This is a genomic window from Waltera intestinalis, assembly GCF_009695995.1.
GTDB classification, from domain to species: Bacteria; Bacillota; Clostridia; order Lachnospirales; family Lachnospiraceae; genus Acetatifactor; species Acetatifactor intestinalis.
Genome location: NZ_VUMU01000002.1, coordinates 1 through 57,671 on the forward strand (window position 1 = coordinate 1; position 57,671 = coordinate 57,671).

Here is a 57,671-nt window from a genome sequence, read left to right on the forward strand (position 1 = left end):
TTCATAGTCTGACCTCCTGACGCTGGTCAAAAAAGTTAAGCGCTAAACTTTTTTGACTGTGTATAGTATGAGACTATTATTGCAGATGAAAGTTGATTGCAAAAGGTACTTGCTATGGAGCATTTACGAATAAACTTAAATATTGAGCGGAAAGTTTGAGCTTCAAGCTTTCCGTTTTTTCATGTCTGAAGTAGGTATTGTTACTGAAATTTTCTATCCATTCGTGTCTGACAGCAACATCATACCAAGCCATCAGAATTCGGATTATATGGCGCTTTTGCCATATCTATTTTTATCAACGGTTATAATTCAAAACATTTTGATAGTTTTGCCATAGGAAACATTTTCGTGAAACTTTCACAAATATTTAGGAAAACGCAGGAAACCTAAAAAACATTTGTAAATAACAACCAAAAACAGGAGAATGAAACTGTGACAAATATATAAATCAGAGGGAAAACGATTACCCAAAATCAAATTGACCATGCGGAAACAGCAACGTTATAATCAAAATAACCCAAGGGAAAGTGCACTTTTTAAAACGGTTGATACGACAGAAAGGTTACAAAAATATAACACAGACAAGTAGAATTGGAAAGAGAGGATATTATGGGTAAGTTGATAAGACGTTGTGGATCATTTCTGATGATGCTTCTGCTGGTGATCGGGATTCTGCCGATGACGGTAAATGCAGAAACAACACAGAATACAGAAGAGAGAAATGCGCTTTATGTACAGGTGCCGGAGGATTGGGAGAACCCTTGCGTCTGGGCATGGGACAGTGACGGCAATAATGCGTTTACCGCATGGCCTGGCGAGGAGATGGAAGCAGATGCAGCTAATGACGGCTGGTATTATATCTGGCTTCCTGCATGGGCGAATCATGTGATCATCAATGCCAATGAGGGTAACGTGCAGACCGAGGAGCAGATCCTGGATACCAATGCAGCATGGATCACGGTGAGTGCAGCGGACACCGTAGAGATCTCTTATGAGAGCAAGACTACCGGAGAGGCACCGGCTTACGTAGAGAAATTCGTGGTACATGCAAAAGTAGATGATTCCTGGGAAGCCCCCTGCCTGTGGGCGTGGTCGGCACCGGATGGAACCAATGCCTTTGCAGCATGGCCCGGGGAAGAGATGAAAGCAGGTGAAGATGGCTGGTACAGCATCAAGGTTCCGGTATGGGTAAACTCCATCATTGTCAATGCGAACGAAGGAACTGTACAGACAGAAGATATTTCCATTGATCCCGCAGAGCTTTGGGTAACGGTAGCAGCTGACGGCAGCTACGATTTCAGTTATAAGAACCCGGATCAGGCAGAAATCCCCAATGTGACGATCCATGTATCTGCTCCCGCAGACTGGAACGGTCCCTGTCTGTGGGCATGGTCGGCACCGGACGGCACTAACGCATTTGCAGCATGGCCCGGAGAGGCATTAGAGGAAGGCGAAGGCGGCTGGCTGGTAAAAGAGATTCCCGGCTGGGTGAATTCCATAATCGTCAATGGTAATGAAGGAAGTGTACAGACAACGGATATTTCCGTAGAGACCGGTAAGGATATTTGGCTTACGATAAACGGTCCGGAGGATTACACCGTATCTTATGAAGAAATCGCGCTGGAAGAAACAACCGAAACTGTGACAACACAAGAGTCTGCGGAAGCTGTGGAAGCAACAAACGAAGCAGCGGAGAATACAAAGAAATCCACTCCGTTCGTACCCATCGTGATCGGCGTGCTGGTAGTGGCAGCAGGTGGCGTGGCAGTAGCAGTCTCAAAGAAAAAGTCACAGAAATAAGATATAAAAACAAGCAGCAGGAAAGTACATATCAAAGGAGTGCAGGATATGAAGAATAAAAATCAGAAAAGAATCCGGAACAGAGCATGGGCATGGATCGTGACAGCAGGACTGACCATTGGCAGCCTGACCGGCTGTGGCAGCCAGACGGTGGAGCAGACAGCGCAGGGCGAAAAGACGGACGGAGAGGTTACGATCACCATCTGGCATGACAAGGAGGATGCGGTAACGCAGGTCCTGGAAGAGGAATTTGCCCAATTAGAGCCGCAGATCCACGTAGTGCTGGAGAAAAAGAGTGATCTGACAGAAGCTCTCAAAATGGTGGGAAATGATCCTAAGGCAGCTCCGGATATGTACTTTTTTGCCCATGATAAGATAGGTGTCTATGCAGAAATGGACATTCTGTCGCCTATCACGGATATCATTCCGGCAGAGGAACTGGATCCCTATATGGATAACACGATCGAAGCGGCGACTTATAAGGGAACGGTCTATCAGCTTCCTATCTATTATGAGACCTTACTTTTTATGTATAACCGTCTCTACATGAAGGATGAGGAAGTGCCGGCTACGACAGAGGAACTGTATGCTTACATGCAGGATAATACCCGTGGAGGGCATTACGGATTCGTGGAACAGCATAGTACCCCTTATTATGCGGCAGGCTGGATCAATGGATTCGGAGGCTATATCCTGAATGATGCCGGAGAGCCGGGATTGAATCTGCCGGAGACAGAGGAAGCCCTGGCCTATCATAAAAAGTTCGTGGATCTCATGCCCGGGGAGACCGAGTATGCCACAGTGAATACCCTGTTCAAAGAGGGAATGGCACATGCGACTATAGCCGGTCCCTGGCTGATCCCGACAGTAAGAGAAAGCGGAATGGACGTGGGAATCGCCTCTATGCCTGTGATCGATGAGACCGGAAAACCAATCGCCCCCTATATGGGAGTACAGGGTGTCCAGGTGCTGAAAAATGCAGCAGAGAATAAAAAGGATGCGGTAGAGCAGGTACTGCGGGTACTGATGAAGGACGAGGTAGGTATTGCGCTTGCACAGGCCAGCGGCTGTGCTCCTGCCAGAGAAAATTGTTACAGTTATGAAGAAGTAAGCGGTGATGAAGTGGTCATGGCTATGAAGGAGACTGCGGAAAATGCGGTGCCCATGCCGAATCTGCCGGAGATGGATGTGATGTGGACCGTAGCCAGCGGATTGCTGACGGATGTCAACATGGCGGGCAATGATGTGGCGGAAAGTGCGGAGAAAGCACAGAAGGAAGCTTTGCAGCTGATCGAATCCATGAAATAAGTGACGCTGCGTAATCAGGCATAATCAGGCAAAAGGAAGTGGAACGAATAAATATGGCAAGAAATAAAAATGCTCATGGGAACAGACAACAGAATAAAAAAAGAAGAGAGACACTGTTTGCCTACAGCTGGTCACTGCCGTCCTTAGTATTGATCCTGTTGATCGTAATCTTCCCGATCCTCTATACCGGATATATCTCCATGACCAATATGAATATTTATCACTGGAATAATTATGAGTTCATTGGACTGGAGAATTATAAGGATGCATTGCTGGTATTTGATAATGGTTTCCTGACGGCACTGCTTGTGACGATATTGTGGACCGTGGTAAATATGGTGCTGCAGCTGGTGATCGCTTTTATCATGGCGACACTTCTCAATATCAAGGGATTGAGACTGCGGAATGTCTATCGTACCCTGTTGATCTTCCCCTGGGCCATGCCGGGGTATGTATCCATCCTGCTGTGGAAGACAGGAATGTTCAATTCCCAGTTCGGTCTGTTGAATCAATGGATGATCAGACTGGGAATGGAACCGGTGAGATGGCTTGGAAGTGACGTGATCGCATTCATCAGCTGTACGACAGTGAACCTCTGGCTGGCGTTACCCTTCATGATCACTATCATTGACGGGGCACTGCAGAGCGTGGACCGGAGTTTTTACGAAAGTGCGCTGCTAGACGGCGCCACCTGGCTGGAGCGGACGAGATATATTACGGTTCCGATGATCCGCTCCATTATAGCACCGTCGGTTATGATCACGACATTTACGACTTTTAAACAGTTCGATGTCATCTATCTGCTGACCCAGCAGGTGGGATCCAAGACCGGTGCAAATATTCATACCATTTTGACTTACGCATATGAGAAGGCATTTATTACGAACAATTATGGCTATAGTTCGGCGATTTCCATTCTGATCTTCGGAATGCTGTTAGTGTTTTCTCTGGTGACAAACGGCAGAAAGGAGGAGAGCAGATGAGTAAAAAGACGAAACATGTGCTGGTACTTATAACGGTAAATGTGTTTTTCATCCTGGTATGCTTTTTCGTGCTGGTGCCGGTATTGTATGCGTTTTCCGTGTCGCTGAATGCGGAGAACAGCCTGTTGGGATCTGACTTTTCCTTTTTGCCAAAGCATATGACTCTGCAGAACTATAAGGCAGTTTTTACCGAGAAACCGGTGCTTTTGTGGCTGAAGAACAGTCTGATCCTGGCGGTGACCACACTGGTGATCTCGCTGGGGACCGGAATCCCTGCGGCGTATGCTTTTTCCCGGAAACGATTTCCCGGCAGAAAGGCGATTTTGAAGCTGTTGATTTTACTTTATGCATTTCCGTCCCTTTTGTCCATGACGGCACTGTATAAGCTGCTTAGTCCTATGGGGCTGATCAATACCAGAACCGGTCTGGTCATTGTGTATACCGGTACGATGGCAGTGTTTGCACTATGGAATATGAAGGGATATTTTGACACGATTCCGGTGGAGATCGAGGAGGCAGCCATGATTGACGGAGCAACACAGTTAGAACAGGTGACAAAGATCGTACTGCCGCTTGCTAAGCCTACCATTGCGGTAACGGCTATGATGGTTCTCGTCTATGTATGGAACGAGTATATTTTCGCCATCAATTTCATGACGGGATCCGATACTTATACACTGGCGGCGGGCTTATATTCGCTGCAGGCGACGGAGATGAGCGGAAGCTGGCCGATTTTCTCGGCAGCATCCCTGATCGTGTCTCTGCCGATCCTGATCGTATTTTTCGCATTGCAAAAGAACATGACAGAGGGTCTGACCTCCGGTGGAGTGAAGGGATAGACCGCAGAAAGAGGAAGTATGAATCGAAGTGCAGTATTACATATACCCATGTCCCAGTATGCATACGGGACAGATGAAGAGCATATTGTGATCCGTCTGCGGGCAGGCAGAGGGGATCTGACAGAATGCATTCTCCATTACGGAGATAGAGCCTGTCGCCTGACACCGGTGCTTTTTACAGAACAGAAGATGGCAGTGGTGGCGCAGACGGAAGAATTCGATTACTGGGAGACTACGCTGGAGCATCCCTATAAAAGACTTTGCTATTATTTCACATTGTCCGATGGCAGGGAAGAGGTGTTGTACTACGGAGAACGATTCACGGATCATACCGTGGATGACCGCTCGGAATATTATCAGCTGCCGTTCAATCACCGCGCAGATATTGTTGCACCTCCCGAATGGGCACAGGATACGATCATCTATAATATTTTTCCCGACAGCTTTGCCACTGAATACCGGTATCTTTGCGGCAGAGGAGAGGAGAAGGAATGGGGCGGTGTACCGACGAGGGGAAAGCTCGGCGGTACGATCCGTGGGATCTGCGAGAACGTGGAGTACCTGAAGAACCTCGGCGTGAACGCTATTTATATCAATCCGATCTTTGTCGCCGGAGAATATCATAAGTACGATCTGTTAGATTATTTTCACATTGATCCCTGTTTCGGAACCGACGATGATTTTCACCGGCTGATCGATGTATTTCATGCGAACGGACTGAAAGTAATCATTGACGGTGTGTTCAATCATTGCGGCTGGTATTTTTTCGCCTTTGATGATGTGGTGAAAAAAGGAGAGCAGTCAGCTTACAGAGACTGGTTCTACGGACTTACCTATCCGGTGGTGCGACCGGAGGATCCGGAGGAATATCCGGGATACGAGTGCTTTGGCTATGAACGGATGATGCCGAAGTTAAATCTGGCAAATCCGGAGACCGCAGAATATTTCTGCAAAGTGGGGCGCTACTGGGTGGAAAAATTCCATATCGACGGGTGGCGGCTGGATGTGGCAAGTGAGATCAATGACGGCTTCTGGAGAAAATTCAGAGAGAGCGTAAAATGTGTGGATCCCGACGCCATTCTCATCGGAGAAGTATGGGAGAGCGCGGCGCACTGGCTGGATGGAACCATGTTTGATTCTACGATGAATTATGATTTCCGTAAGCACTGCCGGAGATTTTTTGGGGAGCAGACGGCAGATGCCAGGGAGTTTGACAGCCGCATAACGGATATGCGTATGCGCTATCGTAAGCAGACGGTCTATGCACAGTTAAACCTTTTAGACAGCCATGATGTCAGCCGGTTCCGCTCGTTGTGCCGGGATGAAGAAAGCTTCCGCCTGGCGGTGATCTTTCAGATGACTTTCCCCGGAATGCCCTCTGTATTCTATGGGGATGAGGTGGGACTGACCGGTATCCCGGAGGAGGAATACAGACAGCCCATGCCCTGGGATACACTGGATGAGAGAAGTCCTTTGTTTTTGCTATATCAGAAGGCAATTACCCTGCGCAAAAAGGAGGCTGTCCTGCGGAGAGGAGAGTACCGCACCCTGTTGGCGGAACCGGGCAGCAGAGTGTATGGCTATGAAAGATATCTGGAGAAAGAAGATGGCAGTATAGAAAGTATACGTATTTTCCTGAATATGGAAGAGGAAAACGTCCCCCTTCCTGAAGAACTGCTGAGCGGAGAGATTCTCTGGCAGGAAGGTCTTAAGGAAGGACAGTTGGCAGCAAAAGGATTTGCACTGATCCGGGCAAGGGATTAAAATATTCTCAGAGAAAATCGCACGAGGAGGGTGAACGATGGGAGCAACCATTAAGGATGTGGCAAAACTGGCGGGAACTTCTACGGCAACCGTATCGAAAGTGATGAACGGCTCTTATTCGATCTCGCAGGAGACGGCAGATAAAGTACGAAAAGCTATGGAGGAGCTGGATTATCATCCGAATCTGCGGGCGAAAAATTTCGCCAGGCAGTCTGCACGAACCATTATATTTGTGGCAGAGCTGGGAAAAGGAACCGGGTTTGCCAATCCACAGATGTTTGAGATCTTGTGTGGGTTGGAGGAAGTGCTGGCACAGAAGGACTATACGCTTGTAGTCAGGAATATAGCAGCGGGAGACTGTGCGGAATTTATCCGGAATGCAGCGGATACCAAGCAGGCAGACGGGTTTGTAATCCATGCGTCAGTGATTTCCCAGGCACTGGATGAACTGCTGTTTACCCATGAGATCCCTCATATTGTGATCGGTAATCCGAATTTTAACAGCCATTTCTGCTGGCTCGATATCGATAACCGGCTGGCGGGAGAACTGGCGGCGAAGCATCTGCTGGAGCGGGGCTGTCAGTCGGTGGCTTTTATCGGAGGCAAGCCGGAGGACCAGATCTCAGCGAGACGTCTGGACGGAGTCCTGACAGTACTTAAAGAGCATGATGTGTTACTGCCCAGAGAATATGTGAAAAAAGGAGAATCCGTCTGTGACAGCGGTTACCGGATGACCATGCAGATCCTGGAGAACAGAAGACGTCCGGATGCGTTAGTGTGTGCGGACAACTATATCGCCTACGGCTGTGTGAATGCCCTGCACGACAGAGGAATCCTGATCCCGGAGGAAATGAAGGTGATTACTTTTGACGACTTCCCGTTTTCTCAGATCCTGAAGCCCATGCTCTCTGTCGTGAACATCGATGTCTACGATATGGGGGTGCAGGCCGGGAAGTATATTCTGCAAAAAATAAAAAGACCGAATCTCTATGTGCAGTCCCATATCACATTCCCAACGTTGATCATCCGGGAATCTACCTGATACATAAAAAAGGAGATGCACAAGTCTTTTTTATGCTATAATACCTAAGGAGTGAGTCTCAGGGAAAAAAATTACGAAAGTGGGAACCTGCATGGAAAAATGGTATGTGGCTGCAAAGAAGGCAGATTTTGATAAATGGGCGAAGGAATTTCATATCAGTCCGGTGACGGCGAGGATCCTTAGAAACCGGGATCTGACGGAAGAGAGCCAGATTCGGAAGTTTCTCTATGGAAAACTGGAGGACTGCTACTCTCCCTGGCTGCTAAAAGATATGGACAGGGCAGTGGAGGAGATTCTGAAAGCGGTAAAGGAAGGTCTGCATATCCGGGTCATCGGGGATTATGATGTGGACGGAATCTGCTCGTCTTATATCCTGACCAAAGGGTTTCAGATGCTTGGCGCACAGGTGGATACGGCAATCCCACACAGGATTCATGACGGTTATGGATTGAACGAGCATCTCATCGAAGAGGCGAAGCGGGAAGGCGTTGGCATGATCGTCACTTGTGATAACGGAATTGCTGCAGCACCACAGATCGAGCTGGCAAATTCCCTGGGCATGCGTGTGATCGTTACGGATCATCATGAGGTCCCTTACATAGAAGAAAACGGAGAGCGTAAGGAACAGCTGCCCCCGGCACTGGCAGTGGTGGATCCTAAGAGGTCGGACGACACCTACCCATTTCCCGGCATCTGCGGTGGCGTTGTGGCACTGAAGGTGATCTGGGCAATCACGGAGAAGACCGGAAATCCGGGTCTTATAAATATTCAGGATGAACTGTTGGAATTCGCGGCACTTTCCACGGTATGCGATGTTATGGAGTTAAAGGATGAGAACCGTATTCTGGTCAAAGAAGGACTGAAACGGATCCAAAAGGGATATAACGAAGGACTGAAAGCGTTGATGGAAGTCAATGAAATCGCTCCGGACCGGCTGAGTGCATATCACCTGGGGTTTGTACTGGGCCCTTGCCTGAATGCTACGGGCAGACTGGATACCGCGAAAAGGGCGCTGGAGCTTTTGCAGAGCTTTACCAGAGCAGATGCCATGACAGCGGCGAGAGAACTGAAAGACTTAAATGAAAGCCGCAAGAACCTGACGGTGCAAGGGATTCAAAGAGCGGATGAGTATATTTTGGAACATCATATGACAGAAGATAAGGTCATGGTGATCTATCTGCCGGAGGTACACGAAAGTATTGCGGGAATCATTGCCGGAAAAGTCAGGGAAAAATATCATCATCCGGTATTCATCATGACCAAAGGCGAAGATGGTGTGAAGGGATCCGGGCGTTCTATCGAAGCATACCATATGTATGATGCCATGACCCAGGTAAAACAGTTTTTTACCAAGTATGGCGGACATAAGCTGGCGGCAGGACTTTCCATGCGGGAGGAGGATATTGAACCTCTGCGGATTGCTCTCAATAAAAACTGTACGCTGACAGAAGATGATTTTATTCCCAGGGTACATATCGATGTGGCAATGCCCATGGGGTATGCGGATGAAGCCCTGGCGGGAGAACTGGCGTTATTAGAACCTTTCGGAACAGGGAATCCCAAGCCTCTTTTTGCACAAAAGAATCTGATCTTCCAGGCGGGATTTAAAATAGGTGCCAATAAAACCTGTGCCAGATTCCGTGTGAAGACACCGGAAGGAAATACGCAGACGCTGGTGTTTTTCGGAGACCTGGAACGACTGGGAGCTTTTTTGAATGAAAAATATGGTATCGGAAGTGAAGAAGCCCTTTATGCCGGAAGAGGGAATTTCCCTCTTTCTGTGGTATATCAGGTCGGCCAAAATACCTATAAGGGTAGGACGGAAGTGCAGTTTGTCATGCAGAACTATTGCTGACATTTTTGTAACTGTTCAGAATCACATTCATTTTTTTTTATTTTTTGAACACAAAATGGACACATTTTCTCTGTAATATGTATTTCAGATAGTTGATGAACTCACTATCTCCCCCCCTCATAAGAAACCGGAAAGCCTCAGGCATCATGCCTGAGGCTTTTTGGTGTCCGGTAGAACTTTTCAGAGTTTATAAAACCTCAAGATTCATTTTAGAATTAAATTAGAATTCGTACACATTCTGTACACATTTTCCCTGTAACATGTATTTCAGATAGTTGATGAACTCACTATCTCCCCCCCTCATAAGAAATTGAAAAGCCTCAGGTATAACAGCCTGGGGCTTTTCGATTCTCCGGTAAGACTTGACGACAGACCGATATCCGGGGTTATAATATAAGAATACGAACACAAATTTATAGAAAGAACAGAAATTACAAAATGAACAAAATAAAATCACAGATTCACGAATGGAAAGAAGCGTTGAAAAATATCACAATTAAAAATTGTGCCATAACCTTAATGGGAAGTTTTATTCTGGCATTTGGATTATATCATGTGCACTCCATCTCCGGTGTTACCGAGGGTGGTGTACTGGGAGCAACACTGTTACTGGAGCACTGGACCGGCATTTCCCCGGCGGTCACCGGCGGCATCATGAATGTGCTGTGCTATGTGCTGGGATGGAAGCTACTGGGTAAGGAATTCATCGCTTATTCCGCACTGGCTACGGTGGGATTTTCCGGTATGTATAAGATATGCGAACAATTCCCGCACCTGTGGCCCGGACTGGCGGACATGCCCCTTGTGGCAGCCCTGGTGGGTGCATTGTTTGTTGGTGTGGGCGCCGGACTGTGCGTACGTATCGGTGGAGCCCCCAGTGGAGACGATGCCCTGGCCATGAGTATTTCCCATGCCACCGGCTGGAAGATCCAGTGGGTGTACCTGATGTCGGACCTGATCGTGCTGGTCATGTCCTTGAGCTATATTCCGGTACGGCGCATCGGGTATTCGCTGTTCACCGTGCTTTTGTCAGGACAGCTGATCGGCTTTATCCAGAATTTTCATCTGGAGGAGAAAGAACTTACGGTAACAGAAAACTGAGAAAACGGAAGGAGCAATCTTATGAATACGGTGGGGAAAAAGGGAAGTCTGGAGAAACGAAAGATATTATATATAATTATTTTACTGATCGGAGCTGCAGCCAGAATCTATCGGCTGGCAAGCGCACCGGGAGGAATCAATCAGGATGAAGCCTTTGGCGCGCGTGAAGCCTGGTCACTGCTTCATTCAGGAATAGATTCCTTCGGCTATTCCTGGCCGATGTATCTGACAACCTGGGGAAGCGGAATGAGCGTGGGAAACAGTCTTCTGATGCTTCCGTTTATCGCACTTTTCGGGCGGCATATATGGGTATTCCGGCTGCCACAGGTGATCGTAGGGATCGCCACTCTTATGGCGGTGGAAAAAATAGTAAAAGAGACCATAGATGAAGAAGCTGCACTGTGGGCAATGTTTCTGCTGGCCATTAATCCCTGGCACATTATGATGTCGAGATGGGGACTGGACTGCAATCTGGCACCGGGATTTCTGATTTTTAGCCTGTTGTTCTTTGTATCAGGCATGAAGAATGAGAGATATTATCTTTTATCTGCATTGTTCTATGGCCTGAGTCTGTACTGTTATGCGACGATCTGGCCAGTGGTTCCTTTTATTGTATTACTTCAGGGAATTTATTTATTGTATGTGAAGAAAGCCCGCATAACGAAATGGACGGTGGCCTCAGGTCTCCTGCTGGGAATCCTGGCAATACCGGCGTTCCTGTTTCTGCTGGTAAACAAGGGTATTATTTCCGAAATGGTGACCCCGTGGCTTTCCATCCCGAAACTGGTGGTGATGCGGGACAGCGAGATCTCAGTGGCTGGAATGGCAGGGAAGATGAAAAACCTGTTTTCCATTCTGGTAAATGAATACGACGGTTGTTACTGGAACAGTACGGAACAGTATGGAATGTATTATAAATGTTTCCTGATATTTGCAGTGATAGGTCTGTTCTATTGTGTGAAGAGTGTTTACAAAAGTTTGAAGACACGGATCTATGATGGATATGTGCTGATGGGAATTCAATTTCTGACCGCATTTGGCTTAGGATCTTTGATCTATGTAAATGTCAATCGTATTAATTGCATTCATATAAGCATTATTGTGTTTATGGCGGTGGGCATTTGCCGGACGCTGCGGCTGCTTCGCAAAGACCTGAAATATATTACGGAAGTGACAGTAATTGTCTTCTGCGTTCTGTTTCTTTCCTTTGAGCATTTCTATTTTGGAGTATATGCCAACAACATCGGCAGAATGTTCCAGGATGGAATGGAACAGGCCGTGGAATATGCGGAGTCTCTGGCGGGGGAGGATGACACTATTTATGTGGGAGAAGGCATATTTTACACAAAAATATTGGCCTTCAGCAAGCTGACACCGGAAGAATACATAGAAACCGTTCAATATACCAATTATCCGGCAGCCTTTCTGGACGTCAGTCAGTGCGGCAATTTTGTTTTCAACACGCCATTGGAAGGAAATGATGGAATTTATATCATTGACCTGACAAAACAGACAGAGAGTTGTGTGGATATGGGATATACGGTAGAACAATTCGGAAATATGGCGGTAGTATATAAATAGTACATAAAATAAGAAAAACAGCAAGATGCCTGCGGAGGAAAATGCAGGCATTTTTTCTTACAACTAGAGAGTGGGAAAATATAGGTGGTACATTTTTGAAAAATAGAGTAAAATATACCATAGTATACAATGAATTCGGACGGATCAAGAGATATTTCGAAGAGAAAGGTGGACACCTGTATGAACAGAAAATTAACAGAACTTTTGGATAAACTGGAATATGAACAGGTATGCGGAAAAACGGAGCGGGAGATCACAGCTGTAGTCTATGACTCTCGTAAAGTCATTCCGGGATGCCTGTTCATTTGTATTAACGGAGCCAATTTTGATGGACATGATTTTGCAGCACAGGTGGCTGCACAGGGCGCCGGGGTGCTGGTAGTACAAAAGGACATAGAGCTTCCTGCGGATGCGGATGTGACTGTGATCAAAGTAGCGGATACCCGATATGCCATGGCATTTATCTCCGCAGCCTGGTTCGGCCATCCGGCAGAGAAACTGAAAGTTATCGGTATCACGGGTACCAAGGGCAAGACCACGACCACTTACCTGGTGAAATCCATTCTGGAGAATGCCGGCTATAAAGTGGGACTGGTGGGAACCATCGAGGTGATCATCGGAGACGAACATATTCATGCAAATAACACCACACCGGAATCTTACCTGTTACAGGAGTATTTTGCCCGCATGGTAGATGCCGGACTGGATACGGTAGTTATGGAAGTATCTTCCCAGGCGCTGATGCTGCACCGCACCCAGGGATTTGTATTCGATTACGGTATTTTTACAAATCTGGAGCCGGATCATATCGGTCCGAATGAGCATGCAAGCTTTGAGGAATATCTACACTGCAAGGGTTTGTTGTTCAAACAGTGCAAGGTGGGAATCGTTAACGGTGACGATGAACACTGGCAGGCAGTGACGGAGGGACATACCTGTGCACTGGAGAACTTTGGTATGGGAGAGCACTGCATGCTGCGGGCCGAGAACCGGCAGCTGGTGCACAAACCCGGAGAACTGGGAGTGACCTTCCATGTGACCGGTCTGATGAATTTTGCTGTGGAAGTACCCATGCCCGGCAAATTCAGTGTGTACAATGCGCTGGCAGCCATTGCCATCTGCCGTCATTTTAAGGTGGATGAGGAAGCTATCAAAAAGGCACTGTTACAGGCAAAAGTAAAGGGTCGTATCGAGATGATCAAGGTTTCTGACCAATTTACTCTGCTGATCGACTATGCCCATAACGCCATGGCACTGGAAAGCCTGCTAACCACACTGCGGGAGTATGAACCCCACAGACTGGTCAGCCTGTTTGGCTGCGGCGGTAACCGCTCCAGACAGCGTCGTTTCGAGATGGGAGAGGTCAGCGGCAGGCTGGCGGATCTGACCATCATTACTTCCGACAATCCCCGGTTCGAGGAACCGCAGGATATTATCAACGATATCAAGACCGGTATGGCGAAGACGGACGGAAAATATGTAGAGATCTGCGACCGCAAGGAAGCCATTACTTATGCCATTGAACACGGAGAACCCGGCGATATTATCGTACTGGCGGGAAAAGGGCACGAAGACTACCAGGAGATCAAAGGCGTGAAGCATCCCATGGATGAACGGGATCTGATCCGGGATATCCTGGCAGAGGGACATATCCCCGGATCGGCAGCGGGTCAGGGCCTATAAGACAGTTTTCCGGGATCCCGGTGAACAGAGAGGAAAACAGATTGCGTACGTTATATGCGGATATCATTGTAGATATCTCTCATGAAAAACTGGATAAGACATTTCAGTACCGGGTACCGGAGAGACTGCGGGACAGATTGGAGCCGGGAGCCTGCGTTATGATCCCTTTCGGCAATGGAAACCGTCTGATCAAAGGTTATGTGGTCAGTATAGGGGATCAGTGTCAGTTCGCTCCGGAGAAGATCAAGGAGATCGCAGGACTGCCGGAAAAAGAGACCGGTGTAGAAGATAAAATGATCGCACTGGCTGCCTGGATCCGACGCAATTACGGTTGTACCATGATCCAGGCTCTGAAGACGGTCCTGCCGGCGAAGCAGACCGTGAAGAAACTGGAGCACAGACAGCTGGTGCGCCTGATGAATAGAGAGGAGCTTCTGTCACTCTTAGGAAAATGCGAGCGCAAAAAACAGGTGGCAAAGGCCAGACTGTTAAAAGCTCTGTCGGAGCAGGAGACGATTCCCTATGAGTGGATCACCGGGAAATTGGGCGTCAGCGCCGCTACGGTAAACAGTATCGTAAAAGTGGGCGCGGCGAAACTGGTCAGCTCCGAGAGCTACCGGAACCCCGTGAAGGTACAGGCGGGAGAGACGACGCATAATACATTGAGCTCGGAACAGCAGACCATCGTTACGGAAGTGCTTACGGATTTTGATGCCGGTAGAAGACAGACATATCTGATCCATGGCATCACCGGCAGCGGCAAAACGGAAGTGTATATGCAACTCATCGGCGAGATGATCAAAAGAGGTCGTCAGGCGATCGTGCTGATCCCGGAGATCGCTCTGACCTACCAGACGCTGCTACGGTTCTATCAGAGATTCGGTGACCGGGTCAGTGTGATGAATTCCACATTGTCTCCCGGAGAAAAATATGATCAGTGCGAGCGTGCAAAAGCAGGAGAGATCGATGTGATCATAGGTCCGAGATCCGCACTTTTTACCCCATTCCCCAATCTGGGCCTGATCGTCATGGATGAGGAACAGGAGAACAGCTACAAAAGTGAGAGTACTCCCAAATACCATGCCAGAGAGACGGCAATGGAAGTGGCGAAGCTGTACAAAGCCAGCGTAGTGCTGGGATCGGCGACCCCTTCCTTAGAGGCGTATTACCGCGCCGGAAAGGGAGAATACAGGCTGTTCCATCTGACAAAACGCCTGACCGGCGGAGAACTGCCCACGGTACACACGGTGGATCTCAGGCAGGAGCTGCAGGAGGGCAACCGTTCTATTTTCAGCAGGAAGTTACAGGAACTGATGACAGACCGGCTAAGCAAGGGGCAGCAGACCATCCTGTTTTTAAATCGAAGAGGGTATGCGGGATTCGTATCCTGTCGTGCCTGCGGTGAAGTTATGAAATGCCCACACTGTGATGTCTCCCTCTCGGAACATAAAGGGGGAAGGCTGATCTGCCATTATTGCGGCTATACACAACCCTTGCCAAAGCTATGCCCGAAGTGCGGATCCAAATATATTCTGGGATTCAAAGCAGGTACCCAGCAGATTGAAGATAAATTGAAAGAACTGTATCCGGGGGTGCGGACGCTTCGGATGGATGCGGATACTACCCGGACGAAGGACAGCTATGAGAAAATTCTGTCAGCATTTTCAAACGGAGAGGCCGATGTGCTCATCGGCACCCAGATGATCGTGAAGGGACATGATTTTCCGAAGGTGACATTGGTAGGGATCCTGGCGGCAGATCTGTCCTTAAACGCATCGGATTACCGTGCCGGAGAGCGGACATTTCAGCTGCTGACCCAGGCGGTGGGCAGAGCAGGCAGAGGGGTGCTTCCGGGAGAAGCGGTGATCCAGACTTATCAGCCGGATCATTATGCCATTACCTGCGCGGCAGCCCAGGATTATAAAAGCTTTTATGAGGAAGAAATCCTGTACAGAGAGCTGTCGGGATATCCTCCCGCAGCACATATGCTGGCGGTGCAGATCTATGGCAAAGAGGAAGAAAATGTAAAACAGCTTGCCCGGAGACTGACAGATGTGGTAAAGTCTAATATGGACTTTTTGCAGATATTGGGACCGACCCCGGCAAATATCAGCAAAATCAATGATATTTACCGGTATGTGTTCTATGCGAAGCATGCGGAGTATGATACGCTGGTGGCGGTAAAAGACTGTGTGGAGGAGACTTTGAGACAGTGGCAGCCAAGACAGCTGAGTATACAATTCGACTTTGACCCGGTAAACGTGTTATAGGAGGTAATAACTGTGGCAATCAGAAATATTCGTGAATATGGAGATGAGGTACTGAAAAAGACCTGTAAGGAAGTCAAGGAGATGACTCCCCGGACGAAGGAATTGATCGAGGATATGTTAGAGACTATGTATGACGCCAACGGCGTAGGACTGGCTGCTCCCCAGGTGGGCATACTTAAGAGAATTGTGGTGATCGACACCACCGGAGAGGATCCGTATATTCTTATCAATCCCCGGATCGTGGAGAGCAGCGGAGAGCAGACCGGACAGGAAGGGTGCTTAAGTGTTCCCGGGAAGTTCGGTATTGTGACCAGACCCAATTATGTAAAAGCGGTAGCTTTGGATGTCAATATGAAACCCATCGAAGTAGAGGGTACGGAATTATTGGCAAGAGCCATCTGCCACGAACTGGATCACCTGGATGGACATCTCTATGTGGAGAAGGCGGAAGGCCCTCTGCAGGACATGACCTATGAGGATGAGGAAGAAGAATAAGTATTCCGGGAAGGAGATAAGCTATGCAGATCGTATTTATGGGAACCCCTGATTTCGCAGTGGGAGCTCTGGAGGCTTTGATCGCACAGGGACATGAGATCACCGCAGTGGTGACCCAGCCGGACAAGGCAAAGGGAAGAAGCGGACAGTTACAGTTTCCGCCGGTGAAGGAATGTGCTGTAAAACACGGCATCCCGGTATTCCAGCCTCGTCGGATCAAGACTCCCGAGGCTATTGAAGAATTGAAAAAATATCCCGCAGATGTCTATATTGTGGCAGCCTTCGGACAGATCCTGTCTCAGGAAATCCTGGATCTGCCGAAGTACGGATGCCTGAATATCCACGCATCCCTGCTTCCGAAATACCGTGGGGCATCTCCAATCCAGAGAGTGATCATCGACGGGGAGACGGAGACCGGTGTGACCATCATGCAGATGAATGCAGGACTGGACACCGGAGATATGTTGTATCAGAAGAAGATTCCCATTACTTCGGAAGATACTTTTGAAACATTGCACGACAAGCTTATGGTGCTCGGCGGAGAAGCGATCACCGAGGCATTGCCTCTCTTAGAAGCAGGAAAGCTGACTCCGGAGAAACAGGACGATGCGAAGACCTGCTATGCGGCACTGATCACCAAAGAAATGGGCAGACTGGACTTCACCAAAACGGCAGCCGAACTGGACAGACTGATCAGAGGACTGACACCCTGGCCCAGTGCCTACACATTTTATCGCGGAAAACAGTTAAAGATCTGGAAGGCGATTCCCATGGTGACGGCTCACAGGGAAACCCCGGGAACGATCCTTACGGTGAATAAGGATTCCTTTGAGGTGGCAGCGTCGGAAGGCGGTCTGAAGGTCATGGAATTGCAGCTGGAAGGCAAAAAACGTATGACAGCCCATGATTTCCTGTTAGGCGTGAAGGTACAGCCTGGAGAGATCCTGGGAGAGTGATAAACAATCCAGGCAATTAGAAAGGAGACTTTGCTATGTACGGTGGTTATTATGGATATGGTTATTATTTTGACCCCACGTATTTTCTGGTATTGATCGGACTGGTGTTATGCCTTGGGGCCAGTGCGCTGGTGAATTCCACCATGCGAAAATACAGTAAGGTCCGGAATATGAGAGGAATTACGGGAGCGGAAGCTGCCCGGAATCTTCTCAATAGAGAAGGCTTGTATAACGTACAGATCGAGTGTCTGAATGCAAACGACGGCGATCATTACGATCCCCGGACAGATACCGTAAGACTGTCATATAATAATTATAACGGAACCTCAGTCACCGCAGTCAGTGTGGCTGCCCATGAGTGCGGACATGCGATCCAGCATGCCCACGGCTATGCACCTATGAGTATTCGTGCGGCACTGGTACCGGTGGTGAACATCGGAAGCAACTTAAGTATTCCCCTGATTTTCTTAGGAGTACTGCTCAGCTGGAACCAGACATTGATCCAGCTGGGAATCTGGGCATTTGCCCTGACCGTGATCTTCCAGCTGGTGACACTTCCCGTGGAATTCAATGCCTCCCGCAGAGCAATCGTGAAGGTGGAGGAATACGGACTGTTAGGCAGTGAAGAAGTAAGCGGCGGTAAAAAGGTGCTGACAGCGGCAGCCCTTACCTATGTAGCGGGAGCAGCATCCTCCTCATTACAGCTGCTTCGCCTGATCCTGTTGTATGGCGGTAACCGCAGAAGGAGAGACTAAGCATGGGGAAGCCTGCAACCACCGATACAAGAGAGATTATTGTGGAGATCCTGCTGGACCTGGAAAAGGGGCAGGATTTTTCCCATAAATTAATAAAAGCAGTGCTGGATAAATACGATTACCTGGATCCCAGAGATAAGGCATTTATCAAGAGAGTTACAGAGGGTACCATAGAGAGACAGCTGGAGTTGGATTATTATCTAAACCGGTTTTCTTCCGTTCCGGTCCGCAAGATGAAGCCTCTGATCCGTTGTCTGCTCCGCATGAGTACCTATCAGATCCTGTATATGGATGCGGTGCCGGACAGTGCGGTATGCAATGAAGCCTGCAAGCTTGCGGCAAAGCGCGGCTTTCGTACTCTGAAGGGGTTTGTCAATGCCGTCCTGCGAAATATATCCCGTAGCAAGGACAAAATGCCCCTGCCGGATCCTACGGATCCTGTAAAATATTTCAGCGTAAAATATTCCATGCCGGAATGGATCGTGAATCTGTGGCTTCCGGTATACGGCACGGAGGGAACGGAAACACTTCTCATGGGACTGCTTAAGATTCATCCGGTATCTCTGCGTTTTTGCCTGGAATTGTCGGAAACGGAACGTGAGGATCTTAAGAAAAAGATAGAGGCTACAGGGGTCCACTTAAGCGCACATAAGGAACTTCCCTATGTATATCTGGCGGAAAATCTGGAAAACGTCAGCGAGCTGCCCGGATTTGCCGAAGGAAAATTCACTGTACAGGATGCTTCTTCCGCCCTGGCGGTAAAAGCAGCAAAAATAAATCCGGGAGACTTTGTTATGGATCTGTGTGCGGCACCGGGAGGCAAGACGATCCTGGCGGCAGAATATACGAAAGAGGCGGGACATGTGTTATCCCGCGATGTGTCAGAATATAAGACGGCTTTGATCCTTGAGAATCTGGAGCGCATGCACCGCACCAATGTGAACGTGGAAGTGCATGATGCCACGGTTTATGACGCAGAGCAAGAAGCATCTGCGGATGTTGTGTTGATGGATGTCCCTTGTTCGGGCTTAGGTGTCATGGGCAAAAAGAGAGACATTAAATATCATGTGACACCGGAAGGCCTTAAATCTATCCAGGAACTGCAGAGGCAGATCGTGGAAGCCGGATGGCGGTATGTGAAGCCGGGCGGCGTGCTGTTGTACAGCACCTGCACCATCAACAGAGAAGAGAATCAGAACATGGCAGCATGGATCACGGAAAAGTTCCCGTTCGTTTTAGAGGAGGAGAGACAACTTCTGCCGGGAACGGATGAGACCGACGGATTCTACTTTGCAAGGCTGCGCAGAAGAACGTGAGATATAAGACATGGATAGTAAAAAAGATATCAAATCCCTGAATCTGGAGGAACTGAAGACCGAACTGGAGAGTATGGGAGAGAAAGCTTTCCGGGCAAAACAGATGTATGAGTGGATGCATGTGAAGTTAGCGAGAAGCTTTGACGAGATGACCAATCTTTCCGCAAAATTCAGGGAACAATGCAAGGAAAAGTATGAATATACCTGTGTAAAGCCTGTCAGAATACAGGAGTCGAAGATCGACGGAACGAAAAAGTTTTTATTTGAACTGTCTGACGGCAATGTGGTGGAAAGCGTGTGGATGCAGTACAAACACGGCAACAGTGTGTGCATTTCTTCCCAGGTGGGATGCCGGATGGGCTGCAGATTCTGTGCGTCCACCCTGGATGGACTGGAGCGGAACCTGACGCCTTCGGAGATGTTAGATCAGATCTATGCCATCACGAGACTGACGCAGGAACGGGTCTCCAATGTGGTAGTCATGGGAACCGGAGAACCCATGGACAATTATGATAATATTCTAAAGTTTCTGCATCTGCTGACGGATGAGAATGGATTAAACATCAGCCAGAGAAATGTCACGGTGTCCACCTGCGGAATCGTGCCGAGAATGCGACAGCTGGCAGATGAGAAGCTGCAGATTACCCTGGCATTGTCACTGCATGCAACCACAGATGAAAAAAGAAGAAAACTGATGCCCATTGCCAACAGGTATTCCATCAAAGAACTGATGGAAGTCTGCAGGTATTATTTTGAGCAGACCGGGCGCCGGATCACTTTTGAATACAGTCTGGTAGGCGGTGTGAACGATACGGAAGAGGATGCCAAAGAGCTGATCGCTCTGGCAAAGCCTTTATGCTGTCATATTAACCTGATTCCGGTAAACCCGATTAAAGAGCGGGACTTCGTGCAGTCGGATACCGGGCATGTTCAGGCGTTTAAAAATAAACTTGAAAGTAAGAAGATACATGTTACAATTAGAAGAGAGATGGGCCGGGATATTGACGGAGCCTGCGGACAGTTAAGGCGTCGTCATACACAGGAGATGCAGAACCCGGACGGACTCTCACAGGAGGAAAATTGACGTGCTCAAGACGTTTTCCATAACCGATATCGGAAGGAAAAGAAAAGTAAATCAGGACTATATCTATACCTCTGAGGAACCGGTGGGAAATCTGCCCAATGTGTTTATTGTAGCGGACGGTATGGGCGGACATAATGCGGGAGATTATGCATCCAAAGTGACAGTAGAGACCATGCTGGCTGAGATGCAGAGTTCTTTTGAAAAAAATCCCACGCTGATTTTCCGCAGAGCGATCGAGGAAGCCAATGAGGTGATCCGCAGGAGAGCCGGCGAAGACAAGAAGCTGGAAGGAATGGGAACGACGGTTGTGGTGGCATCCTGCATGGGCAGATTTTTACAGGTGGCCAATGTGGGTGACAGCAGACTTTATGTGGTGAATCGTGAGATACGGCAGATTACGAGGGATCATTCTCTTGTAGAGGAAATGGTACGCATGGGCGGATTAGACCGTGCAGATGCAAGAAATCATCCTGACAAGAATATTATTACCAGAGCGGTAGGTGCGGAGGATCATGTAGAGCCGGACTTTTTTACCGTAGAACTCAGGGAAGGCGATACTGTCCTTATGTGTTCGGACGGACTGACTAATATGCTGGAAGATGAAGAGATCCGCATGATCATCAGTGGTGCAAGAGATCTTGTGGAGAAAGCAGAGCGTCTGGTAGAGGCAGCCAATGCAAACGGCGGCAGAGACAATATCAGTGTTATCCTTATTGAGCCGTGCGCATAAGACAGATAATACTCTTAGTTACTTAGGTTATATGAGAATGGAGAGCAATAATGATCAAAATAGGAATGATGATCGGCGATCGCTATGAGATCCTGGAGAAAATCGGAACCGGCGGTATGTCAGATGTCTATAAAGCAAAATGTCATAAGTTGAACCGATATGTGGCGATCAAGGTATTGAAGCAGGAATTCAGCGAGAATGCTAATTTTGTATCCAAATTCCGTATTGAGGCACAGGCGGCAGCAGGACTGATGCATCCCAATATCGTAAATGTCTATGATGTAGGGGAAGAAAACGGAATCTACTATATTGTAATGGAACTGGTGGAGGGCATTACCCTCAAAAAGTACATTGAGAAAAAGGCCCGTCTGTCTTACAAGGAAGCAGTAAGCATTGCCATCCAGGTGAGTATGGGCATTGAGGCAGCACATAATAATCATATTATTCACCGGGATATCAAACCGCAGAATATCATTATTTCCAAAGACGGCAAAGTAAAAGTCACGGATTTCGGTATTGCCAAGGCAGCGACCAGCAATACGATCACTTCCAATGTAATGGGAAGTGTACACTATACGTCTCCGGAACAGGCCAGAGGCGGTTACAGTGATGAAAAGAGTGATATCTATTCACTCGGTATCACCATGTTCGAAATGCTTACGGGAAGAGTCCCCTTCAATGGGGAGACGACGGTAGCGATCGCCATCAAGCATATTCAGGAAGAAATGCCTTCTCCCAAGGAATTCGTGCCGGAGATCCCTTCCAGCGTTGCAAGTATTGTATTAAAGTGTTGTCAGAAATCACCGGACCGCAGATATCAGAACATGGCAGAACTGATTGCAGACCTGAAGCAGTCCCTGATCAATCCGGAGGAGGACTTTGTCGTGAACAAGGATCCGGATATGGAAGGCGGCACCCGGATGATCTCCGATGAAGATATGGCACAGATCAAGAGAAAAGTTCCGTATCAGAGTGGCCGGGAGTATGAAGAACAGGATCATGATGAGACGATGCGCCTACGTTCCGATACAGAAGCCATGTATGAGAATGATGAAGAGGGAGAGGATGATTATGATTACGATCCCAAGATGGAACGCGTGACAACGGTTCTGGCAATCGTTGCGGGAGTGGTGATCTGTATTATCCTGATCGTACTGGCGGTGAAGATCTTTGGCGGGAAAAAGAACGAAGGCAATAATCCTTCCGGTCCGATCATCACTACGGAGGAAACCAAAGAAGAGGCAGAGAAAGTCACCATGCCGGATGTGAAGGGCATGAATGTGGATGATGCGAGAAATACACTGACCGGACTGGGAATTCTGACGGAAGTTGTATATGAGGAATCTGATTCCGTGGCAGAAGGTGTGGTGATCAGTACCGACGTCAGCGCGGGTGACCAGATTGACAAGGGCAGCAAGGTAACACTTACGGCAAGCGCCGGAACCCAGGGCGTAGAAGTTCCGAATGTGGTGGGACTTACTTTTGACGAGGCGAATACACAGCTGGTAAGCAAGGGCTTTTTGGTCAATAAGACAGAGGATTATTCCGACACCATAGAAGCAGGACGCGTGATCGCCCAGACTCCCGCAGATGGAAATAAGGCGCCGAAAGGCAGTGTGATCACCGTTACCGTAAGCCTGGGAAAGGAAGATACGAAGATCCGCGTGCCGAACCTGATCGGACTGTCAGAGCAGGATGGTACGGTGGAAGCAATCGAGGCCGGACTGACAGTAGGCAGTGTGACCCATATTTACAGCGATGAAGTGGGAGAGGGCATGATCTGCTATCAGAGCTATTCCCATGGTTCCTATGTGGATCAGGGAACCTCCATTGATATTAAGGTGAGCCAGGGCGCACAGAAAGTGACTTATAAGTGCAATGTCAGCATTGCGGCACCGACGACTTCCGAGGCACCCAAGTATGTATCGGGAATGGAAGTCGGTATCACCCTGGTGGCGGATGACGGCACTGTGCTGATGGATACGAAGGTTACCACCTTCCCGGTAGCAACCAATATCAACGGCATCGCCTCCTCCGGCGGTACGCTTACCATGACCTATCAGGTGACAACGGAGGGAACCACTACAACGGATACAGATGGCACCATTAATGTTCCCGGCACCACGGAGAACCAGTCCTTTACCCGAAGAGTGGAATTCGTGAAGGAATAATGCAAAGGCAGGAACTATGAAGGGCAAGATTATAAAAGGAATTGCCGGCTTCTATTACGTCCATGCGGGGGATGCACTGCATAGTACGGACGGAATCTATGAATGCAAGGCAAAAGGTGTCTTCCGTAAGGACCACAGGAAACCATTGGTCGGGGACGATGTGGAGATGGAAGTCATAGATGAAGCACAGAAAAAGGGAAATATCACAGAACTGCTTCCCAGGCACAGCGAACTGATCCGTCCGGCGGTTGCCAATGTGGATCAGGCACTGGTGATTTTTGCCATCTGTAAGCCACAGCCCAATTTTAACCTGCTGGATCGTTTCCTGATCATGATGCAGCAGCAGGACATTCCCTGCATCATCTGCTTTAACAAACAGGACATTGACACAGAGGGGAAAAAAGAGGATTATCGTTCCATCTATGAACAGGCGGGATTTCAGACCATTACTGTCAGTGCCAGGGAAAAGGAAGGCATCGACAGATTAAAAGACCTGCTTCGGGGCAAGACCACCACGGTGGCGGGGCCCAGCGGTGTCGGCAAGTCTTCACTGGTCAACTGCTTACAGTCGGGGATCGTGATGGAGACCGGTTCCATCAGTGAGAAGATCGAGCGTGGAAAACATACCACCAGGCATTCCGAACTGATCTCCATTGCACCGGATACTTACATTCTGGATACTCCGGGGTTCAGCTCCCTGGGACTGTTCGGACTGGAAAAAGAGCAGCTGGCGGGATTTTATCCCGAATTTGTTCCTTTTGAAAAATATTGCAGATTCGGAGGATGTTCTCATATCTCAGAACCGGTCTGCGGCGTGAAAGATGCCGTGGCGGAAGGGGAGATTTCGCAGACACGTTACGAGAATTATTGTCTGCTCTATGAGGAACTGAAAAGTCAGAGAAAATATTAATTATGAGTGAAGTGCAGAATCATCTTGGGGAAAAATTTAAAGAGACCATTGCCGAAGCTATGAAGACCGGAGATTTCCGGGCACTGAATACATTAGTAACCGATACGGTCACCGATGCTTTGCGGGAAGCGGATTTTCAGGCGAATCTATCCAGGGAAGCCACGGAAAAAAAGGTCTGGAATTCCCAGCGCAACTGGCAGGATAAAAAGCGGGAAGAAGAGAAGTCTATAGAGCAGATCCAGACGGAGCGCGAAGAACGGGAAAGACAGCGGGAAGAACACCGCAGACAAAACGAAGAATGGCACAGACAGCGAATAGAACGGGAAAAACAATGGGAAGAGCAGCGTAAGGCACAGGCGGCGCAGAACCGTGCCAGAAATCAGGCAGGAGTCGGGACACCCAGGCAAGCTACGGCTTCCGAGATGACTTCTTTGGTAAAAATGGAGAAAAAGGGAAGCGTGTCCGGAACTTTGTGCACCGTGTTCGGCGGCATCGGACTTGGTTTTTCCGGGCTGGGACTTTTGGTACAGCTTCTCCTGGCAGCTTTTAGTGCAGCAAGCTTAAGTGCGGCAATTCTTCCGGGAGTACTTTCTCTGGTATTTTTGGAGATGATCTCCTATGGTAACGGACAGCGCAGAAGATTACAACGTGCGGAGAAATATCTGGAACTGTGCGGTACCAAGATGTACGGTGTGATCACGGAGATGGCGCGTTATACCGGCAAAAGCGTCCGATATGTAAAAAAAGATCTGCGTAAAATGTTAAAAGCCGGAATGTTCCCTAACGGTCATTTGGATGATAAAGAAACCTGTTTTATGTTAAATGATGTGATCTATCATCAATATCTGGAGACAGAAAAGGCTTATCTGGAACAGAAAAACTTAGAGGAGCAGGCAAAACAGATGCCGGATACAGGAACAGCACAGGACGCTGCACAGACGGAGAGAGAACAGGAACTCCACAGTATGGTAGCAGAGGGGATGGAATGCATCAGACATCTTCGGGACCTGAACGACCGGATCGAAGAGGAGGCAATCTCCGAGAAGCTGTACCGTCTGGAGAATCTGTTAAAGGAGATCTTCGACAGAGTGCAGGAGCACCCGGAGCAGATGCATAGAATGCATAAATTAATGGATTATTATCTGCCCACTACTTTAAAGCTGGTGGAGCAGTATGCGGAATTTGACGAGGTCAGCAGTCCCGGAGAGGACATTCTCGATGCCAAGAAAGAGATCGGGAAGACACTGGACATGATCAATCAGGCATTTGTGACATTGTTAAACAATCTGTTTCAGGATGCAGCCTTTGACGCAGCGGCTGATGCGCAGGTATTACAGACCATGCTGGCAAAGGAAGGCCTGACGGAATCTGATTTTGTAATGGAAAAACAGTAAATTGAAATTTGATTCGCGATTCCTCCGACGAAAGGAATCGTCTGCGGAAGGGAGATTAGTATGAACATGGATTTAGACGCAGCAACAAAAGAAGCACCGACTCTTACACTGGATCCTTTTGCGGAGGCAAAGGCAGAGATCGTGGAGAAGAAGCCGGAGGAGTTAGTGGAAGAGCAGGCGGTTCCTGAGATGGAACTGACACCGGAGGAGCAGAAGCAGGTGGATGATTTCGCAGCACAGATCGACCTGACCAATACCCAGGCGGTGTTACAGTACGGAGCCGGAAGCCAGAAGAAGATCGCGGATTTCTCAGAGACGGCGCTTAATAATGTCCGGACCAAGGATATGGGAGAAGTTGGAACTCTGTTAACCGATGTGGTGGCACAGCTAAAGGACTTCGACACCGAGGAAGATAAGGGATTTTTCGGTCTGTTCAAAAAAAGCGGAGACAAGCTGAGCAATCTAAAAGCAAAGTATGATAAGGCAGAAGTCAATATCACAAAGATCTGTGATGCCATGGAGAGTCATCAGGTAGTGCTGTTAAAGGATGTGGCTGTGTTGGACAAGCTGTACCAGCTGAACCTGAATTACTTCAAGGAACTGTCCATGTATATCCTGGCAGGCAAAAAGAAGCTGGCGCAGGCAAAAAGTGTGGAGCTTCCGGAACTTTTAGAGAAGGCACAGAAGAGCGGACTGCCGGAGGACACGCAGGCAGCGAAAGATTTCGCGGCAATGTGTGAGCGGTTTGAGAAGAAGATCTATGATCTGGAGCTGACCAGAGCCATTTCCCTGCAGATGGCACCCCAGATCCGTCTGATCCAGTCCAATGATATCGCCATGTCCGAGAAGATCCAGTCGACGTTAGTGAATACGATCCCCCTGTGGAAGAGTCAGATGGTCATTGCCATCGGTCTGGATCATGCCACCGATGCCGCCAAGGCACAGCGTGCCGTATCGGATATGACCAATGAACTGCTGAAGAAGAACGCGGAAGCACTGAAGGTGGCGTCTGTGGAGACAGCGAAGGAATCCGAGCGGGGAATTGTGGATATAGAGACACTTAAGAGTACGAATCAGACACTGATGACGACACTGGATGAGGTCATGAAGATCCAGGAAGAGGGACGTGCGAGAAGACAGAGCGCAGAGGAAGATTTACAGCGCATTGAGAATGAAATGAGAGATAAATTACTGGAGATGAGTAAAGCATCCCATACATGATTTTTACATAAATTTAAGATGCTTAATGCTTGACGAAAATCATGTCGGAAATTAAAATAAAACGTATGGTATATATAAAATGGAAGGAGTAAATACAAATGAAGAAATTAGAAGAAATGCTTAAGAACAGATCGATTAAGAACAAACTGTCTCTTGTATTTCGAATCATGGATGTGTTATATATCGTGATCGCATTTGTGGCATTTGGGGCAATGTTGCAGACAAAAAATTACGTGGGGATCGTAATTGTACTGGTGTTGGCAGTGATAAGTATTTTGTTTACAGTATCTATCTCCAGAATGCTGACCAAAGCATTGGTAGAGCCAATTGAAAGCCTGGTAGTGGCATCTGAGAAGATCGCATCCGGTGATTTCGAGATCGGTACTCCTTATGAATCCGAGGATGAACTGGGGCGCTTATCCGACAGCTTCGAGACAGCAGCCGGAATCCTTAAAAAAGTGGTATCTGATCTGTACGATATCGTAGAGCATTTTTCCGAAGGTAATTTCGATGTGCACAGCAGTTGTCCTGATGCTTATGTAGGACAGCTTCACAGTGTACTGGATGAATTGAATGAGATGGTTAACAAGATCAGTGAGACCATGCATGGTATTCAGGGATCTTCCGAGCAGGTATCTGCCGGCAGTAACCAGCTGGCTGTCAGCGCACAGGATATCGCAGAAGGTGCTACCAATCAGGCAGCAGCCGTAGAAGAACTGGTGGCTACCGTAGACGAAGTAACCAGTCAGGTACTGGAGAATACCAAGTCTACCGACATTGTACATGACAAGGCGAAAAAGGTAGGTATCGAGGCAGCCAACAGCCAGAAGAAGATGGATGAGCTGGTAGATGCCATGAAGAAGATCAACGCAACGACCCAGAACATTGAAAAGATCATCGCGGATATTGAGAATATCGCATCCCAAACCAATCTACTGTCCTTAAATGCTTCCATCGAGGCAGCCCGTGCCGGAGAGGCAGGAAGAGGCTTCGCAGTCGTGGCAGATCAGATCAGACAGCTGGCAGAAGAGAGTGCTAATTCTGCAGTAGAGTCCAAGAAGCTGATCGAAGAGTCCTTGAACGAGGTAGAGGTGGGTAATAAGGTCACCAAGGAGACCAATGATGCTATGCAGGAGGTTATGGCTGAGCTGGATCAGATCATCCAGGAGGTTGCCAATATCCGTACTGCGTCTGACAAACAGGCGGTTTCCGTTAAAAATATCAAAAAGGGTGTGGAAGACATCAATGATGTTATCCAGTCCAACTCTGCAGCAGCCGAAGAGACTTCCGCTACCAGCGAGGAGCTTTCCGCATCTGCTACTACTCTGAACGAGCTGTTAGAGCATTTCAAACTGCGCGGCTAAGAGATCAGTCAGCATCGGAAGGTGCGACGTAGAGAGAATATAATATCTTTGCAATTTTTTCATAAGATTCCTGACAATCGGACAAGATCCATTTTTTTAAAATGGCAAGAGTCCCCATTGTCAGGAATTCTTTTTGATAATTGAGTTCAATCTCGTCTTCGCTATGAAAGCGTTTTTGAAAAGATTCTTTGAACCGATCCGTCATCTGTCCGGATAAAAAATCAAAAAACCGGTTTTCGTTTGCTTCAGAACGTAGATTTTTCTTCAAAATACTACGGTTGTCATAAAAAAACTGTAATTGCATCTGCAGTCCTTCTTTCAGATTCCAGGTTCCTCCCTGCATAAAACAATCCAACAATTTCTGCATCTGCAGAGCATCCACTTTGGACTGCAGGGTATGGATATCCTGAAAATGACCGTAAAATGAAGTCCGGTGGATTCCAGCGGTCCGGCAGATATCACTGACAGTAATCTGATCCACTCTCTTGGAGGATGCCAGCCGGTTGTAGGCATTTAAAATATTTTCTTCGGTAGTCATATATCTTTTATTATTCTCGGTATTCATTAACACTACACCTCTATAATATGTGACGGTTGTATGTTTGATATATACTGATATATACTGGATATATCGAATTATATTTTATTTCTACAGACATGACAAGTGACAGATTACACAGTACAACGGAGGATGGAGTAATGAGAGAGGACGTCACAACCGAATACGGAGCAGAGAGTAAGAATGAGAGAATTCTGGAAACGGGATCCTATCTGCAGCTGGTACTCAGGCTGGCACTGCCAGCCATGATCGTTATCATTGTTATGGTGCTTTATAATCTGGCGGATACATTCTTCATCGGACAGATGGGAGATCCGGAAAAAATAGCGGCAATCTCGGTGTGCATGCCGGTATTTACGGTATTGTCCGGGATTGGAACCTTGTTCGGAATTGGCGGAGGAACAGTGGTCTCCATTGCACTTGGGGAGAAGAACCGGCAGCAGATCGGAGAGATCACGGCATTTTGCTGTATGGGAACACTGCTCGTAGGAACTGTTTACGGGTTTTTAACGGGGCTGTTCGCAGAACCATTATGCAGGATCCTGGGCGCGGAGGAAAGCTTTCTTGCAGATGCAGAGAGATATCTTAAAATTTTTGCATTTTCGAGTCCGTTTGTTCTGTTCTCTACAGCCTATGGAAGCATTTTAAGATCCGATGGGGAAGCAGCTACGGCAATGCTTGCCAACCTGGGAGGAACCCTGCTTAATATCGTATTGGATGCACTGTTTATTCTCGGGCTGCATATGGACGTGGCAGGAGCAGCGGCGGCAACGGTGATCGGCAACGTATTTTCCGCAGTGCTGGTCTTACTGCTTCTGTTGAAAAAGAAACAGGTCTTTCTTCCGCATAGACAAAACCTTCATTTTCGCAGAGAGGTTGTTGTACCGGTATTGACATTGGGACTGCCCATGACATTCTCTACGATCCTGGGAAGTGTTTCCAATGCAGTGCAGAACCGTATGATGGTGGCGCATGGTTCCGTTTTTCTGACAGCCCAGAGCGTAGCCGGCAAGCTGGGACTGATCATTACGATGCTGATCATGGGGTTCTGTATGGGATTGCAACCGGCGGTTTCCTATAATTTCGGCGGTAAAAACTATAAAAGAATGTATGAGATCCTCTGGAAAACAGCGGCGTTTACGTTGACTGCCGGAACCCTGCTTGCACTTTGCGTTTATCTGAACAGAGCGAGACTGGTAGCTGCATTCATACAGGATGAGGGTGTGATCCGGTATGGACAGATTTTTGTACTGGCGAATATCTGTGTGGCACCGGTCTATGCTGTTTATCAGACGTTCCAGACATTTCTGCAGGCAACGGGAAAGGCAGATTATGCCATTATTGTCTCACTGTTAGACAAGGGACTGGTATTTCTTCCGGTGCTGGCTGTCATGAACGGACTCTACGGGGCTTATGGGATCGCCTTTTCCCATGCGGCCACAATGATTCTCTCTGTGATCATAGCAGGGGGACTGACGATGCTCTGGAGCCGTACCTTACGTTCCAGCAGTGCCTGACAGAAGCTCTTTTCTATATTCGGAAGGTGTCTGACCATAGATTTTGCGGAATACTTTGACAAAATAATTATTGTCGGAATAGCCTACGAAGCTGCTGATCTCCTGAATCTGATATTCAGAGGAGGAGAGAAGTTCCGCAGCTTTTTTACAACGTTCAATAGTAAGATACTGAGAGATCGTCATGCCGGTGACCTGCCGGAAATATTTGGACAGATAAGAGGGGGATACATGGACAATCTGTGAAAGCTCTTGCAGACGGATCTCCTCACCGAGATGCAGATAGAGATATTCCATGGTGTCGGAGATAAGCTTCGGGTAATTCTGCCCCTGCAGTTTATGTTCATGAACGGCCTTCGTCAGTTCCAGTACCATTTCGTGGATGTAATGGGCAGAGTCGTTCTGCGTGGTGGCAGCATCCATCATCTGGACATAGCGCTGGGTGATCTCATTGATAGTGATGATCGACAGACCTCCTTCCTCTGCTGCTTTTCTGGCAAGTACACGCAGAATGGTAAAACCGACCAGAGGGTTGATATAAGAAGCCGACTGGTAAAAACCGGAGGACAGAGCACTTTGCTCCATTTCATTGTGGGCAGATGCGATATTCTCAATGTCACCGGAAGCAATCATATGAAGAAAGCGGTGCTCCGCATCATATCGTTTATAGATTTCACTGTAATCACAGGGATCCCGCGGAGTGTCTGTCCTGTCAGTGTTCTCCATAGACTGTATGAAGCCGTTCAATCTGCGGAAGGTATAGGAAGAAATGGAAGGATCAAAGGATCTGGTCAGGGCAGTGATCACATTCTGGATCTGATTGGTATACACAAGCGGAAGAGAGGTGTAGTATAATTTTATGGACAGCACAAGCGAAGCAGGCAGCTGGTTCTCGACTAACAGCTGCTCGATCTGCTTATCCTGGTATTCATATTGGACATAGGGACCGATGAGATAAGTGTTTTCCTGAAATTGAAAAAACGTAATGCAGATACCCAGCTTATCCTGAATCTCATAAACAGTCGCAGGGGCGATGACAGGCAGCAGAAATCCGATGGCTTCTGCGGTGAACATAGGCTGCAGAGAGGGAACCAGGCAATTTTTTTCTTCAAATGCCTTTAACTCACGGTTCGGATCAGTCAGACACATACTGGAAACCGATAGCAGATTAGAAAGCAGACGGATGAATAGTGAAGTATCCATAAAAACCTCCTGAAAATCAGATGATAGTAAAAATATATCATAAAGACAAAATAATTACTATATACAAATAATAAAATTGCTTTTTTACTGAAAACAAATGGAATATGAGATAAAATAATGCTATTATAAAAAATATATTTCTATCACATAGTTATTCTTCCTGCTATGATAAATATAAGAGATGTGCAATGGCGCGCATTGTAAGAGACTCAGGAGGGTATGAGAATGGAAGAGAAACTACAGTACAAGAAAGCGAAAACATGGCAGATCGCACTGGCTACCATGACCGGAGCCGGACAGATGGTCTTCTATATGCTGATGACGAGTGCAACCTATATCGGAAATGCCAACTTTGGAATTCTGGTAGCAGTCACAGGTGTAATTATTACAGCATCAAGAATTCTGGATGGAGTAACAGATCCGCTGATCGCGTATTTTCTGGAACGTTTTGACAGCAAGAGATTTGGCAAGGTACGGTTCTCCATCATGGTAGGCTGGGCACTGATGGCGCTGGCGACGACACTGATGTGTAACCTGGGACCGGCACTTCATCTGACAGGAATCGTCGGAATCATTTATTTTATTGTATGTTATGCGATCTATATTATTGGATATACATTTGTGTCTATTGCGGGAGCAATCAATGCAAATATCCTGACCAACGATCCGAAACAGAGACCGACTCTGGCAGTATGGAATACTACTTATTCTTATCTGACACCGATGATCATGTCCATGGTATCCATGGCAGTGATCCTTCCGAAATTTGATAATATTCAGGGAACCCCGTATTTTGGTACTTTAAATATTGTTGTAATTGTGATCTCACTGGTATTTTATATTCTGGCATGCATCGGCATCGCACCCTATGATGTACCGGAGAGCTTTGAGAGTATCGGAAGCGTAGAGCAGGAGGATGCAAAGCCAAGTCTCCAGGATATGAAGGCTCTGATCAAAGAGAACAAGGAACTTCAGAGATACATTGTATCGGCTTCTTCTGATAAGCTGGCGCAGACCATCGGATCTGCAGCTGTTGTATCCACAATGCTCTATGGCATTATGCTGGGAAGTATGGCAATGGCAACGATCCTGTCCGCAGTATCCATGCTGCCGTCTATCCTGTTTGCCGTTATTGGAGCAAAAATAGCGGGAAAACGCGGTAGCCGTCATGTCATGATCCAGTGGACATGGGCATGTATCGTGATCAATCTGCTCTATGCAGTGTTCCTGCTCTTCGCTCCGACGAGTCAGGTCGGCGGACTGATGAATGGAGAAGTGACAGGAATGGCAATTGCTCTTGCAGCAGTGTTCATGGGACTGAACTTCGCCAACAGCTCTGTGAAAATGGTAGTATCCGTGGCAACGAACTCCCTGCGTATGGATATTGTGGACTATGAACTGGATCGTTCCGGCAGATACCTGCCTGCGACCGTATCTGCTACCTACAGCTTCATCGACAAAGTGATCTCTGCATTCGGAGCGACGATCGCAACTGCCTTTATCGGCATCATCGGTTATACGACCACGACACCCCAGCAGGGAGATCCACTGACCACCGGTGTCAAGCTGATCACGATCCTTTTGATGATCGGATTCCCCATCATCGGCTGGGTATGCACACTTTGTGCAATGGATAACAGTGAACTGACCAGAGAGAAAATGGTAGAGGTACAGAAGAGTATTGCAGAGAAAAAAGCAGCGATTATTGAAAGCGGAGAGGCAAAATAATGAGAGTGACAACATCTTTTAATGATAACTGGACATTTGAAAAAGAAGGAAACAAAACGCAGGTGGCACTTCCACACACCTGGAATGCCATAGACGGGCAGACGGGACCTGCGATGTATTATCGTGGGGTGTGCAGCTACGAAAAAAAATTTAAAACGCCAAAGCTACAGGCAGGACAGCAGTGCTATCTGGAGTTTAGGGGCGTGAATTCCTCCTGTGAAGTGATGCTGAACGGAGAAAAGGCTGCAGCACATGATGGCGGCTATTCTACCTTCCGTGTTAACATCACTGAGCTGTTAAAAGAGGAGAATGAACTTAAGGTTCTGGTGGATAACGGAGAAAATGACAGAGTATATCCCCAAAAAGCAGACTTTACCTTTTACGGTGGAATTTACCGTAACGTAAATCTGATCGTGACGGAGGAGAGCCATTTTGATCTGGACTATTACGGAGGATGCGGAGTATATGTAACTCCCGAAATACAGGGCGAAGATGCCGTGATCGAAGTAGTGACCTATTCTGTGGGAAATGCGGACGAGGTACAGATTGTGATCGACGGTGTGGGAGAGACATTCCTTACTGTGACAGAGGAAGACGGACGCAGAGTCGGAAGAGGCAGGATACAGATTGTAAAAGCCCACCGCTGGCAGGGACGAAAGGATCCTTATCTATATCATCTGACAGCAAATCTGCTTCAGAATGATACTGTTTTGGACAGTGTGGATACGAAATTCGGCGTGCGGGAATATGCATTTGATCCGGAAAAGGGATTTTTCTTAAACGGAGTAAGCTATCCGCTACACGGAGTGTCCAGACACCAGGACCGCGCAGGAGTTGGCAATGCGCTGACGAAGGAGATGCACGAGGGGGATGTGGAGCTGATCCTGTCCATGGGAGCCAATTCCATCCGCTGTGCACATTATCAGCACGATCAGTATTTTTATGATCTGTGCGATGAAAAAGGAATCGTTGTATGGGCGGAGATTCCCTATATTACCGTGCATATGCCTGGCGGCAGAGCAAATACTTTAAGTCAGATGAGAGAGCTGATCGTCCAGAACTACAATCATGCTTCGATTATCTGTTGGGCATTGTCCAATGAGATTACCCTGCAGGGTGTGACGGAGGATCTGCTGGAGAACCATAAATTATTGAATGACCTCGTACACCGCATGGATCCTCACAGAGTGTCTGCCATGGCAAATCTCTTCCTGCTGGAGACAGATTCTGCGATGGTATCGCTTCCCGATATCTGCGGATACAATCTGTACTATGGATGGTACGTGGGTGAAATGGAAGACAATGACCAGTGGTTTGATACCTTCCATAAGGAGTACCCCGGGATCCGGATCGGTCTGACCGAATATGGAGCGGATTCTGTGATAAGTTTACAGTCGCCGAAGCCGGAAAAGGGAGATTACACCGAAGAATATCAGGCGCTTTATCACGAACACATGCTGGAGATGTTCAGTACACGCCCATATATCTGGGGAACCTACTGCTGGAATATGTTTGAATTCGCAGCAGCTGGCAGAGATGAGGCAGGAGATCCCGGCAAAAACCACAAGGGACTGATCACCTTTGACCGTCGTCAGAAAAAGGATGCCTACTATATTTACAAGGCATGGTGGTCGGAGGATCCTTTCGTACATCTGTGCGGCAGCCGCTATCATGACCGTGTGGAAGAAGAGACAGAAATCAAGGTCTATTCCAACCAGCCTTCCGTGACACTCTGGATGGATGGAGAAATGGTGGGAACAAAAGAAGGTTCTCATATTTTCACCTGGAAAGTAAAAATCACAGGAACGCATAACATTAAGGTGACGAGCGGTGAACTTTCCGATGAGATGGAAATTGCAAAGTGCGACACCCCGAATCCGGCATATTTTGTCTCTGCGGAAAAGGTACGCAACTGGTTCGACGAACCGCAGGAAGAGGAGAAAGCGGGCTATGAGTTTTTCTCACTGGACGATACCTTAGGAGCAATCTCGGCAAATCCGGAAGGAAAGGCACTTATGGATCATATGATGGCAGCCATGACGGCAAAGACTGCCGGTGGTATGGGAAAAGGTGTAAAAATACCGAAGGCTATGATGACAATTGTCGCCAGACAACCGATGCGGAAACTGTTAAAGCAGGCAGGTATCGCCGAGGACAGTGAGCAGGCAGTGCAGCTTGCCGCAGCTCTTGGCAGAATCAGAAAGAAGAGGTAATATTACAAATGGCTAAGTTTGAAAAAGATTTTCTGCTGGGAGCGTCCACCGCTGCCCATCAGGTAGAAGGCAATAATGTACATTCCGATTACTGGCTCATGGAACATATGGAGTATTCCCAGTTCGTAGAGCCCTCCGGGGATGCTGTGGATCATTACCACCGCTATGAGGAGGATATCCGCATGCTGGCAGAAGCGGGACTGAATGCCTACCGGTTCTCCATAGAATGGGCGAGAATAGAACCGGAGCAGGGGAAGTTTGATGCCAACGAGATCGAACATTATCGTAAGGTGATCGCATGCTGCAGAAAGTACGGCGTGGAACCCATCGTAACGCTGCATCATTTCACCTCCCCGGCATGGCTGATCCGGATGGGCGGCTGGGATAACGAAGAAGTAATTCCTCTTTTTGCCGCATATGCAAAGTATGTGACAGAGCAGTTAGGCGGAGAACTTAACTATATCTGTACGATCAATGAAGCCAATATGCGCCTGCAGATCCATGCACTGATGGAACGGTTCAAAAAGCAGATGATGGCGAAGATGGCTGCAGCAAAGAGCCTGGAAGCAGAGAAGAAACCTGAAGGTATGGAAGGGCAGGTACAGGTGGGACTGAATCTGAATGATCCCATGGAACGCATGAAATTAAATGCCATGGAAAATGTCAAAGTATTCGGAGACCCCCAGCCTCATACTTTTGTATCCGCAGCAGGTGAGAATGGTGATGAAATCGTCTGTAGGGCGCACAAGGCCGCAAAAGCTGCGATCAAGACAGTAAGACCAAAGATCAAAGTCGGTATTACGCTGTCTCTGCACGATATGCAGTGGATCGAAGGCGGCGAAGAAAAGGCGCAGAAGGAGTGGGAAGAAGAATTCACCCATTATATTCCTTATATTTTGGAGGATGACTTCCTCGGACTGCAGAACTATACCAGAACTACTTACGGACCGGACGGCATTGTTCCGGTTCCAGCGGGAACCCCTATGACCCAGATGGATTATGAGAACTATCCGGAAGCACTGGAGCACTGCATCCGCAGAGTTCATGAAGAACTGCCAGAGGTTCCAATCCTGGTTACCGAGAACGGTATTGCCACAGGCGATGATGCACAGCGGTGTACATTTATCGAGCAGGCGCTGGCAGGAATCGAGAGATGCATCGCAGATAGCATTCCCGTGATCGGATATTGCCATTGGTCACTGATCGATAACTTTGAGTGGCAGAAGGGATATGCCCTGACCTTTGGATTATGTGCGGTGGATCGCACGACACAGGAGCGCTTCCCGAAAAAGAGCCTGAAGCTTTTGGGCAGCTACAGATAGGACAGAGAGCAGCCGGATCTCATAGGTAAGGCAGTTACCACAGAATGGAGAAGAACATGAAGACAGCAGTACAACAGATTATGCTAGGATCCGTTACAGGAACTAAAAAGGAGGCGCAAGCCACCCTGCAGGCAATCAAAGAGACCGGATATGACGGAATTGAACTGAACGGATTTATGATCCGCCCGACACCGTTTCTGGTCCGGATGCTGACCAAAGCAGCTGGGATGCCCACCGGAAAAGGTGGTAAACTGGACTGGAAAAACCTGGTGGAAGAGGCCGGGCTGTCCGTAGTCTCCGTACACGAGGATCTGGGTACCATAGAGAGGGATATCGATGCGGTCATTGCCGAAGCAAGGAATTTCGGTACAGATAAGATCGTGATCACCGGAATGTACCGTTTTGATTATTCCGATACAGAAGCGGTAAGCGGACTGTGCAGGAGACTGAACAGTGCCGGAGAAAAGCTGGCGGATGCCGGAATCTCGTTGCTTTATCACAACCATAACGTAGAGTTTCAGAACTATTATACGAAATGTGTTTATGGGCATATTGTGGAAGAGACGAAAGCGGATTTTGTTGGATTTGAACTGGATTCCTATTGGATCGCTGATGCGGGAGTGGATCCGCTGACTGTGATGCAGATGCTGGGAGACAGGATGAAATTATATCATATAACGGACAGAGGCAGCAGGCAGCAGGGAGCATCCATGACTCCGATCCTGAAACAGGACTGTGTGGAACTGGGATATGGAAATATGAACCTTGGGGCATGCATAGAGCAGGCAAAGTCAGCAGCTGTGGATGCCATTATTTTGGAAAGTCATAAGAACTGGATTGACAAAGATCCGGTCAGATCTCTGACCGTGTCATCGGAATTCCTTGATAAAACTGTGAGGTGAGCAATCAGATGAGAGCCATTCGTATCAAAACGGAACATTTATATAATCCCCTGGGAATCGATATATCGCATCCTCGGATCGAGTGGAATTGTGAAGGCGGCAGCAGACAGACGGCTTATGAAATCACTGCCAGAACAGACGGGAAAATTGTCTGGGAGACCGGAAAGGTAAGCTCCGGTGAGATGAGCGTGAGATATGGTGCAAAACTGCACAGCCGCCAGTGTGTGGAGCTTACCATTACACTTTATGACGAGAACGGAATTGGCAAAGAACCGGTAACAGCCTGGTTTGAAATGGGATTTCTCGAAAAAGAATGCTGGCAGGCGAAATGGATCAATGTGGAAGAACAGAATCTGACACAGGTCAACACCAGACCGGTATCTTATGCGCGCCGGAGATTTAACGTAGATGGAACCGGGCAAGGCAGACTCTACATCACAGCACATGGCATCTATGTGGCATATCTGAACGGCAGGAGAGTCGGAGATGCAGTTCTGGCACCGGGTACCTCGGAATATACGAAGCGCCTGGAATATCAGACTTTAGATGTGACAGAATACCTGCAGGAGGGTGAGAATGAACTCCTGGTATGTCTGGGAGACGGCTGGTATCGCGGTAAGAGCGGAATGAACAATACCGGAGGAAATCTTTTTGGCGATGATCTGTCACTCCTGGCGCAGCTGGAGGTGGACGGCAGGGTTGTCTGTCTTACGGATGAGAACTGGGAAGCTTCTAATGAAGGGGCAATCCGTGCCAACGGACTGGACTTCGGCGAACGCGTGGATGCCACGGTGGGAGACGGACGGTTTCCAACAGAAGGATATCACAAAATCAGAACGGAAGACTTCGGATATGACACGCTGGTGTGCAGTAATAATGTTCCCATTAGAGAACATGAGCGTTTTCAGGGAAAATTGTTTATAACTCCGGCGGGAGAAAAAGTCATCGACTTCGGACAGAATATGGCAGGATATGTATCCTTTGAAACAGATGCGAAAGCGGGACAGAAGATCCGGCTGGTGCATGGAGAGACACTGGATGAGAAGGGAAATTTCACGATCGCCAATTTCCAACATGAAAGTATGGCGCCGGAGAAAATGATCTATCAGGAGATCGACTATGTATGCCATGAGGGACATAATATTTATTGTCCGCAGTTTGCCATCTTCGGATTCCAGTACATGCTGGTGGAGAGCGATATTCCCGTAGAGCAGATTCACTTTACCGCACATGCCGTATATTCGGATATGGAGCAGACCGGATTCTTCACCTGTGGTAATGCGGATGTGAATCAGCTGGTGAGCAACTCCATCTGGTCCATGAAAGGAAATTTTGCGGATATTCCCACAGACTGCCCTACCAGAGAAAGACAGGGCTGGACCGGGGATGCGGGAGCGTTCGTGGAAACGGGAGTCTATCTGATGGACTGCTATCCGGTATTGCGCAAATGGCTGAACGAGGTGCGGCTGGAACAGCTTCCGAATGGAAAAGTCCCCGGTGTGGCACCGAAGAACGAAGTGCCGGGAGCCTTTAAAAAGATGTCGGACGGATCTGCCGGATGGGCGGATGCCATCGGCATTGTACCGAATGCACTGGCGAAGACATACAACTGCACGGATATTCTGGAAGAGAATTACGATGCCCTGAAACGCTGGGTGGATTTTTCCGCAAAACGGGCGAAGAAGAGTCGGCTGAAAGCCAAGTTCAAATGGGACAAAAATAAAAAATATATTGTAGATACCGGATTCCACTGGGGAGAATGGCTGGAGCCGGGCGTTGATACGAAGACCGTACTGACGGAGACCATCATGAAAGGTGCACCGGAGGTACCGACGGCATATTTTGCCTACAGTGCGGAAAGCCTGGCGGAAGATGCCAGACTTCTCGGAAGAACAGAAGATGCCGGGAAATATCAGAGTCTGTCCGAGAAAATTAAGACTGCCTACCGGGCAAAATTCCTGCCGGAGGGAAGGATCACTTCAGATCGTCAGGCAGCCTATGTGCGGCCCATTGCCCTAGATGTTATCACGGAAGAGGAAAAGAAAACGGCAGCGCAGACACTGAATGAAATGGTCATTGCCAATGGGTATCATCTGAATACCGGATTCCTCTCTACCCCGTATCTGTGCCATGTGCTGACAGAATACGGCTATACAGATACAGCTTACCGGCTGCTATTGCAGGATACGGCACCGGGCTGGCTATATGCGGTGAAAAAGGGAGCAACAACGATCTGGGAGACCTGGGACGGTAAACAGGAAGACGGAACCGTGCACGATTCCCTGAATCATTATTCCTATGGAGCAATTACCGGATGGCTGTTCCGGGATGTGGCAGGTATCCGGCTGAACTTTGGCAGGATCGAGATTGCACCGCATCCTTCGGAGAAAATCGGACATGCGGAAGCAACGTATCTGTCACCACTTGGTGAGATCCGTTCCAACTGGTATTACCGGGATCATAAAATCTGCTATGATATTACAATTCCGGACAACTGTACCGCAACTATACGGCTTCCCGGCTGCAAAGCAGAAGAATGCCGCGGCACGATCCACAGAGAGGTGCTTGACGGGGCGGAAAGTACCACGTAAAATAAAACAAATGGTATGAAACAGAGGCCATTGCTGCAAAAACAGCAATGGCTTTTTTAAGAGCTGGGAGACGAATGGAATGAAAAAGCTGGTGCTATTCTGGATCTGTATTGTAGGACTGAGCATGACAGGATGCCGGGCAGGACAACAGGAAATAGAAAGAAACAATGCTGCAGAGAGTACGGTAGGGCAGCAGCCGGAAGAGCCGGTGACGGAAGAAGCAGTGACGGAAGAGCCGGTGCCGGAAGAAGCAACAGAGGCAGAACTACAGTCACGGGAACAGATTATGGAAGAATCCGTTGGATACACCAACTTGCAGCAGATCGCCCTGGATTCCACATGGGAATATGCGGATCATTCTAAGATCAATACCGGAGCAGCAGTGCTGTACCTGGCGTCGGAGGAATCCGGACGCAAAGGCATCGTCATCGGTGTCAATGCCGGACACGGGACGGCGGGCGGCGCGAAGGTGAAGACGCTGTGCCATCCGGATGGCTCGGCGAAGGTCACCGGTGGCAGCACGGCGGCGGGAGCTACGGAGGCTGCTGCAGTCTCCGGGGGCATGACATTTCAGGACGGCACACCGGAGCGGGAGGTGACATTACGTATGGCACAGATCCTGCGGGATAAGCTGTTATCTTCCGGTTATGATGTGCTGATGCTCAGGGACAGTGAGGATGTGCAGTTAGACAATGTGGCGCGGACTGTGATCTGCAACAATGTCGCGGACTGCCATATTGCACTGCACTGGGACAGCGGTGACGGCAAAAATTACGACAAGGGATGCTTCTACATCTCGGTGCCGGAAGCACTGAAAACCATGGAGCCGGTAGCGTCGCACTGGCAGCAGCACGATACCCTGGGAACGGATCTGGTGGAGGGACTGCGGGAGCAGGGCACTATGATTTATGGGAAAGGAAATATGAGTATTGATCTGACACAGACTTCTTATAGTACGATTCCCTCTGTGGATATGGAACTGGGAAACGCATATTCGGATCACAGTGATGTGGTATTGGAACAATTGGCCACAGGGCTTCTTGCCGGAATCAATACTTACTTTGAACAGTAGGGACTTTGCAAAGAGTGTGAGGTATGCTATAATACTATTTTAGATTCGTTTGCCTCTGCACGGAGGCGGATGGACTTATGAGCGAAATACAGAATAGAAAATACAAGAAAGGCAGACCCTTTTGGTGGGTCTGAACGGTAAATAAATCATGAAGCTGGGTATCGTAGGTCTTCCCAACGTAGGAAAGAGTACACTTTTCAATTCCTTGACCAAGGCGGGAGCGGAATCCGCTAACTATCCTTTCTGTACCATCGACCCCAATGTGGGTGTGGTAACAGTTCCGGATGACAGATTAAAGGCACTGGGAGAGATGTATCATTCCAAGAAAGTGACCCCTGCTGTGATTGAATTCGTAGATATCGCAGGTCTGGTAAAGGGTGCTTCTAAGGGTGAAGGACTGGGCAACCAGTTCTTGAGCAACATCCGTGAGGTGGATGCCATCGTCCATGTGGTGAGATGCTTCGAGGATACGAATGTCATTCATGTAGACGGCAGTGTAAATCCTTTACGGGATATCGAGACCATCAACTTAGAGCTGATCTTCGCAGATCTGGAAGTACTGGAGAGAAGACTGTCCAAGGTAGTTAAGGCTGCCAGAATGGACAAGACTTACGCCAAGGAGCTGGCACTCTTAGAGCGTATCAAGGAGCATCTGGAGAGCGGTAAGATGGCGAAGAGCCTGGAAGTCACCGATGAGGATGAACTGGCTCTGATAAAGGAATACAATCTGCTGACCTACAAGCCCGTGATCTATGCGGCAAATGTATCCGAGGATGATCTGGCAGACGACGGCGCATCCAATGAGATGGTAGCGAAGGTGCGCGAGTTCGCTGCAAGTGAGAACAGCGAAGTATTCGTCATCTGCGCACAGATCGAGGAAGAGATCTCCGAACTGGATGATGACGAGAAGGCAATGTTCCTGGATGATCTGGGATTAACGGAATCCGGCCTGGAGAAGCTGATCAAGGCAAGCTATCATATCTTAGGTCTGATGAGCTTCTTAACCGCAGGAGAGGATGAGACCAGAGCATGGACCATCAAGATCGGTACCAAGGCGCCTCAGGCAGCCGGCAAGATCCACTCCGATTTCGAGAGAGGCTTCATCAAGGCGGAAGTTGTAAATTACAAGGATCTCTTAGAGCAGGGCTCTCTGGCAGCTGCCCGTGAGAAAGGCTTGGTCGGCATGGAAGGCAAGGACTATGTCGTACAGGACGGCGATGTGATCCTGTTTCGATTCAACGTGTAATGCTAAGATCCGCAATAGACAGATTACGAGACTGCTTGCAGGCAGAGTAATCTGTCTATTAGCGAATGTCTATTCCGGATTTGAGAGCGCAAAGCGCGGAGAAGCCGGATAGTACTAAGAAAGGATATAAATATTATGATGAATGCAGGAGATATTGCATTTCCCCATTTAGGCATTTACCTGGAAAATGTTCCCAGAAGCTTTACCGTATTCGGTTTCGAGATTGCTTTTTACGGTCTGATCATCGGCATCGGTGTACTGGCGGGTATCCTGATGGCGGTGCATGAAGCGAAGGTGAGCGGAGAGAATCCGGATGCTATTTGGGATTTCGCTATTTATGCCGTGATCTTTTCAGTGATCGGTGCCAGAATTTATTACGTGGTATTTGCCTGGGATTATTACAAGGACAATCTGTTGAGTATCTTCAATACCCGTAACGGTGGTATGGCGATCTACGGTGGTGTGATCGGAGCTTTCCTGACTCTGTTTATTTACTGCAAGATCAAGAAGATCAGCCCTTTCCGGCTGGGAGATCTGTGTGTACCGGGACTGATCTTAGGACAGGTTATCGGTCGCTGGGGCAATTTCATGAACCGTGAAGTGTTCGGAGAATATACGGATAATTTCCTGGCTATGCGGCTCCCTATCGAAGCGGTGCGCAGCCGGGATATTTCCGAGAATGTAGCGGCACATATTATTGAGGGAACGAATTATATTCAGGTACACCCCACATTCCTCTATGAGAGTCTGTGGAATCTGATGATTCTGATCATTATGCTGGTATACCGCAAGCACAAAAAGTTCGAGGGAGAGATCTGCCTTTTGTATTTCGGAGGCTATGGCCTCGGCAGATTCTGGATCGAAGGTATCCGGACAGATACCCTGTTTATCCCCGGAACGAGCCTCGCCGTATCCCAGGTATTATCCCTGTGTATGGTGATCTTCGCGGTGGTGACGGACATTGTGGTACGTATGCACCTGAAAAAACAGCCGAAAGTGGAAAAAAATTAAAATTTTTTAAAAATTTATTAAGAATATCGAAATAAGAGCAAATACATAGATATTGTGTTTGCTCTTATTTTTTTACCACATATAGTGGAAAAGAGCGCTCTTGTCATAGGACAGGACGCTCTTTTTGATTCTGCCGTCGAAAAAAGCCACTTGATTTCTCTTGTAAAATCCCTTAATTTAGTATAAAATCATAATAAAAGTGGGAGAAAGTGGAGGCAAGTGCCACAAAGTGGTAGATTTTTGGGAAAATGACCTCCTTTTTTCGTGGCAGTCCCCTTTTGGATGAATGGTGGTGAGTGCGATGTTTATGAGCGAGTACAACCATACGTTAGATACGAAAGGCAGGTTGATCATTCCGGCGAAATTCCGAGAGACTCTAGGCGAGGAATTTGTGATTTCCAAGGGAATGGACGGCTGCTTATTTGTGTATGCCAACGATGACTGGAACGCTTTTGAACAGAAGCTGACCTCATTACCTCTGATCAATAAGGAAGCAAGACAATTTGCCCGTTTCTTCTTAGCCGGTGCGGCTACGGTGGAAGTGGACAAGCAGGGAAGAATCCTGTTGCCGGCACACTTGCGAGAATTCGCCGGACTGGAAAAAGATGTGGTGTTAGTCGGAGTCGGCAGCCGCGTGGAGATCTGGAGCAAGGATAAGTGGGAGACCATGAATTCCGATGCGGATATGGATGAGATTACCGGCGCCATGGAAGGACTGGGACTGACCATTTAAAGGAAGCAGGAAAGGATGACCGTCGTGGAATTTAATCATTATTCTGTGATGTTGCATGAGACCATCGAACAACTGAATATCAGACCGGACGGCATCTATGTGGACGGAACCTTAGGAGGCGGCGGACATGCATATGAAGTGTGCAGCCGCTTACAGAACGGACATTTCTACGGGATCGATCAGGATGACGCGGCAATCGCGGCGGCATCGGAGAGATTACGATGCTTTGGAGATAAAGTGACCGTGATCCGCAACAATTACGTGAATGCGGTGGAGGCACTCAGCGAATACGGAGTCACCGGTGTGGACGGCATCGTGCTGGATCTGGGAGTCTCTTCCTACCAGTTAGATACCGAGGACAGAGGGTTTTCTTACCGGTTTGATGCACCGCTTGACATGCGGATGGACCGCAGACAGACCCTGACAGCGAGAGACATCGTGAACAACTATTCCGAGATGGAACTGTATCATATCATCCGGGACTACGGCGAAGATCCGTTTGCGAAAAACATTGCGAAGCATATTGTAAAAAACAGGGCGGACAAGCCCATTGAGACTACCTTTGAATTAAACGAGATCATCAAAGCTGCAGTTCCGGCGAAGATGCGGCAGAACGGACATCCCTCCAAGCAGACATTCCAGGCGATCCGCATTGAGTGCAATCAGGAACTGGAAGTACTGAAAAAGGCATTGGACGAATTGATCGATCTGTTGCATCCCGGTGGGAGGTTCTGCATCATCACCTTCCATTCCCTGGAAGACCGGATTGTGAAAAATGCGTTCCGCAGGAATGAAAATCCCTGTACCTGTCCTCCGGAGTTTCCGGTGTGTGTATGCGGTAAGATCTCCAAGGGAAAGGTGATCACCAGAAAACCGATTCTGCCCGGTGCGGAAGAACTGGAAGTAAACAGCAGATCCAAGAGCGCGAAGTTACGCGTGTTTGAAAAGAAATAAAGAATTTTAAATATTTCATCAGTGAAAGTGGGAATAAAGTATGGCACAGAGAAGAAGTAATACCCCATACATATATGATAATACAGCAAGAGACTTACAGATCCGCAGGCAGATGGAAGAACCCCGGAGACAGCTGTCTCACGAGACGAGAAAAAACAGAGAAAAAGCAAGACATATGAGCATTGGCTATGTGACTTTTCTGATGGTGGCACTGGTGGCATGTGCATTTTTCCTGGTGAACTATATTCAGATGCAGTCACAGCTGACCACAAAGATCGCAGAAGTATCCAGAATGGAGAGCGAACTGAATGCTCTGAAATTGGCCAATGATGAAGAATACAGCCGGATCACCAGCAGTGTGAATCTGGAAGAGATCAAGAAAATTGCCATCGGCGAACTGGGAATGACCTATGCAACCGAGGGACAGGTAATCCCTTATGAAAGCAACAGCAATGACTACATGCGTCAGGCTGACAACAGTCAGAACTAAGCCCGGGAGGCCCGAAGTGTGAAAGAACAGAAAACTAAAAAATTTTCCGTAAAAATGCAGAAAAAGCTCCTGTGTCTTTATGCACTGATCATTTTGGCATTTATTCTTTTGTCGGTGCGTCTTACATGGATTGTGAAAGCAGATGGTGCAGCTTACGAGAAGCAGGTGCTGTCTCAGCAGAAGTATGATTCCATAACATTACCTTTCCGGCGCGGCGATATTGTGGACGCCAAAGGAACCAAGCTGGCGGTCAGCGAGAAAGTATATAATCTGGTCATTGATGCCAGGGTAATGCTGGATCGGGAGGATTATCTGGAACCCACCATGGAGGCATTGGGTGCAAATTTCCCGGATCTGGACATGACGGCAGTGCGGCAGTATGTAACGTCTCACCCCGAATCTTCCTGGTATGTGCCTCTTCGGAGGATGACTTATGACCAGATCAGCGGATTCCAGGCGGCAGCACTGGAGAACAGCAAGATCCGTGGTGTCTGGTTTGAAGAGGAATATAAGAGAGTCTATCCCAACGGTTCTCTGGCGGCAGATGTGATCGGATTTTCCAGAGCGGACAATGAAGGACAGTACGGTCTGGAAGAGTATTACAATGATGTTCTGAACGGAACCACCGGAAGAGAGTACGGCTATCTGAATGACGATGCCAATCTGGAGCGTACGATCAAGCCGGCAGTGGACGGTAACACGATACACAGTACCATTGATGCCAATATTCAGGGCATTGTAGAGAAATATCTGAAGCAGTTTAACGAGGAGCATAAGGATGCGGTACATCCCGGTAACGGTGCGGAAAATGTGGGCTGCATCATCATGGAAGTCAATACCGGCAATATTTTGGCCATGGCCAGCTATCCTACCTATGACCTGAACGATACCAGGAATACGGACGCCCTTTTGGGATCCCGTAAGATCGAGATGGTGACCAATGCCAACGGTTACCAGGTACTGACGAAGACAGATACCTATTTTACCCAGGAAGATATCGATGCCCTGACAGATGAGCAGCTATTGGATAATCTGAACTACCTGTGGAAGAACTATTGTATATCCACCACTTACGAGCCGGGATCCACGGCGAAGCCTTTTACCGTGGCAGCAGCATTGGAGAGCGGTGCCATCACCGGCAACGAGCACTATCAGTGTAACGGATCTCTGGAAGTCGGCGGACATACGATCAAATGCCACAGCTACCGTTCCGGCGGTGAAGGTGATGTATCGGTACAAGATTCCATTGCCTGGTCCTGCAACGTAGCGTTAATGAAGATTGCTGCCACCATGGGCAAAGAGGAATTTGCCAAATTCCAGCAGATCTTTAACTTTGGATTAAAGACCAACGTGGATCTGGCAGGAGAGGCGAGAACTGCAAGCCTGCTGTTTCCGGTGGACCAGATGGGAAGCGCTGATCTGGCGACCAACAGCTTTGGACAGAACTTTAATGTAACCATGATCCAGATGATCACCGGTTTCTGCTCTCTGATCAACGGCGGTTACTATTATGAGCCCCATATGGTGGATAAGATCACCAATGCAAGCGGAGCAACGGTGGAGAACATTGAACCGAGAGTGTTACGACAGACCATCTCCGAGAGCACTTCGGCGAAGATCAGACAGTACTGCCGTGCTACCGTTATGGAAGAGGGTGGTGACCGCAGAACCGGTAGAACCGCAAGACCTGCAGGTTATGCCATCGGCGGTAAGACCGGTACCGCAGAGACTATTCCCCGTAAAAACGGTGAGTATGTTGTATCCTTTATGGGATATGCACCGGCGGATGATCCCCAGATCGCCATTTATGTAGTTGTGGACCGTGCCAATGCATCCCCTCAGGATGATGCAAAGTTTGCAACCGGTATTGTACGAAATGTTCTGACGGAAGTGCTGCCTTATCTGAATATCTTCATGACGGAGGAACTGTCTGAAAAGGAGATTCAGGAACTGGCGGAGAAACAGATCGAGATTACGAATCAGTATACCCAGACTCCCGAGAACGGAGATGACCAGAACACCGGAGACAATCAGACCGGAGACGCTCAGACCGGAGATGATCAGTCCGGAGATTCCCAGAGTGGTGACGGAACCGGTGACGATACGACGACGGTTACGGAGGACTGGAGAAATTATCCCAAAGATCCCGCTACCGGTTATCTGGTAAGTCCGATCGACGGCGGTCTGATCGATCCCATTACGGGAGCGGATGTCGGCGGGGACGATACCATGGGTGACAGTCCCATTAACAATAATCTGCTGAATCAGCAGAATGAATAAACAAAACATACGAATAGCCTCACAGCAGGAGCAATAAAATGTAAAAAGCTCTTGTTGTGAGGTTTTTTTATGGCGGATCAGCAAAATCGTTTTTTTCATCGCAAAAAGATCATGACCATTTTTTTCATATGCGCACTGGTGCTTATCGGATTGTTTATGAGACTTTTGTATCTGATGGTGTGGAGGGCGGATTATTATGAGGAAGCGGCGACGAGACTGCATGAGAGAGAACGCAGCATAAAGGCGGCAAGAGGACGTATTTTGGACAGGAACGGAGTGGTACTGGCGGATAACAAGACGGTCTGTACCGTATCGGTGATTCATAATCAGATCACAGAACCGGAAAAGGTGATAGCCATGCTGGTAAAAGAGCTGGGAATTTCGGAGACGGAAGCGAGAAAACGTGTGGAAAAATATTCTTCCATGGAACGCGTCAAAAGCAATGTGGACAAGAGCATCGGTGACAGAATCCGGGAATATGATCTGGCGGGGGTAAAAGTGGATGAGGATTATAAGCGATACTATCCGTATGGAGACCTGGCCAGTAAAGTCCTGGGTTTTACCGGAGGGGACAATCAGGGGATCATTGGGCTGGAAGTAATCTATGAGGAAACACTGCAGGGAGAAACCGGTATGATTCTGACTGTGACGGATGCCAAAGGAATCGAGGTAGACACCGCGGGGGAACGCCGGGTAGAGCCGGTGCCGGGATGGGATCTGCGGATCAGCATCGACCGTAATATCCAGGAGTATGCCACGCAGCTGGCGGAACAGGCCTGCGCCACCAAAGAGGCGGACAGCGTCTACATCATTGCCATGGATCCGCGAAACGGAGAAATCCTGGCCATGGTCAATTATCCGGAATTTGATCTGAATGACCCTTATGCACTGCCGGAGGAGACGGAAAACCTGACAGGAGAGCAGAAGCAGGAAAAATTAAATGCCATGTGGCGCAACGGCTGCATCAATGATACCTATGAACCGGGATCTACCTTTAAGATTATTACAGCCGCGGCGGGACTGGAGGAAAGGGTGGTCACCACGGAAAGTACCTTTTCCTGTCCGGGATTCATCATTGTGGACGACCGAAAGATCCGCTGCCATAAGATCGGCGGACATGGCACACAGACATTTGTGCAGTGTATGCAGAATAGTTGCAATCCGGCACTGATCTCCGTAGGACTGCGTCTCGGTGTAGACAATTATTACAAATATTTTGAGCAATTCGGACTGAAAAAAAGAACCGGAATCGATCTCCCCGGGGAAGCAGCAACGATCATGCATAAAAAAGAAGACATGGGAAATGTGGAGCTGGCGACGGTGGCTTTCGGGCAGTCTTTTCAGATCACGGCGATCCAGCTGCTGACAACGGCATCCTCCATCATTAACGGAGGCAACCAGATCACTCCTCACTTGGGCATGGAAGCCCTGAACCGGGATGGCGAAGTGGAACAGGTTTTTACTTATCCTGTGGAGACAGGAATCGTATCGGAAGAGACCAGCGCAACTATGCGTTATATCCTGGAGACAGTGGTGGCGGAGGGCTCTGGTAGAAACGGACAGGTGCAGGGCTTTCGGGTGGGTGGCAAGACGGCGACCAGTCAGACGCTGCCCAGAGGCAGCGGACGTTATATTTCTTCTTTTATCGGATTCGCACCTGCCGATGATCCACAGGTGATTGCCATCGCCATTATCAACAATCCCCAGGGAGTCTATTATGGAGGACAGGTGGCAGCACCTATTATAAGGCAGCTGTATGAAAATATTTTGCCTTATTTGGGACTGGAGAAGACGGAGGATACTGTTGTCGAAAATCATTGAATGAAAAAGGTTCCGGCGGATGAAAATTTGACAAAATCCGCTGGGGACACCCCTTATAATAATTCTGAAGGAGGGGTGTGATGCATTATGAACTATATTTAGACAGTATCTTCCTCCTGCACTTCGGTATGAATCTGTTACTTCTGATCATGGTAGATCACAGCACCTGCCGCACTGCCACGTGGTACCGGCTGCTGTGGGGAGCGGGAATCGGAGCGGTCTGCTATCTGCTCCCTTTTTTATGGAAGGGAGCGGCCCTGCTTAAACTGCTGCTCTGTATGCTGCCCGGAACATTGTTGATGCTGGTTGTAACATTTCGGATCCGGAATTGGCGTTCACTATGGAGTTATTTTAGAAAGCAGATGTATGATACCTTCCTACTCGGAGGAATTCTGGTGGCTGTGCTGAGGGGGATCCCGGCCGGAATACAGTATGTACCGGGAATTGTGCTTGCACTGGGACTGGGGGCTCTGACAGTGCAGCTGCTATTGTGGAGATACCGAAGAGAAACGGAGCTTGGAACTCATTGTGAGGTAGTACTTCGGGGTACGGAACAGACATTGTGTATCGCGGCGATTGTGGATTCCGGCAATACTTTGACGGAACCTATGAGCGGAGCCCCCGTATCTGTACTGGATGTGGAGACATTTCAGACTTTGTGGCCGGAGGGGCTGCCGGATTTTCGGGTGATTCCTTACCACAGTGTCGGGAAAAAGAATGGAATTCTCTATGGATACCGGATTCCGCAGATGAAGATCCGGATCCATGGTGTGGAAAAAATATGCAGCGATGTGTGGCTGGCAGTAAGTGAAGAGGAAATCGCAGGAAGAGAGATTCCTATGCTGCTGCATCCGGCGCTGTTAAAAAAGACAGGAAAAGCAGGAAGGAGCAACTATGATCTTAAAGATAGCAATACCCGGGAAAATGCAATTCAAGATGATTCGCAGAGAACCGTTTCTGCGGCAGCGGAAAGGAGATATTCATTACATCGGAGGCGCAGAGGTCCTGCCACCGCCGCTTCCCACAGATCAGGAGAACCGGGTGATCAGTGATCTGGGAACGGAATATGAGGATGAAGCAAAGGCCATATTGATTGAACATAATCTCAGACTGGTCGTCTACATAGCCAAAAAGTTCGATAATACGGGAGTGGGCGTGGAGGATCTGATCTCCATAGGTACCATCGGACTGATCAAATCCATCAATACCTTCAATCCGGAGAAAAATATCAAGCTGGCGACCTATGCCTCACGGTGCATTGAAAATGAGATATTGATGTACCTGCGGCGGAATAATAAGACGAAGATGGAAGTGTCCATCGATGAACCTTTAAATGTGGATTGGGACGGCAATGAACTTCTCCTGTCGGATATCCTGGGAACGGATGAGGATGTGATATACAGAGGGATAGAGAACGAAGTGGAGCGCAAGCTTTTAATGAATGCCGTAAGCAAGCTGTCAAACCGGGAGAAGACCATTGTACGGCTGCGGTTCGGGCTGGGGACACCGGACGGACAGGAGATGACACAGAAGGAAGTGGCAAGCTTTCTTGGAATCTCCCAGTCCTATATCTCGAGACTGGAAAAAAAGATCATGCGGCAGTTGAAAAAGGAGATCAGCCTGCATATTTGACTTTGCATTCGGGACGGATACATGATACTATAGAGATTACGGAGAAGACCCATTCTCCGGATTATGAATGACAGATTTTAAGGATGAAGATACATGATACAGCGTGATGATATATTATCGATGGAATATTTAAAAAAGACGGAATTCACCGGATGCCATCAGGGGATGCGTTACCGCCTGGAACAGACACAGGCTCCGGAGGACCCCGAGGGCGGTAAAAAGCTTATGGTGACGGTATGGCCGGAGCCCTTTAATTATTTTAAGACCCCGGAGGAAAAAAAGAAAAGAGCATATTTTTCTTTTGACGAGGATGGCGTGGTGGATGCCGTCGGCTGGATGAATGACCGCTTATTCGAGGATAAGAAGATATGGGAGGAAGCACCTTCCCATTGGGATACCTATCAAATGTAAGGAAATAATAAGATGATGTTAAAATATATCATAAAGGATCTAAAGGAGACCCTGGCCTATCTTCCCTACGGGATCATGGCGGGTGCTGTTGTGGGACTGCTCCTGAACGGACTGAATGCCAGACGGGAGCGTAAGGGGAAGGATACTTTTCCCATGGCGGGACTCATGGCATTTTCTCTGTATCTGATGATCATTCTGGTGATCACTTTTTTCTCCAGAGAGGATGGCAGCCGGATCGGCATGGATCTGGAACTGTTCTCTACCTGGGGGACGAATGCGAGGAACCATGCGTTTGTCGTGGAAAATGTACTGCTGTTTATTCCCTATGGATTTATCTGTCCCTGGGCATTCCCATGGCTTCGGGGATTTTTTCGTAATACCTTTGCAGCATTTGTGACCAGCTTCGGTGTGGAGACAATCCAACTGATCACCGGCAGGGGATATTTTCAGGTGGACGATATCCTGACCAATGTGCTGGGGGCTGTGATCGGGTATGTGATTTTCTGGTTGCTGCATCATATGATACAGGGATTCCACAGACCTGATCTCAGGCGGTAAGATAGCCCCGCATAGCTTTCAATGCATTTTTTTCGAGACGGGAGACCTGGGCCTGGGAGATGCCGATCATGTCGGCCACTTCGGTCTGGGTCTTGCCTTCGAAAAAGCGCAGGGAGATGATATGACGCTCCCTGTCGTTCAGACGTTTCATGGCTTCACTGAGGGAGAGATGTTCCACCCACGTCTCTTCCTTATTTTTTTTATCACTGATCTGGTCCATGACATAGAGGGTGTCACCGCCGTCGGTATAGACCGGTTCGTAGAGGCTCATGGGATTCTGCATGGCATCCAGGGCATAGACGATGTCTTCTTTGGAGATGCCCACTTCCGCGGCAATCTCTTCCATGGTGGGCTCTTTCAGATTCTTTTTGGTCAGGGTGTCTCTGGCATAGATCGCCTTATAAGCAGTATCCTTCAGGGATCGTGATACACGGATACTGTTGTTGTCCCGTAAAAATCTTCGGATCTCCCCGATGATCATTGGAACCGCATAAGTGGAGAATTTTACGCCCAGAGTGGAATCAAAATTGTCGATGGCTTTGATCAGGCCGATGCACCCAATCTGGAACAGATCATCCACGTTTTCCGCACTGTTTGAGAAACGCTTGATTACGCTTAAAACCAGACGTAAGTTTCCTTCGATGTAGGTCTCTCTGGCAGCAGTGTCTCCTTCCCGGATCTTCGCAAATAAAGCTTCCTTGTCTGCCGCCTTTAACAAAGGCAGTTTTGCTGTATTGACGCCGCAGATTTCCACTTTTCCCTGTACCATAGAGACCTCCCGATTACTGAATTTTGTGATAACAACAGTATTCACAGGACTGTGGGAGGATATACTTTGCCGGTAGAATTTCCAGTATTTGCCGAACAAACGGATAGAAAAGGCATATATTATATATATAGAAAGAAAGCAGGAGTACGCATATGCTTTTTTCCGAATTAAAATGCAAAGATGTGATCAATGTCAGAGACTGTAAAAAGCTGGGGCATGTCTGTGATCTGGAATTCGATGAGTGCAGCGGATGCATCTGTAAGATCATGGTGCCCGGAGGAAACCAGTGGCTGGGATTCCTGCGCTGTGAACCGAATATCGTTATCCCGTACAAGGATATCAGGCAGATTGGGCCGGACATAATTTTAGTTGACATTAACTGCTGATTCTCTTATAATATCCGTATAAATAACACGTGGTTTTTAAGAGGAGGATGCCTATGAAATGTCCGTTCTGCAGCCATGAAAATACCAGAGTGATCGATTCGAGACCGGCGGAAGATAACAATTCCATTCGCCGTCGCCGTGTGTGTGATGAATGCGGCAAGCGATTCACCACTTACGAGAAGATCGAAACGATCCCGCTGATCATTATTAAAAAGGATAATAACAGAGAGGCGTATGACCGTGCCAAGATCGAGGCCGGAGTACTCAGAGCCTGCCATAAACGTCCGGTCAGCGCACAACAGATCACGACGTTGGTAGACGAGGTGGAGAACGAGATCTTCAACCGGGAAGAACGTGAGATTCCCAGCGGAACCATCGGTGAACTTGTGATGAATAAGCTGAAAGATCTGGATGCGGTAGCTTATGTAAGATTTGCTTCCGTATATCGGGAGTTCAAGGACGTGAACACCTTTATGGATGAATTAAAGAGTGTCCTGAATGACAAGAATCACAATTAATTTCCGGAAGACTTAAGTTTTCGTAAAAACAGTCGATATTATAACTGAAAATACAGCCAGATAAAGCTAGAATTTCGCATGGCATGTGCGATATAGAAAAAAGAAGGACAAGGAGGTGAATACATGGGAATAGGCGGAGTGAACGGGATCGGCGGAATCGGCAGAATGCAGGATTACAGCATACAGATGCCGCAGCCGGCAAAGACAGTGATCGTGGAAGAGACCGGGGCAGAATCCCATGTAGCATCTTCGGAACAGATAAATTCCGGGAATCCCGGTGCGGCGAAGGAGGAGGCTCCGGTTCAGGAGCAGAAATCCAACGCACCGTTAGAGGACATCTCCATTACGTTCCACAAACAGGACGATTTCGGCTACATTGGCAGGGACAGCGATATCCATTCCCTGGATGTGGAGAAGGCAATCTCCGATATGCGTAAGGACCAGATCTTACAGCAGTACCAGTACTTTGTGGGAAGCAAAACGGTATTTACAGAATAGTTACCTCCGTCTGTCAGGCGTAAGCAAGACACCGGAGGTATTTTTTAATTTTTTCGGAAGAAGTGATACAGACAGAAAAAATAGATTCCGGCAAGTACCAGCTGGCTGACCAGAATCCCCCACAGATACCCCTGCATACCGATCACGGGAATGGCAAAAAATACGAACAGGAGCCGGATCAGAAGACAGACCACGTTGGAGAAAAAGATCCGCCCCGCCATACCGAGACCCTGCAAAATGCTTGAGAGAGTGGTATCCAGATACAGAAAAGGACAGATGAAGCCCAGAGTCACGATAAAATGACCGGCCAGTTCACTGTGGAACAGTTCCGTTCCCATCCAGTCACCCAGAAACAGAAAACAGCACAGACAACAGGCACCCATGAGACTGCAATATTTTACGGTGCGCAGGGTGGCGTTTATGACGGCTCCACGGTCTCCTTTGGCATGATTTTCGGAGATGGTGGGCAGGAGAAGCACCGCCACGGAGCCGGTAAGGGCGTTAGGGAAAAAGATCATGGGCATGGCCATGCCGGTAAGGACTCCGTATACACTTAAGGCTGTGGTGGTATCATAACCGTAGAGCAGAAGTTTCCGGGGGATGGAGACGGCTTCGATACTTTGTAAAATGTTCAGAACGATACGGTTGGCGGTCAGAGGCAGTGCCATACCAAGCAGATCCCGATAGACCGGAACAGAAGGACAGATATTTTGCAGGGAAAGAATACTACTGTCCGGATACAGATGTATATACAGGCAGACCAGAGCGATCAGCATGGAAAAGATCTCGCCTACGGTGAGACCGAGAACCGCAGCATTGATGGAGGGAGTACGACCTTCTGCCAGATCGGCTCCGGTGACGAGAAAGACGCAGCTGACTCTTGCAAGCTGCTCTAAAAGCTGTGTAAGAGCAGGCACGAAAGCTTTCTTTTTCCCATAGAAATAACCGTTGATGCAGGCGTGCAGCGCGGCAAAGGGGACAGAGAAGGACAGGATCCGCAGCATGGGTACGGTACGGTGATCTTTTAATAGAAAAATACCGATAGGATCCGCAGAGAAAAACAAAATGGCATTTGTTACAAGAGACAGGGGTAAGGTGATACTGATCCCGGCCAGCAGCGGCTTTAAATTCCCGGAAGGGCGTTTGGCACTATCCGCCGCCACATATTTCGAAATGGCGGTCTGATATCCGGCGGCTGTAAGGGAAAAAGATAGGGATAATGCCGGACTGAGCAGCTGATAGATGCCCATTCCCTCTTCACCGAAGAGCCTGGACAGATAGATACGGTAGAAAAATCCAATGACACGGGTGATAAGGCCGGTTGCAGTCAGAATGATAGTACCGAAGATCAGGGGATGACGTTTGGCATGTTTCATAAGCGGATTTTTTGACCCTTTTGGCTTAAAAGATCTTGCAAAAGTATATTCCGATGACCTTGTTGACAGAACAGTAAAGTGAATGCTATCATGAATAGCAGTAAAATGTGCATGATCAGTTACAAGATATGCAGAAATGAGGCAATATGATATATTTAGATAATGCAGCGACTACGAAAACAGCACCGGAGGTCGTAGATGCGATGCTCCCGTATTTCAGTGAATATTACGGCAATGCCAGCACCATTTACAGTCTGGGCGCCGAGAGCAAAAAGGCTATGGATCATGCTCGCCAGACCATCGCGGACAGCCTGGGAGCGAAGCCGGAAGAGATCTATTTTACCGCCGGTGGTTCGGAGTCCGACAATTGGGCATTAAAAGCCACCGCAGAAGCTTATGCTTCTAAGGGAAAACATATTATTACCACGAAGATCGAGCACCATGCCATTCTCCATACCTGTGAGTATCTGGAGAAGAGAGGCTTTGAGATCACCTATCTGAATGTGGACAGAGACGGACTGATCAGCTTGGACGAGCTGAAAGCGGCCATCCGCCCCGATACTATTCTGATCAGCGTGATGTTTGCCAACAACGAGATCGGTACCATCGAGCCCATCGCCGAGATCGGTGAGATTGCAAAAGAGCACGGCGTATTGTTTCATACCGATGCGGTACAGGCGTATGCACAGGTTCCCATTAATGTGGATGAGATGCATATTGACATGCTCAGTGCCAGCGGTCATAAATTAAACGGCCCCAAGGGAATCGGCTTTTTATATATCCGTAAAGGAGTGAAGATCCGTTCTTTTGTACACGGCGGAGCGCAGGAGAGAAGCCGCAGAGCCGGTACAGAGAACATCCCCGGCATCGTGGGACTGGGGGCAGCCGTAGAGCGTGCTATGCGTATTATGGACAGTAAGACCCGCAAGGAGATCGAACTGCGTGATTATCTGATCGGACGTCTGGAGAACGAGATCCCTCATTGCTGGCTGAACGGTCACCGCACGAAGAGACTTCCGAATAATATCAATTTCTCCTTCCTGTTTATCGAGGGAGAATCCATGCTGATCATGCTGGATATGAAGGGAATCTGTGCTTCCAGCGGATCTGCATGTACTTCCGGATCCTTAGATCCTTCCCATGTGCTGTTAGCCATTGGTTTAAAGCATGAGGAAGCCCACGGTTCCTTACGTCTGACCTTGTCTGAGGATAGCACGAAGGAAGAGATGGATATCGTAGCGGAAGAAGTGAAGAAAATCGTC

Annotated in this window: 47 protein-coding genes and 1 pseudogene (1 of these 48 running past the window's edge); 44 read left to right on the forward strand and 4 right to left on the reverse strand. The window is 48.2% G+C overall.

Annotation, left to right across the window (positions count from 1 at the left end; translation table 11 throughout):
• The first annotated feature begins 609 nt into the window (after positions 1 to 609).
• From FYJ59_RS01765 to FYJ59_RS01870, 22 genes are all read left to right on the forward strand, one after another.
• Positions 610 to 1,800, forward strand: a complete 1,191-nt coding sequence (locus FYJ59_RS01765) for a starch-binding protein (RefSeq protein ID WP_154495029.1) — start codon at positions 610 to 612, stop codon at positions 1,798 to 1,800.
• Between the two features lie 48 nt (positions 1,801 to 1,848).
• Positions 1,849 to 3,108, forward strand: a complete 1,260-nt coding sequence (locus tag FYJ59_RS01770) for an extracellular solute-binding protein (protein ID WP_154495030.1) — start codon at positions 1,849 to 1,851, stop codon at positions 3,106 to 3,108.
• 53 nt (positions 3,109 to 3,161) lie between these two features.
• The gene (locus FYJ59_RS01775) at positions 3,162 to 4,091 is read left to right on the forward strand and encodes a carbohydrate ABC transporter permease (RefSeq protein WP_148445661.1); all 930 of its coding nucleotides are present in this window, start codon (positions 3,162 to 3,164) and stop codon (positions 4,089 to 4,091) included.
• Entirely contained in the window at positions 4,088 to 4,930 is an 843-nt protein-coding gene (locus FYJ59_RS01780) for a sugar ABC transporter permease (RefSeq protein WP_118546019.1), read from the forward strand. Before FYJ59_RS01775 ends, FYJ59_RS01780 begins: the two co-directional genes overlap by 4 nt.
• Before the next feature lie 18 nt (positions 4,931 to 4,948).
• A complete protein-coding gene (locus tag FYJ59_RS01785; RefSeq protein ID WP_154495031.1) occupies positions 4,949 to 6,694 on the forward strand; it encodes a glycoside hydrolase family 13 protein in 1,746 nt (581 codons plus the stop codon).
• Between the two features lie 37 nt (positions 6,695 to 6,731).
• Positions 6,732 to 7,736 carry a LacI family DNA-binding transcriptional regulator gene (locus FYJ59_RS01790; RefSeq protein ID WP_022154184.1) on the forward strand — a complete coding sequence of 335 codons (1,005 nt, stop codon included), beginning with the start codon at positions 6,732 to 6,734 and terminating at the stop codon, positions 7,734 to 7,736.
• A 91-nt stretch (positions 7,737 to 7,827) separates the two neighbouring features.
• Positions 7,828 to 9,591: a single-stranded-DNA-specific exonuclease RecJ gene (gene recJ / locus FYJ59_RS01795; RefSeq protein ID WP_154495032.1), complete on the forward strand. Its 1,764-nt coding sequence runs from the start codon at positions 7,828 to 7,830 to the stop codon at positions 9,589 to 9,591.
• Between the two features lie 438 nt (positions 9,592 to 10,029).
• On the forward strand, positions 10,030 to 10,692 hold the full coding sequence (locus FYJ59_RS01800; RefSeq protein ID WP_154495033.1) for a YitT family protein: 663 nt from the start codon (positions 10,030 to 10,032) through the stop codon (positions 10,690 to 10,692).
• Positions 10,693 to 10,713: 21 nt separating this feature from the next.
• A complete protein-coding gene (locus FYJ59_RS01805; protein WP_154495034.1) occupies positions 10,714 to 12,273 on the forward strand; it encodes an ArnT family glycosyltransferase in 1,560 nt (519 codons plus the stop codon).
• A 180-nt stretch (positions 12,274 to 12,453) separates the two neighbouring features.
• A complete protein-coding gene (locus tag FYJ59_RS01810) occupies positions 12,454 to 13,956 on the forward strand; it encodes a UDP-N-acetylmuramoyl-L-alanyl-D-glutamate--2,6-diaminopimelate ligase (RefSeq protein WP_154495035.1) in 1,503 nt (500 codons plus the stop codon).
• A 41-nt stretch (positions 13,957 to 13,997) separates the two neighbouring features.
• Entirely contained in the window at positions 13,998 to 16,226 is a 2,229-nt protein-coding gene (gene priA / locus FYJ59_RS01815; RefSeq protein ID WP_154495036.1) for a replication restart helicase PriA, read from the forward strand.
• Between the two features lie 12 nt (positions 16,227 to 16,238).
• Complete coding sequence (def, locus tag FYJ59_RS01820) at positions 16,239 to 16,721, forward strand: peptide deformylase (protein WP_022154178.1); 483 nt, start codon at positions 16,239 to 16,241, stop codon at positions 16,719 to 16,721.
• Positions 16,722 to 16,744: 23 nt separating this feature from the next.
• Positions 16,745 to 17,677: a methionyl-tRNA formyltransferase gene (fmt, locus tag FYJ59_RS01825; protein WP_154495037.1), complete on the forward strand. Its 933-nt coding sequence runs from the start codon at positions 16,745 to 16,747 to the stop codon at positions 17,675 to 17,677.
• Positions 17,678 to 17,712: 35 nt separating this feature from the next.
• Positions 17,713 to 18,432, forward strand: coding sequence for a zinc metallopeptidase (locus FYJ59_RS01830; RefSeq protein ID WP_154495038.1), 720 nt, complete (start codon positions 17,713 to 17,715; stop codon positions 18,430 to 18,432).
• Between the two features lie 2 nt (positions 18,433 to 18,434).
• A complete protein-coding gene (gene rsmB, locus FYJ59_RS01835) occupies positions 18,435 to 19,748 on the forward strand; it encodes a 16S rRNA (cytosine(967)-C(5))-methyltransferase RsmB (RefSeq protein WP_154495039.1) in 1,314 nt (437 codons plus the stop codon).
• 10 nt (positions 19,749 to 19,758) lie between these two features.
• The gene (gene rlmN, locus FYJ59_RS01840) at positions 19,759 to 20,832 is read left to right on the forward strand and encodes a 23S rRNA (adenine(2503)-C(2))-methyltransferase RlmN (protein WP_154495040.1); all 1,074 of its coding nucleotides are present in this window, start codon (positions 19,759 to 19,761) and stop codon (positions 20,830 to 20,832) included.
• 1 nt (position 20,833) lies between these two features.
• The gene (locus FYJ59_RS01845) at positions 20,834 to 21,562 is read left to right on the forward strand and encodes a Stp1/IreP family PP2C-type Ser/Thr phosphatase (protein ID WP_118692214.1); all 729 of its coding nucleotides are present in this window, start codon (positions 20,834 to 20,836) and stop codon (positions 21,560 to 21,562) included.
• A gap of 50 nt (positions 21,563 to 21,612) precedes the next feature.
• Positions 21,613 to 23,733 carry a Stk1 family PASTA domain-containing Ser/Thr kinase gene (gene pknB, locus FYJ59_RS01850; protein ID WP_154495041.1) on the forward strand — a complete coding sequence of 707 codons (2,121 nt, stop codon included), beginning with the start codon at positions 21,613 to 21,615 and terminating at the stop codon, positions 23,731 to 23,733.
• A gap of 16 nt (positions 23,734 to 23,749) precedes the next feature.
• Positions 23,750 to 24,643, forward strand: a complete 894-nt coding sequence (rsgA, locus tag FYJ59_RS01855; protein ID WP_154495042.1) for a ribosome small subunit-dependent GTPase A — start codon at positions 23,750 to 23,752, stop codon at positions 24,641 to 24,643.
• Between the two features lie 2 nt (positions 24,644 to 24,645).
• The gene (locus FYJ59_RS01860) at positions 24,646 to 26,037 is read left to right on the forward strand and encodes a 5-bromo-4-chloroindolyl phosphate hydrolysis family protein (protein WP_154495043.1); all 1,392 of its coding nucleotides are present in this window, start codon (positions 24,646 to 24,648) and stop codon (positions 26,035 to 26,037) included.
• Between the two features lie 60 nt (positions 26,038 to 26,097).
• On the forward strand, positions 26,098 to 27,258 hold the full coding sequence (locus FYJ59_RS01865; protein ID WP_154495044.1) for a toxic anion resistance protein: 1,161 nt from the start codon (positions 26,098 to 26,100) through the stop codon (positions 27,256 to 27,258).
• Positions 27,259 to 27,356: 98 nt separating this feature from the next.
• Positions 27,357 to 28,622 carry a methyl-accepting chemotaxis protein gene (locus FYJ59_RS01870; protein ID WP_154495045.1) on the forward strand — a complete coding sequence of 422 codons (1,266 nt, stop codon included), beginning with the start codon at positions 27,357 to 27,359 and terminating at the stop codon, positions 28,620 to 28,622.
• Between the two features lie 4 nt (positions 28,623 to 28,626).
• Here FYJ59_RS01870 and FYJ59_RS01875 read toward each other — a convergent pair whose 3' ends face one another.
• Positions 28,627 to 29,187, reverse strand: a complete 561-nt coding sequence (locus FYJ59_RS01875) for a TetR/AcrR family transcriptional regulator (RefSeq protein ID WP_154495046.1) — start codon at positions 29,185 to 29,187, stop codon at positions 28,627 to 28,629.
• 134 nt (positions 29,188 to 29,321) lie between these two features.
• On the opposite strand from FYJ59_RS01875, the gene FYJ59_RS01880 reads away from it, so the two are divergent.
• The gene (locus FYJ59_RS01880; protein WP_205839427.1) at positions 29,322 to 30,698 is read left to right on the forward strand and encodes an MATE family efflux transporter; all 1,377 of its coding nucleotides are present in this window, start codon (positions 29,322 to 29,324) and stop codon (positions 30,696 to 30,698) included.
• On the opposite strand, the gene FYJ59_RS01885 is transcribed toward FYJ59_RS01880, so the two are convergent.
• On the reverse strand, positions 30,678 to 31,898 hold the full coding sequence (locus FYJ59_RS01885) for a helix-turn-helix transcriptional regulator (RefSeq protein WP_154495048.1): 1,221 nt from the start codon (positions 31,896 to 31,898) through the stop codon (positions 30,678 to 30,680). The genes FYJ59_RS01880 and FYJ59_RS01885 overlap by 21 nt on opposite strands.
• 225 nt (positions 31,899 to 32,123) lie before the next feature.
• Here FYJ59_RS01885 and FYJ59_RS01890 point away from each other — a divergent pair, with 225 nt between their 5' ends.
• From FYJ59_RS01890 to FYJ59_RS01970, 17 genes and pseudogenes are all read left to right on the forward strand, one after another.
• Positions 32,124 to 33,626: an MFS transporter gene (locus FYJ59_RS01890; protein ID WP_235897884.1), complete on the forward strand. Its 1,503-nt coding sequence runs from the start codon at positions 32,124 to 32,126 to the stop codon at positions 33,624 to 33,626.
• Entirely contained in the window at positions 33,626 to 35,839 is a 2,214-nt protein-coding gene (locus FYJ59_RS01895; RefSeq protein WP_154495050.1) for a glycoside hydrolase family 2 protein, read from the forward strand. The genes FYJ59_RS01890 and FYJ59_RS01895 overlap by 1 nt, the downstream gene beginning before the upstream one ends.
• A gap of 8 nt (positions 35,840 to 35,847) precedes the next feature.
• A complete protein-coding gene (locus tag FYJ59_RS01900) occupies positions 35,848 to 37,161 on the forward strand; it encodes a glycoside hydrolase family 1 protein (protein WP_154495051.1) in 1,314 nt (437 codons plus the stop codon).
• A gap of 56 nt (positions 37,162 to 37,217) precedes the next feature.
• Positions 37,218 to 38,063 (forward strand): sugar phosphate isomerase/epimerase family protein, encoded by an 846-nt coding sequence (locus FYJ59_RS01905; protein WP_154495052.1) that lies wholly within the window; start codon positions 37,218 to 37,220, stop codon positions 38,061 to 38,063.
• Between the two features lie 8 nt (positions 38,064 to 38,071).
• Entirely contained in the window at positions 38,072 to 40,654 is a 2,583-nt protein-coding gene (locus FYJ59_RS01910) for a family 78 glycoside hydrolase catalytic domain (RefSeq protein WP_154495053.1), read from the forward strand.
• Between the two features lie 319 nt (positions 40,655 to 40,973).
• Positions 40,974 to 41,726, forward strand: a pseudogene (locus tag FYJ59_RS01915) (N-acetylmuramoyl-L-alanine amidase family protein); the annotation flags it as partial.
• Positions 41,727 to 41,874: 148 nt separating this feature from the next.
• Positions 41,875 to 42,972, forward strand: a complete 1,098-nt coding sequence (gene ychF / locus FYJ59_RS01920; RefSeq protein WP_154495055.1) for a redox-regulated ATPase YchF — start codon at positions 41,875 to 41,877, stop codon at positions 42,970 to 42,972.
• 135 nt (positions 42,973 to 43,107) lie between these two features.
• The gene (gene lgt, locus FYJ59_RS01925; RefSeq protein ID WP_235897885.1) at positions 43,108 to 43,983 is read left to right on the forward strand and encodes a prolipoprotein diacylglyceryl transferase; all 876 of its coding nucleotides are present in this window, start codon (positions 43,108 to 43,110) and stop codon (positions 43,981 to 43,983) included.
• Between the two features lie 301 nt (positions 43,984 to 44,284).
• Positions 44,285 to 44,716: a division/cell wall cluster transcriptional repressor MraZ gene (mraZ, locus tag FYJ59_RS01930; RefSeq protein WP_154495262.1), complete on the forward strand. Its 432-nt coding sequence runs from the start codon at positions 44,285 to 44,287 to the stop codon at positions 44,714 to 44,716.
• A 24-nt stretch (positions 44,717 to 44,740) separates the two neighbouring features.
• The gene (gene rsmH, locus FYJ59_RS01935; protein ID WP_328597196.1) at positions 44,741 to 45,670 is read left to right on the forward strand and encodes a 16S rRNA (cytosine(1402)-N(4))-methyltransferase RsmH; all 930 of its coding nucleotides are present in this window, start codon (positions 44,741 to 44,743) and stop codon (positions 45,668 to 45,670) included.
• A gap of 40 nt (positions 45,671 to 45,710) precedes the next feature.
• The gene (locus FYJ59_RS01940; protein WP_154495057.1) at positions 45,711 to 46,160 is read left to right on the forward strand and encodes an FtsB/FtsL family cell division protein; all 450 of its coding nucleotides are present in this window, start codon (positions 45,711 to 45,713) and stop codon (positions 46,158 to 46,160) included.
• 18 nt (positions 46,161 to 46,178) lie between these two features.
• Positions 46,179 to 48,440 carry a peptidoglycan D,D-transpeptidase FtsI family protein gene (locus FYJ59_RS01945; RefSeq protein WP_328597190.1) on the forward strand — a complete coding sequence of 754 codons (2,262 nt, stop codon included), beginning with the start codon at positions 46,179 to 46,181 and terminating at the stop codon, positions 48,438 to 48,440.
• A gap of 69 nt (positions 48,441 to 48,509) precedes the next feature.
• Positions 48,510 to 50,261 carry a peptidoglycan D,D-transpeptidase FtsI family protein gene (locus tag FYJ59_RS01950; protein WP_154495058.1) on the forward strand — a complete coding sequence of 584 codons (1,752 nt, stop codon included), beginning with the start codon at positions 48,510 to 48,512 and terminating at the stop codon, positions 50,259 to 50,261.
• Between the two features lie 80 nt (positions 50,262 to 50,341).
• A complete protein-coding gene (locus tag FYJ59_RS14025) occupies positions 50,342 to 51,313 on the forward strand; it encodes a sigma-E processing peptidase SpoIIGA (protein ID WP_154495059.1) in 972 nt (323 codons plus the stop codon).
• Entirely contained in the window at positions 51,198 to 51,893 is a 696-nt protein-coding gene (gene sigE / locus FYJ59_RS01960) for an RNA polymerase sporulation sigma factor SigE (protein WP_235897886.1), read from the forward strand. The genes FYJ59_RS14025 and sigE overlap by 116 nt, the downstream gene beginning before the upstream one ends.
• Before the next feature lie 93 nt (positions 51,894 to 51,986).
• On the forward strand, positions 51,987 to 52,304 hold the full coding sequence (locus FYJ59_RS01965; protein ID WP_022154157.1) for a hypothetical protein: 318 nt from the start codon (positions 51,987 to 51,989) through the stop codon (positions 52,302 to 52,304).
• Positions 52,305 to 52,316: 12 nt separating this feature from the next.
• Positions 52,317 to 52,862: a VanZ family protein gene (locus tag FYJ59_RS01970; RefSeq protein ID WP_154495060.1), complete on the forward strand. Its 546-nt coding sequence runs from the start codon at positions 52,317 to 52,319 to the stop codon at positions 52,860 to 52,862.
• On the opposite strand, the gene sigG is transcribed toward FYJ59_RS01970, so the two are convergent.
• On the reverse strand, positions 52,852 to 53,631 hold the full coding sequence (gene sigG, locus FYJ59_RS01975) for an RNA polymerase sporulation sigma factor SigG (protein WP_154495061.1): 780 nt from the start codon (positions 53,629 to 53,631) through the stop codon (positions 52,852 to 52,854). The genes FYJ59_RS01970 and sigG overlap by 11 nt on opposite strands.
• Before the next feature lie 152 nt (positions 53,632 to 53,783).
• Between sigG and FYJ59_RS01980 the strand changes: the two genes are divergently transcribed.
• The 3 genes from FYJ59_RS01980 to FYJ59_RS01990 all read left to right on the forward strand — a co-directional run bounded on the left by FYJ59_RS01980 (position 53,784) and on the right by FYJ59_RS01990 (position 55,033).
• Positions 53,784 to 54,017: a YlmC/YmxH family sporulation protein gene (locus FYJ59_RS01980; protein WP_118546063.1), complete on the forward strand. Its 234-nt coding sequence runs from the start codon at positions 53,784 to 53,786 to the stop codon at positions 54,015 to 54,017.
• Positions 54,018 to 54,070: 53 nt separating this feature from the next.
• Positions 54,071 to 54,535: a transcriptional regulator NrdR gene (nrdR, locus tag FYJ59_RS01985; RefSeq protein ID WP_022313475.1), complete on the forward strand. Its 465-nt coding sequence runs from the start codon at positions 54,071 to 54,073 to the stop codon at positions 54,533 to 54,535.
• Positions 54,536 to 54,658: 123 nt separating this feature from the next.
• The gene (locus FYJ59_RS01990) at positions 54,659 to 55,033 is read left to right on the forward strand and encodes a hypothetical protein (RefSeq protein WP_154495062.1); all 375 of its coding nucleotides are present in this window, start codon (positions 54,659 to 54,661) and stop codon (positions 55,031 to 55,033) included.
• Positions 55,034 to 55,077: 44 nt separating this feature from the next.
• Here the strand turns inward: FYJ59_RS01990 and FYJ59_RS01995 are convergent, their stop codons facing one another.
• Positions 55,078 to 56,409 carry a polysaccharide biosynthesis protein gene (locus tag FYJ59_RS01995; RefSeq protein WP_154495063.1) on the reverse strand — a complete coding sequence of 444 codons (1,332 nt, stop codon included), beginning with the start codon at positions 56,407 to 56,409 and terminating at the stop codon, positions 55,078 to 55,080.
• Positions 56,410 to 56,555: 146 nt separating this feature from the next.
• Here FYJ59_RS01995 and nifS point away from each other — a divergent pair, with 146 nt between their 5' ends.
• Positions 56,556 to 57,671 carry the 5' portion of a cysteine desulfurase NifS gene (nifS, locus tag FYJ59_RS02000; RefSeq protein WP_022154151.1) on the forward strand. 63 nt of this gene lie beyond the right edge of the window, so 1,116 of the gene's 1,179 nt are visible here — the first part of the coding sequence; the start codon lies at positions 56,556 to 56,558; its stop codon lies beyond the right edge, outside the window.

Bases quoted from the DNA above. Each gene is read 5' to 3' on its own strand.
- FYJ59_RS01860 (WP_154495043.1), top strand. From the start codon at position 24,646: ATGAGTGAAGTGCAGAATCATCTTGGGGAAAAATTTAAAGAGACCATT.
- FYJ59_RS01900 (WP_154495051.1), top strand. From the start codon at position 35,848: ATGGCTAAGTTTGAAAAAGATTTTCTGCTGGGAGCGTCCACCGCTGCC.
- FYJ59_RS01805 (WP_154495034.1), top strand. From the start codon at position 10,714: ATGAATACGGTGGGGAAAAAGGGAAGTCTGGAGAAACGAAAGATATTA.
- FYJ59_RS14025 (WP_154495059.1), top strand. From the start codon at position 50,342: ATGCATTATGAACTATATTTAGACAGTATCTTCCTCCTGCACTTCGGT.
- FYJ59_RS01800 (WP_154495033.1), top strand. From the start codon at position 10,030: ATGAACAAAATAAAATCACAGATTCACGAATGGAAAGAAGCGTTGAAA.
- FYJ59_RS01910 (WP_154495053.1), top strand. From the start codon at position 38,072: ATGAGAGCCATTCGTATCAAAACGGAACATTTATATAATCCCCTGGGA.
- FYJ59_RS01830 (WP_154495038.1), top strand. From the start codon at position 17,713: ATGTACGGTGGTTATTATGGATATGGTTATTATTTTGACCCCACGTAT.
- recJ (WP_154495032.1), top strand. From the start codon at position 7,828: ATGGAAAAATGGTATGTGGCTGCAAAGAAGGCAGATTTTGATAAATGG.
- FYJ59_RS01810 (WP_154495035.1), top strand. From the start codon at position 12,454: ATGAACAGAAAATTAACAGAACTTTTGGATAAACTGGAATATGAACAG.
- FYJ59_RS01990 (WP_154495062.1), top strand. From the start codon at position 54,659: ATGGGAATAGGCGGAGTGAACGGGATCGGCGGAATCGGCAGAATGCAG.
- mraZ (WP_154495262.1), top strand. From the start codon at position 44,285: ATGTTTATGAGCGAGTACAACCATACGTTAGATACGAAAGGCAGGTTG.
- rlmN (WP_154495040.1), top strand. From the start codon at position 19,759: ATGGATAGTAAAAAAGATATCAAATCCCTGAATCTGGAGGAACTGAAG.
- FYJ59_RS01995 (WP_154495063.1), bottom strand. From the start codon at position 56,409: ATGAAACATGCCAAACGTCATCCCCTGATCTTCGGTACTATCATTCTG.
- FYJ59_RS01880 (WP_205839427.1), top strand. From the start codon at position 29,322: ATGAGAGAGGACGTCACAACCGAATACGGAGCAGAGAGTAAGAATGAG.
- FYJ59_RS01870 (WP_154495045.1), top strand. From the start codon at position 27,357: ATGAAGAAATTAGAAGAAATGCTTAAGAACAGATCGATTAAGAACAAA.
- rsgA (WP_154495042.1), top strand. From the start codon at position 23,750: ATGAAGGGCAAGATTATAAAAGGAATTGCCGGCTTCTATTACGTCCAT.
- FYJ59_RS01895 (WP_154495050.1), top strand. From the start codon at position 33,626: ATGAGAGTGACAACATCTTTTAATGATAACTGGACATTTGAAAAAGAA.
- FYJ59_RS01770 (WP_154495030.1), top strand. From the start codon at position 1,849: ATGAAGAATAAAAATCAGAAAAGAATCCGGAACAGAGCATGGGCATGG.
- fmt (WP_154495037.1), top strand. From the start codon at position 16,745: ATGCAGATCGTATTTATGGGAACCCCTGATTTCGCAGTGGGAGCTCTG.
- FYJ59_RS01905 (WP_154495052.1), top strand. From the start codon at position 37,218: ATGAAGACAGCAGTACAACAGATTATGCTAGGATCCGTTACAGGAACT.
- FYJ59_RS01790 (WP_022154184.1), top strand. From the start codon at position 6,732: ATGGGAGCAACCATTAAGGATGTGGCAAAACTGGCGGGAACTTCTACG.
- FYJ59_RS01780 (WP_118546019.1), top strand. From the start codon at position 4,088: ATGAGTAAAAAGACGAAACATGTGCTGGTACTTATAACGGTAAATGTG.
- FYJ59_RS01980 (WP_118546063.1), top strand. From the start codon at position 53,784: ATGCTTTTTTCCGAATTAAAATGCAAAGATGTGATCAATGTCAGAGAC.
- FYJ59_RS01940 (WP_154495057.1), top strand. From the start codon at position 45,711: ATGGCACAGAGAAGAAGTAATACCCCATACATATATGATAATACAGCA.
- FYJ59_RS01765 (WP_154495029.1), top strand. From the start codon at position 610: ATGGGTAAGTTGATAAGACGTTGTGGATCATTTCTGATGATGCTTCTG.
- FYJ59_RS01890 (WP_235897884.1), top strand. From the start codon at position 32,124: ATGGAAGAGAAACTACAGTACAAGAAAGCGAAAACATGGCAGATCGCA.
- FYJ59_RS01950 (WP_154495058.1), top strand. From the start codon at position 48,510: ATGGCGGATCAGCAAAATCGTTTTTTTCATCGCAAAAAGATCATGACC.
- FYJ59_RS01965 (WP_022154157.1), top strand. From the start codon at position 51,987: ATGATACAGCGTGATGATATATTATCGATGGAATATTTAAAAAAGACG.
- FYJ59_RS01875 (WP_154495046.1), bottom strand. From the start codon at position 29,187: ATGAATACCGAGAATAATAAAAGATATATGACTACCGAAGAAAATATT.
- FYJ59_RS01785 (WP_154495031.1), top strand. From the start codon at position 4,949: ATGAATCGAAGTGCAGTATTACATATACCCATGTCCCAGTATGCATAC.
- sigE (WP_235897886.1), top strand. From the start codon at position 51,198: ATGATTCGCAGAGAACCGTTTCTGCGGCAGCGGAAAGGAGATATTCAT.
- sigG (WP_154495061.1), bottom strand. From the start codon at position 53,631: ATGGTACAGGGAAAAGTGGAAATCTGCGGCGTCAATACAGCAAAACTG.
- lgt (WP_235897885.1), top strand. From the start codon at position 43,108: ATGATGAATGCAGGAGATATTGCATTTCCCCATTTAGGCATTTACCTG.
- nrdR (WP_022313475.1), top strand. From the start codon at position 54,071: ATGAAATGTCCGTTCTGCAGCCATGAAAATACCAGAGTGATCGATTCG.
- FYJ59_RS01775 (WP_148445661.1), top strand. From the start codon at position 3,162: ATGGCAAGAAATAAAAATGCTCATGGGAACAGACAACAGAATAAAAAA.
- FYJ59_RS01970 (WP_154495060.1), top strand. From the start codon at position 52,317: ATGATGTTAAAATATATCATAAAGGATCTAAAGGAGACCCTGGCCTAT.
- ychF (WP_154495055.1), top strand. From the start codon at position 41,875: ATGAAGCTGGGTATCGTAGGTCTTCCCAACGTAGGAAAGAGTACACTT.
- pknB (WP_154495041.1), top strand. From the start codon at position 21,613: ATGATCAAAATAGGAATGATGATCGGCGATCGCTATGAGATCCTGGAG.
- rsmB (WP_154495039.1), top strand. From the start codon at position 18,435: ATGGGGAAGCCTGCAACCACCGATACAAGAGAGATTATTGTGGAGATC.
- FYJ59_RS01885 (WP_154495048.1), bottom strand. From the start codon at position 31,898: ATGGATACTTCACTATTCATCCGTCTGCTTTCTAATCTGCTATCGGTT.
- FYJ59_RS01865 (WP_154495044.1), top strand. From the start codon at position 26,098: ATGAACATGGATTTAGACGCAGCAACAAAAGAAGCACCGACTCTTACA.